This is a genomic window from Mameliella sp. LZ-28, from assembly GCF_012274245.1.
GTDB classification, from domain to species: Bacteria; Pseudomonadota; Alphaproteobacteria; order Rhodobacterales; family Rhodobacteraceae; genus Antarctobacter; species Antarctobacter albus.
Genome location: NZ_JAANYX010000002.1, coordinates 114,030 through 170,320, shown reverse-complemented (window position 1 = coordinate 170,320; position 56,291 = coordinate 114,030). Strand labels below are relative to the sequence as shown.

The 56,291-nt window shown below is 64.3% G+C and carries 54 protein-coding genes (2 of these 54 cut by a window edge); 14 read left to right on the top strand and 40 right to left on the bottom strand.

Features of this window, described 5'->3' with window-relative positions:
- From soxB to G9Q80_RS01830, 7 genes are all read right to left on the bottom strand, one after another.
- On the bottom strand, positions 1-930 hold the 5' portion of the coding sequence (gene soxB / locus G9Q80_RS01860; RefSeq protein WP_043144579.1) for a thiosulfohydrolase SoxB. 768 nt of this gene lie to the left of the window's left edge; the window shows 930 of its 1,698 coding nt (coding positions 1-930); its start codon is at positions 928-930; its stop codon lies beyond the left edge, outside the window.
- A 97-nt stretch (positions 931-1,027) separates the two neighbouring features.
- On the bottom strand, positions 1,028-1,879 hold the full coding sequence (soxA, locus tag G9Q80_RS01855; RefSeq protein ID WP_069208137.1) for a sulfur oxidation c-type cytochrome SoxA: 852 nt from the start codon (positions 1,877-1,879) through the stop codon (positions 1,028-1,030).
- 63 nt (positions 1,880-1,942) lie between these two features.
- Positions 1,943-2,272 carry a thiosulfate oxidation carrier complex protein SoxZ gene (soxZ, locus tag G9Q80_RS01850; protein WP_088716374.1) on the bottom strand — a complete coding sequence of 110 codons (330 nt, stop codon included), beginning with the start codon at positions 2,270-2,272 and terminating at the stop codon, positions 1,943-1,945.
- A gap of 31 nt (positions 2,273-2,303) precedes the next feature.
- Positions 2,304-2,738, bottom strand: a complete 435-nt coding sequence (gene soxY, locus G9Q80_RS01845; protein ID WP_043144738.1) for a thiosulfate oxidation carrier protein SoxY — start codon at positions 2,736-2,738, stop codon at positions 2,304-2,306.
- Between the two features lie 25 nt (positions 2,739-2,763).
- A complete protein-coding gene (gene soxX / locus G9Q80_RS01840; RefSeq protein ID WP_043144582.1) occupies positions 2,764-3,240 on the bottom strand; it encodes a sulfur oxidation c-type cytochrome SoxX in 477 nt (158 codons plus the stop codon).
- Between the two features lie 408 nt (positions 3,241-3,648).
- Positions 3,649-4,233 carry a thioredoxin family protein gene (locus G9Q80_RS01835; protein ID WP_088716373.1) on the bottom strand — a complete coding sequence of 195 codons (585 nt, stop codon included), beginning with the start codon at positions 4,231-4,233 and terminating at the stop codon, positions 3,649-3,651.
- Between the two features lie 67 nt (positions 4,234-4,300).
- Entirely contained in the window at positions 4,301-5,038 is a 738-nt protein-coding gene (locus G9Q80_RS01830; RefSeq protein ID WP_088716372.1) for a cytochrome c biogenesis CcdA family protein, read from the bottom strand.
- 113 nt (positions 5,039-5,151) lie between these two features.
- Between G9Q80_RS01830 and G9Q80_RS01825 the strand changes: the two genes are divergently transcribed.
- From G9Q80_RS01825 to G9Q80_RS01815, 3 genes are all read left to right on the top strand, one after another.
- The gene (locus G9Q80_RS01825) at positions 5,152-5,496 is read left to right on the top strand and encodes a thioredoxin fold domain-containing protein (protein WP_349237760.1); all 345 of its coding nucleotides are present in this window, start codon (positions 5,152-5,154) and stop codon (positions 5,494-5,496) included.
- A gap of 14 nt (positions 5,497-5,510) precedes the next feature.
- Positions 5,511-5,855, top strand: coding sequence for an ArsR/SmtB family transcription factor (locus G9Q80_RS01820; RefSeq protein ID WP_043144587.1), 345 nt, complete (start codon positions 5,511-5,513; stop codon positions 5,853-5,855).
- A 100-nt stretch (positions 5,856-5,955) separates the two neighbouring features.
- Positions 5,956-7,014: a YeeE/YedE family protein gene (locus tag G9Q80_RS01815; RefSeq protein ID WP_088716370.1), complete on the top strand. Its 1,059-nt coding sequence runs from the start codon at positions 5,956-5,958 to the stop codon at positions 7,012-7,014.
- Positions 7,015-7,071: 57 nt separating this feature from the next.
- Here G9Q80_RS01815 and G9Q80_RS01810 read toward each other — a convergent pair whose 3' ends face one another.
- Entirely contained in the window at positions 7,072-7,659 is a 588-nt protein-coding gene (locus tag G9Q80_RS01810; RefSeq protein ID WP_069208167.1) for a riboflavin synthase, read from the bottom strand.
- Between the two features lie 88 nt (positions 7,660-7,747).
- On the opposite strand from G9Q80_RS01810, the gene G9Q80_RS01805 reads away from it, so the two are divergent.
- The 3 genes from G9Q80_RS01805 (at position 7,748) to G9Q80_RS01795 (ending at position 12,324) form a co-directional block, all read left to right on the top strand.
- Positions 7,748-9,040 carry a capsule polysaccharide biogenesis protein gene (locus tag G9Q80_RS01805; RefSeq protein ID WP_069208134.1) on the top strand — a complete coding sequence of 431 codons (1,293 nt, stop codon included), beginning with the start codon at positions 7,748-7,750 and terminating at the stop codon, positions 9,038-9,040.
- A gap of 95 nt (positions 9,041-9,135) precedes the next feature.
- Positions 9,136-10,281 carry a polysaccharide biosynthesis/export family protein gene (locus tag G9Q80_RS01800; protein ID WP_088716369.1) on the top strand — a complete coding sequence of 382 codons (1,146 nt, stop codon included), beginning with the start codon at positions 9,136-9,138 and terminating at the stop codon, positions 10,279-10,281.
- Positions 10,282-10,311: 30 nt separating this feature from the next.
- Positions 10,312-12,324, top strand: coding sequence for a capsule polysaccharide biogenesis protein (locus G9Q80_RS01795; protein WP_232788287.1), 2,013 nt, complete (start codon positions 10,312-10,314; stop codon positions 12,322-12,324).
- Between the two features lie 122 nt (positions 12,325-12,446).
- Here G9Q80_RS01795 and ribD read toward each other — a convergent pair whose 3' ends face one another.
- The 5 genes from ribD to G9Q80_RS01770 form a co-directional block, all read right to left on the bottom strand.
- Positions 12,447-13,547, bottom strand: coding sequence for a bifunctional diaminohydroxyphosphoribosylaminopyrimidine deaminase/5-amino-6-(5-phosphoribosylamino)uracil reductase RibD (ribD, locus tag G9Q80_RS01790; protein ID WP_088716389.1), 1,101 nt, complete (start codon positions 13,545-13,547; stop codon positions 12,447-12,449).
- Positions 13,547-14,014 (bottom strand): transcriptional regulator NrdR, encoded by a 468-nt coding sequence (gene nrdR, locus G9Q80_RS01785; RefSeq protein ID WP_043144595.1) that lies wholly within the window; start codon positions 14,012-14,014, stop codon positions 13,547-13,549. The genes ribD and nrdR overlap by 1 nt, the downstream gene beginning before the upstream one ends.
- A 133-nt stretch (positions 14,015-14,147) precedes the next feature.
- On the bottom strand, positions 14,148-15,686 hold the full coding sequence (locus tag G9Q80_RS01780; RefSeq protein ID WP_232788286.1) for a zinc-binding metallopeptidase family protein: 1,539 nt from the start codon (positions 15,684-15,686) through the stop codon (positions 14,148-14,150).
- A gap of 2 nt (positions 15,687-15,688) precedes the next feature.
- Complete coding sequence (locus tag G9Q80_RS01775; protein ID WP_088716368.1) at positions 15,689-16,444, bottom strand: DUF1353 domain-containing protein; 756 nt, start codon at positions 16,442-16,444, stop codon at positions 15,689-15,691.
- A gap of 88 nt (positions 16,445-16,532) precedes the next feature.
- Positions 16,533-16,955: a secondary thiamine-phosphate synthase enzyme YjbQ gene (locus G9Q80_RS01770; RefSeq protein ID WP_088716367.1), complete on the bottom strand. Its 423-nt coding sequence runs from the start codon at positions 16,953-16,955 to the stop codon at positions 16,533-16,535.
- Positions 16,956-17,045: 90 nt separating this feature from the next.
- On the opposite strand from G9Q80_RS01770, the gene yghX reads away from it, so the two are divergent.
- Positions 17,046-17,954 carry a YghX family hydrolase gene (gene yghX, locus G9Q80_RS01765; protein WP_088716366.1) on the top strand — a complete coding sequence of 303 codons (909 nt, stop codon included), beginning with the start codon at positions 17,046-17,048 and terminating at the stop codon, positions 17,952-17,954.
- 38 nt (positions 17,955-17,992) lie between these two features.
- Here the strand turns inward: yghX and G9Q80_RS01760 are convergent, their stop codons facing one another.
- The 15 genes from G9Q80_RS01760 to G9Q80_RS01690 all read right to left on the bottom strand — a co-directional run bounded on the left by G9Q80_RS01760 (position 17,993) and on the right by G9Q80_RS01690 (position 35,261).
- A complete protein-coding gene (locus G9Q80_RS01760) occupies positions 17,993-18,328 on the bottom strand; it encodes a DUF1294 domain-containing protein (RefSeq protein WP_198550023.1) in 336 nt (111 codons plus the stop codon).
- 17 nt (positions 18,329-18,345) lie between these two features.
- Entirely contained in the window at positions 18,346-18,627 is a 282-nt protein-coding gene (locus tag G9Q80_RS01755) for an HlyU family transcriptional regulator (protein WP_088716365.1), read from the bottom strand.
- A gap of 4 nt (positions 18,628-18,631) precedes the next feature.
- Positions 18,632-20,617, bottom strand: coding sequence for an RNA polymerase sigma factor RpoD (rpoD, locus tag G9Q80_RS01750; RefSeq protein ID WP_043144601.1), 1,986 nt, complete (start codon positions 20,615-20,617; stop codon positions 18,632-18,634).
- Positions 20,618-20,742: 125 nt separating this feature from the next.
- Positions 20,743-22,698, bottom strand: coding sequence for a DNA primase (gene dnaG / locus G9Q80_RS01745; protein WP_088670351.1), 1,956 nt, complete (start codon positions 22,696-22,698; stop codon positions 20,743-20,745).
- Positions 22,699-22,750: 52 nt separating this feature from the next.
- A complete protein-coding gene (locus G9Q80_RS01740) occupies positions 22,751-23,026 on the bottom strand; it encodes a hypothetical protein (RefSeq protein ID WP_069208128.1) in 276 nt (91 codons plus the stop codon).
- Between the two features lie 33 nt (positions 23,027-23,059).
- Positions 23,060-23,611 (bottom strand): sarcosine oxidase subunit gamma, encoded by a 552-nt coding sequence (locus tag G9Q80_RS01735; protein WP_088670350.1) that lies wholly within the window; start codon positions 23,609-23,611, stop codon positions 23,060-23,062.
- Positions 23,604-26,540: a sarcosine oxidase subunit alpha family protein gene (locus tag G9Q80_RS01730; protein WP_088716364.1), complete on the bottom strand. Its 2,937-nt coding sequence runs from the start codon at positions 26,538-26,540 to the stop codon at positions 23,604-23,606. The genes G9Q80_RS01735 and G9Q80_RS01730 overlap by 8 nt, the downstream gene beginning before the upstream one ends.
- Complete coding sequence (locus G9Q80_RS01725) at positions 26,530-26,796, bottom strand: sarcosine oxidase subunit delta (RefSeq protein ID WP_043144609.1); 267 nt, start codon at positions 26,794-26,796, stop codon at positions 26,530-26,532. Before G9Q80_RS01725 ends, G9Q80_RS01730 begins: the two co-directional genes overlap by 11 nt.
- Positions 26,797-26,800: 4 nt before the next feature.
- Positions 26,801-27,313 (bottom strand): hypothetical protein, encoded by a 513-nt coding sequence (locus G9Q80_RS01720; RefSeq protein WP_088716363.1) that lies wholly within the window; start codon positions 27,311-27,313, stop codon positions 26,801-26,803.
- Between the two features lie 22 nt (positions 27,314-27,335).
- Entirely contained in the window at positions 27,336-28,589 is a 1,254-nt protein-coding gene (locus G9Q80_RS01715; RefSeq protein WP_088716362.1) for a sarcosine oxidase subunit beta family protein, read from the bottom strand.
- A gap of 110 nt (positions 28,590-28,699) precedes the next feature.
- The gene (locus G9Q80_RS01710) at positions 28,700-29,260 is read right to left on the bottom strand and encodes a TadE/TadG family type IV pilus assembly protein (RefSeq protein WP_210426125.1); all 561 of its coding nucleotides are present in this window, start codon (positions 29,258-29,260) and stop codon (positions 28,700-28,702) included.
- 5 nt (positions 29,261-29,265) lie between these two features.
- Entirely contained in the window at positions 29,266-29,802 is a 537-nt protein-coding gene (locus tag G9Q80_RS01705) for a TadE/TadG family type IV pilus assembly protein (protein WP_043144614.1), read from the bottom strand.
- Positions 29,799-31,634: a Tad domain-containing protein gene (locus G9Q80_RS01700; protein ID WP_157903874.1), complete on the bottom strand. Its 1,836-nt coding sequence runs from the start codon at positions 31,632-31,634 to the stop codon at positions 29,799-29,801. Before G9Q80_RS01700 ends, G9Q80_RS01705 begins: the two co-directional genes overlap by 4 nt.
- A gap of 168 nt (positions 31,635-31,802) precedes the next feature.
- Positions 31,803-33,614, bottom strand: a complete 1,812-nt coding sequence (locus G9Q80_RS01695; protein ID WP_088716360.1) for a TadE/TadG family type IV pilus assembly protein — start codon at positions 33,612-33,614, stop codon at positions 31,803-31,805.
- Positions 33,615-33,806: 192 nt separating this feature from the next.
- Positions 33,807-35,261 (bottom strand): Glu/Leu/Phe/Val family dehydrogenase, encoded by a 1,455-nt coding sequence (locus tag G9Q80_RS01690; RefSeq protein WP_069208119.1) that lies wholly within the window; start codon positions 35,259-35,261, stop codon positions 33,807-33,809.
- Positions 35,262-35,635: 374 nt separating this feature from the next.
- Between G9Q80_RS01690 and G9Q80_RS01685 the strand changes: the two genes are divergently transcribed.
- From G9Q80_RS01685 to G9Q80_RS01675, 3 genes are read left to right on the top strand one after another with little or no spacing between them, the layout of a single operon-like run.
- Entirely contained in the window at positions 35,636-37,669 is a 2,034-nt protein-coding gene (locus G9Q80_RS01685) for a Tad domain-containing protein (protein WP_198550022.1), read from the top strand.
- Positions 37,666-38,199 carry a TadE/TadG family type IV pilus assembly protein gene (locus G9Q80_RS01680; RefSeq protein WP_069208117.1) on the top strand — a complete coding sequence of 178 codons (534 nt, stop codon included), beginning with the start codon at positions 37,666-37,668 and terminating at the stop codon, positions 38,197-38,199. The genes G9Q80_RS01685 and G9Q80_RS01680 overlap by 4 nt, the downstream gene beginning before the upstream one ends.
- A gap of 12 nt (positions 38,200-38,211) precedes the next feature.
- The gene (locus G9Q80_RS01675; protein WP_088716358.1) at positions 38,212-38,763 is read left to right on the top strand and encodes a TadE/TadG family type IV pilus assembly protein; all 552 of its coding nucleotides are present in this window, start codon (positions 38,212-38,214) and stop codon (positions 38,761-38,763) included.
- Between the two features lie 66 nt (positions 38,764-38,829).
- On the opposite strand, the gene G9Q80_RS01670 is transcribed toward G9Q80_RS01675, so the two are convergent.
- The gene (locus G9Q80_RS01670; RefSeq protein ID WP_069208115.1) at positions 38,830-39,306 is read right to left on the bottom strand and encodes a hypothetical protein; all 477 of its coding nucleotides are present in this window, start codon (positions 39,304-39,306) and stop codon (positions 38,830-38,832) included.
- Positions 39,307-39,488: 182 nt separating this feature from the next.
- Between G9Q80_RS01670 and G9Q80_RS01665 the strand changes: the two genes are divergently transcribed.
- The 3 genes from G9Q80_RS01665 (at position 39,489) to G9Q80_RS01655 (ending at position 42,887) form a co-directional block, all read left to right on the top strand.
- Positions 39,489-41,231, top strand: a complete 1,743-nt coding sequence (locus tag G9Q80_RS01665; RefSeq protein WP_088716357.1) for an alpha-amylase family glycosyl hydrolase — start codon at positions 39,489-39,491, stop codon at positions 41,229-41,231.
- Positions 41,232-41,333: 102 nt separating this feature from the next.
- Complete coding sequence (locus G9Q80_RS01660) at positions 41,334-42,461, top strand: phage tail sheath family protein (RefSeq protein WP_088716356.1); 1,128 nt, start codon at positions 41,334-41,336, stop codon at positions 42,459-42,461.
- Positions 42,462-42,464: 3 nt separating this feature from the next.
- Entirely contained in the window at positions 42,465-42,887 is a 423-nt protein-coding gene (locus G9Q80_RS01655) for a phage tail protein (RefSeq protein ID WP_088716355.1), read from the top strand.
- 7 nt (positions 42,888-42,894) lie between these two features.
- On the opposite strand, the gene guaD is transcribed toward G9Q80_RS01655, so the two are convergent.
- Genes guaD through xdhA form a run of 5 tightly spaced genes read right to left on the bottom strand, consistent with a single transcriptional unit; the run spans position 42,895 to position 50,596 of the window.
- Positions 42,895-44,217 (bottom strand): guanine deaminase, encoded by a 1,323-nt coding sequence (gene guaD / locus G9Q80_RS01650; RefSeq protein ID WP_088716354.1) that lies wholly within the window; start codon positions 44,215-44,217, stop codon positions 42,895-42,897.
- 51 nt (positions 44,218-44,268) lie between these two features.
- Positions 44,269-45,870, bottom strand: a complete 1,602-nt coding sequence (locus tag G9Q80_RS01645) for a xanthine/uracil/vitamin C permease (protein WP_088716385.1) — start codon at positions 45,868-45,870, stop codon at positions 44,269-44,271.
- Between the two features lie 44 nt (positions 45,871-45,914).
- Complete coding sequence (gene xdhC, locus G9Q80_RS01640; protein WP_088716353.1) at positions 45,915-46,796, bottom strand: xanthine dehydrogenase accessory protein XdhC; 882 nt, start codon at positions 46,794-46,796, stop codon at positions 45,915-45,917.
- 4 nt (positions 46,797-46,800) lie between these two features.
- Positions 46,801-49,119, bottom strand: coding sequence for a xanthine dehydrogenase molybdopterin binding subunit (xdhB, locus tag G9Q80_RS01635; protein WP_088716352.1), 2,319 nt, complete (start codon positions 49,117-49,119; stop codon positions 46,801-46,803).
- A gap of 13 nt (positions 49,120-49,132) precedes the next feature.
- Complete coding sequence (xdhA, locus tag G9Q80_RS01630) at positions 49,133-50,596, bottom strand: xanthine dehydrogenase small subunit (RefSeq protein WP_088716351.1); 1,464 nt, start codon at positions 50,594-50,596, stop codon at positions 49,133-49,135.
- 161 nt (positions 50,597-50,757) lie between these two features.
- Here xdhA and G9Q80_RS01625 point away from each other — a divergent pair, with 161 nt between their 5' ends.
- Positions 50,758-51,681, top strand: coding sequence for a LysR family transcriptional regulator (locus tag G9Q80_RS01625; protein WP_088716350.1), 924 nt, complete (start codon positions 50,758-50,760; stop codon positions 51,679-51,681).
- On the opposite strand, the gene G9Q80_RS01620 is transcribed toward G9Q80_RS01625, so the two are convergent.
- The 6 genes in view from G9Q80_RS01620 to G9Q80_RS01595 are tightly spaced (at most 16 nt apart) and all read right to left on the bottom strand, a layout consistent with a single transcriptional unit that may run on beyond the window.
- Complete coding sequence (locus tag G9Q80_RS01620; RefSeq protein WP_088716349.1) at positions 51,678-52,028, bottom strand: RidA family protein; 351 nt, start codon at positions 52,026-52,028, stop codon at positions 51,678-51,680. The two genes, G9Q80_RS01625 and G9Q80_RS01620, sit on opposite strands and share 4 nt — an antisense overlap.
- 16 nt (positions 52,029-52,044) lie before the next feature.
- The gene (locus G9Q80_RS01615; protein WP_088716348.1) at positions 52,045-53,145 is read right to left on the bottom strand and encodes an NAD(P)/FAD-dependent oxidoreductase; all 1,101 of its coding nucleotides are present in this window, start codon (positions 53,143-53,145) and stop codon (positions 52,045-52,047) included.
- The gene (locus tag G9Q80_RS01610; protein ID WP_088716347.1) at positions 53,142-54,167 is read right to left on the bottom strand and encodes a histone deacetylase family protein; all 1,026 of its coding nucleotides are present in this window, start codon (positions 54,165-54,167) and stop codon (positions 53,142-53,144) included. Before G9Q80_RS01610 ends, G9Q80_RS01615 begins: the two co-directional genes overlap by 4 nt.
- Positions 54,164-54,643, bottom strand: coding sequence for a GNAT family N-acetyltransferase (locus G9Q80_RS01605; protein WP_088716346.1), 480 nt, complete (start codon positions 54,641-54,643; stop codon positions 54,164-54,166). The genes G9Q80_RS01610 and G9Q80_RS01605 overlap by 4 nt, the downstream gene beginning before the upstream one ends.
- Positions 54,643-55,569 (bottom strand): 3,5-dioxohexanoate:acetyl-CoA acetone transferase, encoded by a 927-nt coding sequence (gene kce, locus G9Q80_RS01600; RefSeq protein ID WP_088716345.1) that lies wholly within the window; start codon positions 55,567-55,569, stop codon positions 54,643-54,645. The genes G9Q80_RS01605 and kce overlap by 1 nt, the downstream gene beginning before the upstream one ends.
- A 1-nt stretch (position 55,570) precedes the next feature.
- On the bottom strand, positions 55,571-56,291 hold the 3' portion of the coding sequence (locus G9Q80_RS01595; RefSeq protein ID WP_088716344.1) for an aminotransferase family protein. The gene runs 617 nt beyond the window's last position; the window shows 721 of its 1,338 coding nt (coding positions 618-1,338); its start codon lies beyond the right edge, outside the window; its stop codon occupies positions 55,571-55,573.

The window sequence follows — 56,291 nt, the reverse complement described above, 5'->3', positions numbered from 1 at the left end:
CGGCAGCGCGTCATGGGTATGGCCGGTCAGGATCACGTCGATGCCGGTGACCTTCGAGGCCATCTTCTTGTCTACGTCAAACCCGTTGTGGCTTAGGCAGACGACCAGCTCGGCCCCCTGCGCGCGCACCTCGTCGACCATTGCCTGCATGTTCTCGTCGCGGATACCGAAGGAGAATTCCGGGAACATCCAGCGCGGGTTGGCGATCGGCATGTAGGGGAAGGCCTGACCGATGACGGCAATCTTGACGCCGCCGCGTTCGAAGAACTGGTAGGGTTTGAACAGCTCCGAGGGCTCGTCCCACTCGGCGTCAAAGATGTTCTGACCCAATGCGGCAAAGGGCAGACCCTCGACCAGTTCGGTCACACGGTCGGTGCCCAGGGTGAATTCCCAGTGGAATGTCATCGCATCGGGCTTCAGCCCGTTCATCACGTTGACCATGTCCTGCCCCTCGGAGTGGTAGCAGGTGTAAGAGCCGTGCCAGGTATCGCCACCGTCCAGCAGCAGGGCATCGGGACGATCCGCACGGATGGCGTTCACCACAGTCGCGACACGGTCCATGCCGCCAACCTTGCCATAGGCCTGCGCCAGGGCGCTGAAATCGCCGGAGGACAGCGCGTAATGAGAGCGCGACCCGTCCTCGATGCCGTAAAGCTTGCGGAAATCCGAACCGGTGACATGCGGGACAGCGCCACGGTTGCCACCGACCCCGATGTTGACCGAAGGCTCGCGGAAGTAGATCGGCATCAGCTGCGCATGGATGTCGGTGACGTGGATCAGGCTGACGTTGCCAAAGGTGTCGAATTGCAGAAGCTGGTCCTGCGTCAGGCTCTGCTGGGCGGCGAGCCGGGCCCAGTTGCCAAAACCGGAAGTCCCGAGCATCGCCGAGGCCGCCATACTCACCTGCAGGAAATCGCGTCTTGAGATCATGGGGAGGGGTCTTTCTGTCTCATGACACACATGCGCATGTGTGAATTTGTTAGAACGAAGAAACCCCGCGCCAGTCACCTGACGCGGGGTCGTTTATTCAGTTACGGACGGAGGGGCCTTCGACCGACAGGCCGTTGCCACGCGACTTGACGTAAAGCTCAAGCGCGATGAATTCGTCCGAACCCGGGCTGAAGGTTTCTGCGCGGGTGTCCCGGATGCAGCCCTTGAAGCGGCTGTGAGCGCCGTTCAGTTTGGCATTCTTCAGACGGTATGTCGGGAAACCGTTGATCTGGCCCTGGCTGAGGTGGTCGGCACGGATGTAGTTGCCGTAGTTTTCCTCGTGGCAGGAGGCGCAGGCAAGCTCGAGCTGGCCGTAGCGCGTGTAGTAGATTTCCTTGCCCTTTTCCCAGGCATCGGCAACCGGACCGTCGATGGCGACGTTCACCGGCATGCCGCGCGAATGCGAGGCGATCATCGCCTCCATCGAGACGGCATCGGTGGCGTCATACTTCCAGGCGTCGGCGCCCATGCGGTTCACGCGGCAGTCGTTGACCTGCATCTGCACGGTGCGCAGCTCGCCGGCGTCCTCGTTCCACTTGGGATAGGTCGCAGCAACACCGGCCATGCTGTCGGCAGGGTCGGCGTGACAATCCGAACATGCCTTGCCTTCGGACCCCTCGGCCGTGTTCCAGATGTCCATCGCCTGGTCGACGAAGATCATGCCCTGGTTCTCGAAGTCGTCGGCCTGAAGCTGCTGAGTCTCGTCCGAGCGAAAGTGCCAGCCCGAGATGATCTCGTCCAGAACACCGTCCAGGTGGGCGGGCGCCGGAGCCTTGGTCGTCATCTCGATGTCGCCGTTGACGATCAGTGTGTCGTCGTCGGCACCGCCCGCGAAGGCCGCGGGCGCAAACAGCAGTGCGGCGACAGCCGTCATTGCCTTGAATTTCATGTTGTTACCCTCCCGATTGGCGATCCTGCCCCGCGGTGTGCGGGGCAGGACTAGCTCTTCTGGTCAGCCGACTACGACCGACTTGGTCTCTTCGTAGACGTCGCCGTCATCGTCGTACCAGGTGAACTTCAGATCGCCTGCTTCCGGGATGGTCGCATCGAATTCGAAGTACGGGTTGGTCGAGATCGCCGGGGCCAGCACGACGTCAATGACGTTCTCGCCATTGAAGTCGCAGGTGAAGCGATTGATGATCGAGCGCGGGATCACGTTGCCCGAGCTGTCCTTGCGCTGACCCGATTCCATCTTGTGGGAAATCAGGGTCTTGATGGTCACGACCTCACCGGCGGATGCCTTCTTGGGGGCCTTGACGCGGGGTTTGACACCAGATGCCATTTCTCAGAACTCCTCTAGGTTAGCCGCAGGATCAGCCGCCGCAGCCGCCGATGGTGACCTTCACGGTCTTCATCGCGGTCTGGTAGCTGCCGTCCGCCATCTTGGCGATGGCCTGCACGTCCTGGGTGCCGGCAAGGCGGATACGGGTGGATGCGGCCTGCGACCCGGCGAGCGGGCCGAAGCGGAAAGTGGCGACGCCCGGGGTCGGGTTGCCCAGCGCATAGACGCGCACCTCGACGGCGCCGGGGGCGTCGACAGAGATCGGAACGGTGTTGCCGTTCTCGGCAATTTCCGGCGCGGTCAGCGTCAGGTCACCGGCGGCGGCATCGGCACCGGCCAGGAAATCGTCGGGGGCGCCGACGAGTTCGGCATTCGGGTCGGCCTGTGCAAATGCGCTCAGCGGAAGCAGGGCCATCGCGGTGGCACCGGCGCCGAGCGCCAGCGTGTCACGTCTCGTGAAGTCCATCATGTTTCTCCTCAGATAAACCCGGTCACTCTTCTTTGAGAGTCAGAAGGAAGGCGACCAAATCTTCGACGTCCTGCGCCGACAGGATCGGCGGCAGATCGCCCTCGGGGGCCTTGCCGGTGTATCCGTCACCCGGACGGATGAAACCGGAAGTCTTGTAGAATGCGGGCATAACGGTGCCCTCGAAAGTGTGCTTGGCGTTGGCCACGATGCCCCGCAGTTCCTCGGCGGTACGGGCCTCGCCGGTCCAGGTCAGCTCGGGGCCGACTTCGCCCTGGAAGGGCACATCGGGAAGCTGAGCCACGGCGTGACAGGACACGCAGTTGCCCTTGGACTTGGTCGAAAACACCACAAGACCGTTGTCCGCATCGCCCGGCACACCTGTCAGGGATGCATTCACTTCGCCGTATTCGCCGTACACAACGTCATCGGGGGCGACGGTTTCCGCAAATGCGGCACCGGCCACCAGGGCCACCGCTGCGGTGATTGCTGTAAGCCTCATGTTCCCTCCCTAGGCTTGCGACCCGAAATTGAGATCGGACCTTCGCTCATCGCTATTAGCGTATACCGTAGGCCACAGGGTTGCACGAACGCAACAACAAATTCACGGATATGAATTATTGCTCCGTTTGGTCGCATGCCGCATTGGCCGCCAAAGCTGGGTCACCTGGCCTCTGGCCAAGGGGGATCTGAATTTTACCTTTATTTTTCAGAAAGTTGCGAAAGGTCGCGCCCGCCCAGCCCGGCATCTTCGCCAACGCTTTCCCAGCGCCTTAGGGTCATGGCGAGGCGCAATCCTGGGTTGCACCCCGCCTTTCTCCGCCCGTTTTCGAGGCAGTCGGTGTGGGTCACGCTCAGACCCACCCCGGAACGGTCAATTGCGACCATCGTCGAATCGATCCCGACAGTTTCAGTCGAACTTGCCGTTGTCGCGCTCCTGGATGCGGCGCGCGTGGTAGCGCTGGAAATCCTCGCCGGTCTCGTCCTGGATCTCGTAACGTTTCTCGGCCACCCAGGTGAACATGTCCAGCGAAGTGCCCTTGGAGAAGGCACCCGGCATCACCGCGACCTGCGCGTCCATCGCGGTCATACCCTCGGGCACTTCCTCGGGCAGGAAAACGATGGTCGGGGTGAACAACACGCGCCACTTGCGGGCCATTTCCCGTTCCTGCAGCACCTCGCCGTCGAAATCCGTCACCTCGGTGCTGCCATGCAGGTTCAGCTGCACGACAAAGTAGTTCTCGGCGATAAACTCCGAAACCTCGGGGTCGGTGAAGACCTCCTCGTGCATCTTCTTGCAATAGATGCAGCCACGCTGCTCGAAGAAGAGGACAAGCCGTTTGCCCTCTGCGTTTGCCTCGTCAAGATCCTCGCGCAGGTCCTTGAAAGTGTCGCGCATCCAGGGGTTCTTGTAGAGGCCGTCATCGCCCATCTGTTGCGCCGCCACCGGCAGCGCCATGAGCACGGCCAGGGCCGCGCCGATCCAGGTCTTCATCGCTTGTCTCCTCTCACTTTGCGCGGCCGGACCCTGACGGTCCCGCGACCGCGTACCAGAAATGCCGTCAGCTCAGCGATGTCCACGCCGGGAAGGTCTCGATCATCCACTGGGCGATGACGTTCACCGTATCCGTCGCGATGAGAATCGCAAACAGGATGAGCATCCCGCCCATCAGTTTCTCGACATATTGCAGCTTGTCCCGATGGCGTGCCGTCCACTTCAGGAACGGCCCCGAAAACAGCGCCGCGATGATGAAAGGGGCCGTCATGCCGATACCATAGACCAGCAGCAAAAGACCGCCGCGCCCGATGTCGCCCATCCCCGATGCGATCATCAGGATCGAGGCCAGCGCCGGCCCCACGCAGGGCGTCCAGCCAAAGCCAAAGGCCAGCCCCATCGCATAGGCGCCAAAGATCGTGGTCGGCTCGGCGCTGCTTTCGATCTTGGCCTCGCGGTACAACAGGCCAATGCGGATCACGCCCATGAAATGCAGCCCGAACAGGAACAGGACCGCGACCGCCACCCATTTCAGGTAGTCCATGTAGTCGGCAAAGGCCTGCCCCACTGCCGTCGCCCCCATCCCGAGCAGGACAAAGATCGTCGTCACGCCGGCGGCAAAAAAGACAGACGACAGGATCAGCCGCCGCTGCGCGCCGGGCGTGATTCCCGCGTCGTCGCGCAGTTCGGACATGGAAATCCCCGCCATGTAGCACAGGTAAAAGGGCACCATCGGCAGGATACAGGGTGTGAAGAAGCTTAACAGACCGGCAAATGCTGCGCCCGCGAATGAAATGTCGAGCACTGGTGGCGCCTTTCCTTGATCAATTCACATATTCAGATTAAGTTGTCCGTCAGGCCTGCGTCAATCGGTGCAACATGCGATCTTTCATATTTCTTCTGGTCACCTGCTTCGGGGTGACCCTATCCACCTTCCCAGCCCTGGCAAGCGAGTATCGCCTTGTCATGGTGGAACAGCCCGGCTGCGCCTATTGCGCGGCCTGGAACGACCAGATCGCGCCGGCCTACCCCAACACGGATGAAGGCAAATTCGCCCCGCTGGTACGCGCCGACCTGCACATGGGTCCGCCCGAGGGCATCACCTATGCCCGAGGTGTGAACTTCACGCCGACCTTCATCCTTGTTAAAGGCGACGCCGAGATCGCCCGGATGGAAGGTTACGTGGGCGAGGATTTCTTCTGGCCGATCTTCGCCAAGCTTCTTGGCGAGCACACGGGTTTCGAGACAGCCGGCAAGGATTGAGGTGGAGCGGACGCATGGCACTTCCGGTACTGCATGACGATCTGACGGACGACGAGCTTGACGCCATCGTGGACAAGGCAACCGCCGCCTCGTCCTTTCTAAAGGCGATCAGCCACGAAGGGCGCCTGATGATCCTGTGCCATCTGGTCACGGGTGAGAAATCCGTGACCGAGCTGGAAGAACTGCTCTCCGCACGCCAGGCCGCCGTCAGCCAGCAGTTGTCGCGCCTGCGGCTGGAAGGGCTGGTGGTGCCGCGCCGGGACGGCAAGGCGATCTACTACCGCCTGGCGGACGACAGGCCGCGAAAGATGCTCGAATGCGTCTACGACCTGTTCTGCCGCGACGACGACGAGGCCTGACGCCCGCGCGGCCAACGCATCGCGAGGACGCTTGCGCGGTTTCGGGGACACTTGCATAGTATGCGGGCCAGGTTTGGCGGGTCAGGAGGAGGGCCCGTGCATGATGGATTATCTGACCGAGTATCACCTGGTCGCCCTGGTGGGGCTGGCCACGGGTGTGCCCTTGGGGCTTGCTGCGCGGCTTGGCCGCTTCTGCACCCTGGGGGCGATCGAGGACGCGCTTTATGGCGGGTCCACCGTACGGCTTCGGATGTGGGGCATGGCGATCGGGCTGGCGGTGCTGGGCAGCTTTGCCCTCATGGCCTCGGGTCTCCTGGCCGATACCGCGACCTACTACCTGTCGATCCGCTGGATGCCGCTGGCCTCGATCCTGGGCGGACTCGTCTTCGGCTACGGGATGGCGCTGTCGGGGATGTGCGGCTACGGCGCGATTGCCCGGCTGGGCGGCGGTGACCTGCGCAGTTTCGTGATCGTGCTGGTCATGGGCGTGGCAACCTTTGTCGTGCTCTCCGGCCCGCTGGCGCCGCTGCGCGCGCTGGTTTTCCCGCAAGAGCCGGTCACGACCGAGGTGCCGCCGGGCATCGCGCACCAGCTGGCCGCGCTGAGCGGTATCTCGGTCAACCTGATCGGCATGGGGATCGGTGCATTGATCCTGATCGGCTCCGCGGCATCGCGCGCGGTCTGGGAAAAGCCGTCAAAGGTGGCCTGGGCGGCGGCCGTGGGCCTCGCCGTGGTGGGCGCCTGGGCGGGCACATCGTGGGTGGCCCGCACCGGGTTCGAGGCGCTGCCGGTGGTGTCCCACAGCTTTGCCGCCCCGCTGGGCGACACGATCCTGTGGTGGATGACCGGATCTGCCCGCCCCCTGAGCTTTGCGGTAGGCTCCGTGGCGGGCGTCTGGTCCGGGGCCTTCATCGGCTCGCTCTTCAAGGGACACTTCCGCTGGGAGGCCTGCGAGGACCCCAGGGAACTGCGCCGCCAGATCATCGGCGCGGCCCTCATGGGCGGCGGCGCGGTCATTGCCCTGGGCTGCTCCATCGGCCAGGGGCTCAGCGCCTTTTCCGTGCTGGCCATCTCGGCACCGGTGACCTTTGCCGCGATCTTTGCCGGGGCGGCGCTGGGTCTGCGGCAACTGATCGTGGGGTTCCAGCCGGCGGAGTGATCCGGCGTCTGGAGTCCCGTATCGCTCATTGCCGGTCAGAGGCGGTTCAGAACGCGCTCAACCCCATTCCTGCAGGCGCGCAACATAGCGCGCCAGCGTGTCGATCTCGAGGTTGATGCGGTCACCCACCTTGATCCCGCCCCAGGTCGTCACCTCCTTGGTGTGCGGGATGAAGTTTATGCCGAAATCGCGACCGTCGACTTCGTTCACCGTGAGGGACGTGCCGTTCAGCGCAACCGAGCCTTTGGGCGCGATGAATTTCGCCAGTGCCTCGGGCGCGCGAAAGGTCACGCGGGTGCTGTCACCCTCGTCCACCATGGCCACGACCTCGGCGACACCATCGACATGGCCGGACACGATGTGCCCGCCCAGTTCGTCGCCCACCTTGAGCGCGCGTTCCAGATTGATCCGCATGCCCTCGGCCCAGTCTCCGATATTGGTCTTGGAGACGCTCTCGGCCGAGATGTCGACGTCGAACCAATCGTCGCCCAGGCCCACGACGGTCAGGCAGACACCATTGCAGGCGATAGAAGCCCCCATGTCGATACCAGCGGTGTCATAGGATGTGCCGATGCGCACACGCAGGTCGCCGCGGTGCTCCAGCGTCCGAACAGTGCCCATGTCTGTGACGATGCCTGTGAACATGCCTTGCCCTTTCCCGGCCTTCAAAGCCTTATTTTCGTCGAACTCGCGCGGTAGAACTTTGCTCAGCAACCGGACATATAGCGGCATCATGGTCAAGGCAACTGGCGACAAACGGGTCTTTCTGTTCCTTCAGGGACCGCACGGGCCGTTCTTTCACCGGCTCGGCGCCATGCTGCGCAAGACCGGTGCCGAGGTCTGGCGCGTGGGCTTCAACGCCGGTGACCGCGCCTTCTGGTTTCACCCGAAAAGCTACCTGCCCTATCGCGGCATCCCCGATGAGTGGCGCCGTTGGTTTTGCGACCTCGTCGAGGCGCGCGGCATCACGGACATCGTGCTATACGGCGACGTGCGGGCGATCCACGCCCAGGCCGTCGAAGAGGCCAAGGCGCGCGGGTTGACGGTGCATGTCTTCGAGGAAGGTTACATGCGGCCCTACTGGGTCACCTATGAACGCGGAGGTTCGAACGGGCATTCGCGGCTCATGCGGATGAGCGTGGATGACATGCGCCGGGCGCTCGAACTGTCGGACATGGAGGCGCCGCTGCCTCCGGCCCATTGGGGCGACATGCGCCAGCACATCTTCTACGGCGCGCTGTACCACTGGTTCGTGATGTTCCGGAACGGGGAGTATCGCAACTTCCAGCCGCACCGCTCGCTCAGCGTGTTCCAGGAATTCGTGCTGTATTTGAAACGTCTGCTGCTGATGCCTTTCGGCTGGGCGGATCGCGTGATCGCGACCACGCGCATCCGCATGGGCGGATTTCCCTATCACCTGGCTCTGATGCAGCTGGAACATGATTCCAGCTTCCAGCAGCACTCTCCGTTCGACACGATGCCCGATTTCGTCGACCTGGTAATCGCGGGCTTTGCCGAGGGCGCGCCGGGCCACCACCACCTGGTGTTCAAGGCCCATCCGCTGGAAGATGGCCGCGCGCAGGTGCGCCGTGCCGTGGCGCAATCGGCGCGGAAACACGGGGTGGCCGACCGGGTGCACTACGTCCGCGGTGGCAAGCTGGCGCAACTCCTGAACGATGCCCGCAGCGCGGTGACGGTCAATTCCACCGCAGCCCAGCAGGTTCTGTGGCGTGGCATACCGATCAAGGTCTTCGGCGACGCGGTCTACGCCAAGCCAGAGTTCGTCTCGACCCAACCCCTGCCGGACTTTTTTGCATTGCCCACACGGCCGGACAACAAGGCCTACAAGGACTACCGGCGCTACCTGCTGGAAACCTCGCAATTGCCCGGCGGTTTCTACTCGGCGCGCGGAAGGCGACAACTGCTGCGACAGGTTGTCGACATGATGCTATCGCCCGACGATCCCTATGATGCCCTGTCCCGTGGCACCGCGGCGCCGAGGCAACAGTTGCGCGTCGTGCACTGACGCGCCGGCAACCCCGGACTGGCTTTTTTGGCCGGACTCCGGTAGGTTGCACAAAAAACCTGAGGCAGAACAAAACAGGTCGAGGAGACCGAGCAGTGAAACAACCCCCTCTCCGGTGGGCGCGTGGAGTCGCGCTCCTGGTCGCGGTATCGCTTGTGGCGGCCTGCGGCCTTCCCCGCGTTGGCCCCAACAAACGCGAAATTTTTGCCGGATCGGTTCAGCGCGAGGGTGACGCCTTCATCGTTTCCGTAAACGACCGCGTGACGCGCGCGACCTCTGTTGTTCCGGCGCTGGGGTTTACCGAAGCGTTCAAGAACGCAGGCGTTCTGGGCTCTGACACGATCCGCCCGGGCGATACGCTGGGCCTGACCATCTGGGAAAACGTCGATGACGGCCTGCTGGCCGCCGAGGCTGCCAATTCCACCGTCCTCGAAGAGGTGCAGGTGGATGGCGCAGGCTTCATCTTTGTCCCCTACGCCGGGCGCATTCGCGCCGCGGGCAACACGCCCGAACGCATCCGCCGGATCATCACCGAACGGCTCGAAGACCAGACCCCCGATCCGCAGGTCGAGGTGCGCCGCGTCGCGGGCGACGGATCGACCGTCAGCCTGGTGGGCGCCGTGGGCGGCCAGGGCGTCTATGCCATCGAACGGCCGACGCGCACCCTGTCGGCCATGCTGGCCCGCGCGGGCGGCATCTCCATCGATCCTGAAATCGCACAGATCACCGTCCTGCGCGGCGACCACAAGGGCAAGATCTGGTTCCAGGACCTCTACGAGAACCCCAAGTTCGACATCGCCCTGCGCGGTGGCGACCGCATCCTTGTCGAGGAGGACACCCGGTCCTTCACCGCGCTGGGGGCCACCGGCACCCAGGCGCGTGTGCCCTTTGACAGCCAGGTCATCTCCGCTGTTGAGGCAATTGCCCAGGTCGGCGGGCTGATGGCCGCCGCCGCGGACCCGACCGGCGTTTTCGTCCTGCGCAACGAACCTGCGGAGGTGGCCAACCAGGTGCTTGGCCGTGACGACCTGATCGGAGCGCAGCGCATGGTCTACGTCCTGGACCTGACCGAACCCAACGGCATGTTCATGGCCCGGGACTTCGTGATCCGCGACCAGGACACGCTGTACGTCACGGAGGCGCCCTTTACCCAGTGGAACAAGGTGATTGCCGCCCTGACCGGTACGCTGGGCGCGGTCAGCACGCTGACCACTGCCGCCGACACGCTGTCGGGTGAATGAGCCGCCTTGGCCAACGGACACATTGAAACGGTGAGCGCCGGGGGCCCCAGCCCCCGGCGTTTGCACGTCTACAATGGCGGGTTTCTCTGGCACAGCCGGTTGCGCCGCATCCTCCGGCTGGCTGGCTATCGCGTGACCCTTGGTCGACCCGGCCCCGAGGACCTTGTGGGCGTCTGGGGCCAATCGCCCTACGCGCATCGAGGCGAGACCGTGGCCAAACGGACCGGGGCCGGCCTGGTCAGGATCGAGGATGGCTTCCTGCGCTCACTGCACCCCGGTCGCGCCGGAGAGCCGCCGCTGGGCCTCTTGATCGACCATCGCGGCGTGCATTTCGACGGGCGCAGGCCATCCGACCTAGAAACCCTGCTGAATACGCATCCCCTGGACGATACCGCCCTTCTGGACCGGGCGCGGGGCGTCATGGCGCGCATGCAAGAGGCGCATCTCAGCAAGTATTCCGCCACACGGCTGGACGTCGATCCGCCCGAGCCGGGCTATGTGCTGGTGATCGACCAGACGCGCGGCGACGCCTCAGTCCGAGCCAGCGGGGCGGATCGCGCACGGTTTCTCGAGATGCTTTTCGTCGCGAGAGAGGAAAACCCCGGCGCGCGCATCGTGCTGAAGACTCATCCGGAAACCGGCGCGGGCTACCGCCCCGGGCACTACACGCCAGAGGATGCGGGCGGAGAGGTTACGCTTTATGATGGCCCCGCCTCGCCATGGTCCCTGCTGGAGGGGGCCACCTCGGTCTATACCGTCTCGTCCCAGATAGGGTTCGAAGCGATCCTGGCAGGGCATCGTCCGCGCGTGTTCGGCCTACCCTTCTACGCGGGCTGGGGACTGACACAGGATGAAGAGGTCATCCCGCGCCGTACTGCCCGGCTGACACGCGCGCAGCTGTGTGCCGGGGCACTGATCCTCTTCCCCCACTGGTACGACCCGCATAGCGATCAGCTGTGCGAAATCGAGGATACCCTTGGCGCGCTCGAGGCACAGGCCCGCGCATGGCGCGAGGACAGGGCCGGCTGGGTCGCCTCCGGCATGCGCCTGTGGAAAAGACGACACTTGCAGAAATTCTTTGGGCGCCAAAGCCGGATACGCTTCGAAGATAATGTGAACAGAGCCGGGGATATCGCCAACCGGGAGGGACGTGCCCAGATGTGTTGGGCCGGCAAGGCGAGCGGAGAAACCGTACGAGTCGAAGATGGCTTTCTCAGATCGCGCGGTTTGGGGGCCGATCTGGTCCCACCGCTGTCCCTGGTGCTGGATTCCAGGGGAATCTACTACGATCCGACCCGTACTTCGGACCTCGAAGGCTGGATTCAAAAACGTGCCACTGGACTGCGACCCGACCAGACACGACGTATCCACAGGCTGATCCTAACTCTCGTCACGGATAACTTGTCCAAATACAACCTGTCCGGTTCCCTGCCCGATCTGCCCGCAGGCCGCCGCATTCTGGTGCCGGGACAGGTCGAGGACGACGCCTCCATTCTATCGGGCAGCCCGGACGTCCGCCGCAACGCCGACCTTCTGGCGCGCGCTCGCCTGGAAAATCCTGATGCGGTGATCCTGTGGAAACCCCATCCGGACGTTGAGGCCGGTTTGCGAACCGGCGTCGTCGACAATCCGGACCGCTGGGCCGACGTGGTCCTGGACCGATGTGATATCGGGGCCCTCCTGCGCGAGGTCGATGAGGTCTGGACCATGACCTCGCTCACCGGGTTCGAGGCGCTCTTGCGCGGATGCCAGGTGGTGACACTGGGCGCGCCTTTCTACGCGGGATGGGGTCTGACGCGGGACATCGGGCCGGTGCCCGCGCGCCGGCTGCATGGTCCCCGCCCCACGCTCGAGGCGCTGGTTCATGCGACGCTGGTCGATTATCCCCGCTATTTCGATCCGCTGACAGGTTTACCCTGCTCCGTAGAATGCACCGTCAATCGCCTGAAAACCGGCAGGATTCCGTCTTCGGGTCCGGCGAACCGAATGCTGGCGAAACTGCAGGGCGCGCTGGCCAGCCACGCGGATCTCTGGCGGCGTTAAGGCTTTGTTACAGTTAAGTGACATATTCACCTGATAAAAAGTTATTTTCAGACTTATCCACATGCGGATGACCCTTGGTCAACAAGGTGCAGCCGCAATTAACCTTCTGTTAACACTTTGGATTACGCGCTCTGACGCCGGCGCCAGACGTGTCGGATATCCGCCCCAGCACCCACAACATCCACAAGGTCGAAACGCGGCGCCTCGTCCAGGCGCGCCACCCCCAGGGCACCGATGCCCGGATAGCCCTCGGCCCCCAGCGCCATGCCCGCGGTGAAGACCTGCAGCTCGTCCACCAGGTCATGCAGCAAGAGCGACGCGGCAAGCTGTCCGCCGCCCTCGCAGAAGACCCGCGTCAGCCCCTCGGCCCCCAGCGCGCGCAACATGGCCAGCGGATCGATACGCCCACCAGAGATCTGGCAAGGCAGCAGACGGGCGCCGACCCCCTCCCAGGCGGTCTTCAATTCACTGCGCGCCTCGGGTCCGTGGCAGAGCCAGAGCGGCACGTCACGGCCACTTTGCGCAAGCTGGCTCATCAAGGGCACGTCGATCAGCCGCGAGACGACGACGCGCACCGGTTGGCGCCTGTCGCCAAAGCCGCGCACCGTCAGCTGGGGATCATCGGCCCGCGCGGTGCCCGCGCCGACCATCACCGCGTCATGGCTGGCGCGCAGGGCGTGAACCGCGCGGCGGGCCTCAGGCCCCGTGATCCACTGGCTTTCGCCGGTCGCCGTGGCGATGCGCCCGTCCACCGTCATGGCCAGTTTCAAGGTCACCCAGGGACGTCCCTGGGCGATCCGCAGGAAAAAGCCCGCGTGGTCCGAGAGGGCCTGTTCAGCGCCAACGCCGGTCGTGACCTCGACGCCATGCTGGCGCAGGTAGCCAAAGCCCTGTCCGTCCACCCTTGGGTCGCTGTCGGCGATGGGTGCCACCACACGGGCGATCCCCGCCTTGGCAAGCGCTTCGCAACAGGGCGGCGTCGCGCCATGATGCGCACAGGGTTCCAGGGTGACATAGGCGGTAGCGCCCTGTGCCGCCGCGCCGGCCATCGCCAGCGCCTCGGTTTCCGCATGGGGTCTGCCGCCCGGCGCGGTCCAGCCACGCCCGACGACCCGGCCCTCGCGGACTATGACGCAGCCCACTGCCGGATTCGGCCAGCATTGCCCCATGCCGCGACGGCCCAGCGCCAGCGCATGGGCCATGTGGCGCCGATCGTCGGATATCACTTCTCGGCCTGGGTTTCTGGACGCAACTCGCTGACGAACTTGTCAAAATCGTCCGCGGCCTGGAAATTCTTGTAGACGCTGGCAAAACGCACATAGGCGACGGTGTCGATCCGGGCGAGCGTCTCCATGACGATTTCGCCGATCATCTTCGACGGGATGTCGGTTTCACCCATGCTTTCCAGCCGCCGCACGATGCCGGAAATCATCTGGTCGATGCGCTCGGGGTCTATCGGGCGCTTCTGCAGCGCAATCCGGATCGAGCGTTCCAGCTTGTCCCGGTCAAAGTCCTCGCGCCGTCCGTTCGTCTTTATAACAACGAGATCCCGCAACTGGACCCGCTCATAGGTGGTGAAACGACCGCCGCAGGCGGGGCAGAACCTGCGCCGCCGGATCGAAACGTGATCCTCTGCCGGGCGTGAGTCCTTCACCTGGGTGTCGATATTTCCGCAAAACGGGCAGCGCATGGGCCCATCCCCTCGTTTTTCTTGGTGTTCCTGCCTCTGGTCATGGGGTTTGCCCCCACTTATCCACAGCCACTATAGGTCAGCCGCCATAATTTGGGTAGAGGGGATTTGACGCCGCTAGATAAAGCCTGGCTCAGCCCGGGATATGCCAGTGCCGCCCGCGCGCCGTGGTAACATATTCAGGCCAGGGCAGATCGACCGGTGCCGGATAGTCGGCCAGCGGCGGGATCGGGTTGGCTGTTCGGCGCTCCTCGAACTCTGTCCAGCAGGTTGCGCGCGCGGTTTCGTCCGTCAGCAGGCGCAGCGCCGTGCGCGACAGTACGCGGCCAGCGGTCTGCACGCTCGGGTCGATCAGTTGAGGGATGCCGCCAAGCGCATTCATTGCCCAGGGCGGATAGGGGCCGCCGCGCAGCGCCGGGCGGCCGATGTAGATCCGAGCCGTGGGCGCGTGCCAGCACATGTCGGTGTAATCATCCGAAGTGCTGTTCAGCTGGGCGGGAGGCAGATCCCGGCGCAGGATCGCCTCTGCCTCCTGCGGTGCGATGAGACGGGTGCATTCGGGGATCAGCGGATCGTCCGTGGCCTCTGCCCCGCAGGCGGTCTGGACCTGTCGCGCCAGGTCCAGCGCCTCTGTGCTGTAGTCCGGTGCCCCGACGTCCTGCAGAGCCTCCCAGGCAAGCTCGGCCAGGGCATGATTGGGCAGACCGGGGCGAGACTTGCTGACCCAGATCTTTTCCACGGTGCAGCCGGTCACCTGCGCCACATGCTCGGCCAGCCGGTCCAACTGGGCGGTGATCTGGTCGGCCATCTGCAGGTCGGGCACGCGCATCAGGTACTGCAGGTCGGCCTGCCGCGCCGGCAGGTTGTCCGCCGTCGCCTGCCCCGTCGACAGGATCGCCTCAGACACGGACCAGCCGCCGCGATGCGGCAGCATCGACTCCCGCAGGGAGCGGCCCATCTGATACATCATGACCAGCGCGTCGTTTGCGCCCGGCGCGCGCACGTCGGAATGACTTTGCGGGATCGGCGGCGCCCCATCGCTGCCCTGCATCCAGGTCTGCGGCGCCTCGCAACGAAAGCGGTAGACAAAAGCATAGGCCGCCCCGCAATGGGTGTCCCAACGGACGGTATTGCAGAGCGGCAGCATGTAGAACGGATGCCAGGACAGCATCGCGGCCAGCCCGTCATAGTATCCCGCCGCCGCATGTAGCGGTTTCGAGCCGCGCACCTTTTCCGCCGGCTCGCCCGTGATCTGCAATCCGCCCGGGATGCCATGTGCCTGCATCGCCGCCTTGGTGGCCAGGACACCCGCCAGCGCCCCCATGCCAAGGGCCGAATGCGGATCGGTATGGCCAGCGGCCAAGGGGCCCAGGCCCTCGCGCGGGGCCTCCCAGGGCACAGGGGCCTGGCAATTGGCCGGCACCGCGTCGTATTCGGCATACATGCCGATCATCGGGCCATCGCCCTGCGACCAGCGCGCGCAAAAGGCGGTGGGCATCCCGGCCGAGCCCTCCTCGACCTCGAATCCCTCTTCGCGCAGCCGGGCGACGTACCATTCGGCCGAGCGATATTCGCGCCAGGCCGGTTCGCCATAGTCGAAAATCCGTGCGCACCAGGCCGAGAGATCCCCGGCATGGTCCGCGATCCAGCGGTCCGCTGTGTCTTTGCTCACGTTCAGAACTTCCTTGGGTCGGACGCCTCGCGCAGGTAGGCGGGTATGGTCTGCGCCTCCCCCGATAGCAGCAACTGGCCCCGCTCTTCCATCCATTGCTCGATTTCCTCGGGCGTGGGATCGGCCAGCTCGATCCATTCCAGGCACCATTCCATTTCCTGCAACAGAACCTCGTCCGGGATATGCGCCAGGGAAACGTCCGGCTCATTCCAGCGCGGACCGCCCAGGAAGACGGCGGCATACATGATCTTGGCCTTCTTGGGGGGCGTCCCGTTGACCAGCAGCGCCTCGTAGAACATGCGATGAACCTCGCGCCAGCCGCGCGTGCGATAGGTGGACAGCTCCTCGTTGCCGACACCGCAATAGGCATCGTGCAGGGCAGCGGCCATCAGGTATTCGCGGCTTTGCCGATCACCGATCAACGGCGCGAAGATCACCGGGATGGTGGCACCGTCGGTCAATGTCTGCGGAGGCGCCGACCAGGTTTCGCCACTGGCGTCGATGAAGTCGATCTGTGCCCGTGTCGGCAGGAAAGCGTGGTGAAAATTCTCGATGAAGACCGGCTCTCCGGCCATCTGAAGCGGTCCGCCGATGAACCGGCACAGGCGGTCACGGCTTTCGACCTCGAGGCAGGTCGAGGCGGTTGCCGCCGCTGTGCGGGCCAGGTATTCAGGCACACCGATCACCGCCCCGGCCCCGCCTGCGACGAGCAGGAGGCCAACGGCGAAAAGCGCCCGACCTTTCGTCTTGCGTTGCATGAGTTCAATCCCGGTTACGGTCTGGAAAACCTATCAGGTTTGAACCGCAGTCTACCAGCGCGCCCCCCCGGAACAATGGCGGAAAACCTCACCCGCCGATGTGGGCCAGGACCTCGCGCCGGTGCGGGGCGTCCCGGTGTTCGAAAAGGTAGATGCCCTGCCAGGTACCCAGCCCCAGCCGCCCCTGCACCACGGGGATGGACAAGCTGACCGGCAAGAGCGCGGCCTTGATATGGGCGGGCATATCGTCCGGCCCCTCGCAGCGGTGGGTCAGGTAGTCCATTTCGGGTGTGTCTGCGCGTGGCACCAATCGGGCGAAATAGGCATCCAGATCGCGCCGCACATCCGGATCGGCGTTTTCCTGGATCAGCAGGCTTGCCGAGGTATGGCGCAGGAACAGGGTGCACAGCCCCTCTTGCGCCCCGACAGCGGCGGCCCATTGCGTCACCTCTTCGGTGAATTCATACAGTCCGGCACCCCCTGTCCGGATGATGAAGCTTGTCCGCGGCATGACCTTCCCCGGCGTAATGACCCGCCTATCTTAGTGACATCCGGCCGCCGGAACCGCAACGGCCCGGCCCGGATCACAGGGAGCCTTGCCATGAACGACCAGACACTGCCGCGCCGGATGACGGCCGCGGATTTCGACCAGGAACTTCTGGACCTCTATGATTTTTACGCCCACGGGCGCATCACCAAGCGCGAATTTCTGGACCGCGCCGGGAAATCCGCCGTTGGCGGGCTGACCGCGGCCGCGCTGCTTAACATGCTATCACCGAACTACGCCCTGGCCGAGCAGGTCAGTTTCAACGACCCCGACATCACCCCGGAATACATCGAGTACCCATCGCCAAACGGGCACGGGTCGGTGCGCGGCTACCTGGTCAAACCGGCCAATGCCACCGGCCCGCTGCCAGCGGTGGTCGTCGTACATGAGAACCGCGGGTTGAACCCTTATATCGAAGATGTTGCGCGCCGGGTGGCCAAGGCCGGATTCATCGCCCTTGCGCCGGACGGGCTGTCCAGCGTCGGCGGCTATCCGGGCAATGACGCCGACGGGCGCGAGCTGCAGCGCATGGTGGACCGCGAGAGATTGATGAACGACTTTTTCGCTGCCTATGAATTCATGGCCAGTCACGATGACACCACGGGCAAGGTCGGCTGCGTCGGGTTTTGCTACGGTGGCGGCGTCTGCAATGCGCTGGCCGTGGCCTACCCGGAGCTGGGCGCCTCCGTCCCGTTCTACGGTCGGCAGGCGGCTGTCGAGGACGTCCCGCGGATCCAGGCGCCGCTCTTGCTGCACTATGCCGAACTGGACGAGCGCATCAACGAAGGCTGGCCCGCCTACGAGGCCGCGCTACAGGAACACGGCAAGACCTATACCGCCCATATTTACCCCGGCGTGAACCACGGTTTCCACAATGACTCGACCCCGCGCTACGACGAGGCTGCGGCGAAATTGGCCTGGGAGCGCACCATCGCCTTCTTCAACGCGCATCTGACGACCTGAAGAGAGCGGGCCGGAAGCCGACCGTGGCGCCGGCCCGATTAACCCGTCAACGCGGCCTGCAGCCAGCTTCGACTGGACGGCATCGCCAGAAGCACTGCCAATGCCATGTGCAGCATGCAGATCACGTTCAGCACGAAAGCGAAAGGTTGCTTGGTCGTCTTGTGACGGAATACCCGCTGGCCGATCTTGGCACCGATGGAGCCTCCAACAGCTGCGAACGTCAGCAGCGTTCTCTCTGACAGGCGCCAGCGACCGCGTCGTGCGCGCGTCTTGTCCAATCCGAAGAGGCAGAACGCAAGCAGGTTCAAAAGTAAAAACGGGCCGGCAAGACCCCGAACAGAGCCCATTGCCCCAGCCATTGCGTCAAGGTTCATGCCGTCCCGGTTTAGCTTCAGTCGAACAGTCGAACGCCCATTTGGTCAATCATCTGTTTCGCCTTCCGGATAGAGGCCTCTTCGGCCTCATCCCGATCGCGGATCATGTCTGCACGGATCAACTGGTGCGTCCGGGGTTCACCGTTCAACTCGCCTTCGATCAGGGCACCAATGCGAAATTGGCCGCCTTCCGCCACCGGTTGCGGCGTGATCCGAAAGCCTTCGTATTCCACAGTCTGGGCGGCGGGCGTTTCCACCCCGCCGCCATTGCCACCAAACAGTCGTTTCAGAAACGACATATGCCTACTGGTCCAGGAAGCTGCGCAACTTGCGCGACCGCGACGGGTGCTTGAGCTTGCGCAGCGCCTTCGCCTCGATCTGGCGGATCCGTTCCCGCGTCACGCTGAATTGCTGGCCCACTTCCTCCAGCGTGTGGTCGGTGTTCATGCCGATGCCAAAGCGCATTCGCAGCACGCGTTCCTCACGCGGCGTCAGCGAGGACAGAACCCGAGTCGTGGTTTCCTTCAGGTTTTCCTGAATGGCGGAATCCAGCGGCAGGATCGCGTTCTTGTCCTCGATGAAATCGCCCAGCTGGCTGTCTTCCTCGTCGCCGATGGGCGTTTCGAGAGAGATCGGTTCCTTGGCGATCTTCATCACCTTGCGGACCTTTTCCAGCGGCATCTGCAGCTTTTCGGCCAGCTCTTCCGGCGTCGGCTCGCGGCCGATCTCGTGCAGCATCTGGCGGCCGGTGCGGACCAGCTTGTTGATCGTCTCGATCATGTGAACCGGAATACGGATCGTGCGGGCCTGGTCGGCGATGGACCGGGTGATCGCCTGACGGATCCACCAGGTCGCATAGGTCGAGAACTTGTAGCCGCGGCGGTACTCGAACTTGTCCACGGCCTTCATCAGGCCGATGTTGCCTTCCTGAATGAGATCAAGGAATTGCAGCCCGCGGTTGGTGTATTTCTTGGCGATCGAGATCACGAGCCGCAGGTTGGCCTCGACCATCTCTTTCTTGGCCTGCCGCGCTTCCTTTTCGCCCTTTTGCACCTGGTTCACGATGCGGCGGAATTCGCTGATGTCCAGACCGACGTATTGGCCGACCTGTGCCATGTCCGCGCGCAGTTCCTCGACCTTGTCCGAGGACCGGTCGATGAACATCTGCCAGCCGCGTCCGGATTTCTGCGACATGCGCTCCATCCAGTTGGGGTCCAGCTCGTGGCCACGGTATTCCTCGACGAATTCGCGACGGTTGATGCGGGCCTGGTCGGCCAGCTTCACCATCGCGCTGTCGATCGACATGATGCGCTTGTTGATCCCGTACAGCTGGTCGATCAGCGCCTCGATCCGGTTGTTGTGCAGGTGAAGACCGTTCACCAGCTCGACAATCTCCGAACGCAGCTTTTGATAGCGCGCCTCGTCGTCGGCTGAGAAAGAGCCGTCCTCGTTCAGGGTCGCCGAGATCCGGCTGTCCTGCATCTCGGCCAGTTCCTCGTAGTCGCGGGCGATACGGTCGAGCGTTTCCAGCACGCGCGGCTTGAGCGCGGTTTCCATCGCTGCAAGCGACATGTTCGCCTGCTCGTCGTCATCGTCGTCGTCTTCCTTGGCGATGGGGTTGCCGTCGGCGTCATACTCAGGCTCATCGCTCTTGGGCTTGGCCGAATTTTCGACGTTCCCGGTATCGACCACCGGCTCTTCGACCTCTCCATCCTCGCCCATCTGGCCCGAGAAGGTGGTTTCAAGGTCGATCACGTCGCGCAGCAGAATGTCCTCGGACAGAAGTTCGTCGCGCCAGATCGTGATCGCCTGAAAGGTCAGAGGGCTCTCGCAGAGGCCCAGGATCATCGTGTTCCGGCCCGCCTCGATACGCTTGGCAATGGCGATTTCGCCCTCGCGGCTCAGCAGTTCGACACTGCCCATCTCGCGCAGGTACATGCGCACGGGGTCGTCCGTCCGGTCGAGCTTTTCCTGCCCGCCCGAAGACAGCGCAACCTCGCCGGCCTTCTTGGTCTCGACCAGTTCGGTCGACCCCTTGTTGTCGTCCTCTTCCTGTTCTTCTTCCTCGGTGACCTGGATGCCCATTTCAGAGAGCATCGACATCACATCCTCGATCTGGTCGGACGAGACCTGATCGGGCGGCAGAACCTGGTTGAGTTGATCGTAGGTGATGTAACCGCGCTCGCGCGCTTCGGCGATCATCTTCTTGACCGCCGCCTGGCTCATGTCGAGGCTGATTTCCTCTTCCTGATCTTCGGACTTTACGTCTTCGTTGTCCTTGGCTGCCATGCGGCTCTCCTGATGAGGGGCTCGGGAACGGGGGGCGATTCGATAAACCGACTCATTAGCGCGATTCGGTGATTCGCACACCCGTCTAACCATATTTCTTTACCAGTTCGTCACCAATTCGCTGCTTATTTGCGGCTTTTGTCGAAGCGAATCTGTGACAGGAGCGAATCAAACGCACTGCGTTCCTCGCGGTCGATAGGGGCCCCGTTGGGGCCAATGTCATATTCGGCGTCATCCTCGTCGCGACGGCGTCCGGCCTGTGCGCGCACGCGCGCGGCCTCTGCCAGGCGCCAGGTCAGCGCCTCGTCGGCCCGCGCCTCGAGGTCTTCCTGGGCTTCCTTCAATTCCAGCTGCCAGCCATCCTGCGCGGCCAGCTTGGCCAGTTCCTCTGCAACCGTCAGCCGGGCAAGCTCGGCGTTTCCGGGTGCCCGGATACAGGGCACCACGGCCACATGGCGTCCGGACCGCAGGTTTTCAAGGGCTTCGGGGCCCAGCGCGGCCTCGACCACGTCCAGCATTCCGTCGCTGTCACCCAGACCACGCAGGATCGCGTCGCGCAGGGCGGCCAGTTCGCCGTCGGCACAGGCCATGTCCTCCAGCTGGCCTTCGAAATCCTCGGCAATCTCGGGCGCAGACAGGATTGCCGCCAGGATCACCTCCTGGCGCAACCGCCGCTCGCCCTCTTCTCCGCCAGAGGCCAGCAGCGATGCCTTGGCACCCGGGGTCGGCACGGCGGGAGCCTGCTGTTGGAAACGCCCCCCACCCCGAAACGGACGGTCTGGCCGGGGCGGTCGTGCCGGGCGGAAGGCGTGGTAGCGCAATTCCTTGAGCGCCTCGCCGTAGTGATGGCGTAACGTGGGGTCCTGGATCTTGCCGATCCGGCTCCGCAGTGCCTTGTCCAGCGCGGCACGGCGCTCGGGACTGTCCAGCACCAGCCCGTCGGTTTCCTGCCGCCAGAGCAGTTGCACCATCGGCAAAGCCCCTTCCAGCACCTTGGCCACCGCCTCTGGTCCCTCGGCACGCAGCAGATCGTCGGGGTCCTTGCCCTCGGGCATGATGGCAAAGCGCAGTCCCTTGCCCGCCTCCAGCAGCGGCAGGGCCAGGTCGATGACCCGATAGGCCGCGTTCAGGCCCGCCTTGTCACCGTCCAGCGCGATCACCGGCTCGTTGGAGACCCGCCACATCTGCTGGAGCTGCGGTTCGGTCACGGCGGTGCCCAGCGGGGCGACAGAAGCGGTGAACCCCGCCTCGCTCAGCGCGATCACGTCCATATAGCCCTCGGCCACGATCAGCCGCTGCCCCCGGCCCGCTGCCTCGCGGGCGGGCTTGAGGTTGAACAGGTTGCGCGACTTGTCGAACAGCTCGGTTTCCGGCGAGTTGAGGTATTTCGCGTTGTCGTTCGGATCCATCGCCCGCCCGCCAAAGGCGATGGCCCGCCCCCGCCCGTCGCGGATCGGGAACATGATGCGGTTGCGAAAGACGTCATAGGGCGCGCGCCCCTTGTCAGAGGCACGGACCAGCCCGGCCCCCAGCAGCAGGTCGACCTCAACACCCCGCCCAGTCAGCGCCTGGCGCAGGTTTTCCCAGCCGGGCGGGGCAAAGCCGATTTCCCAGCGTTCAAGCGCTGCCTCGTCCAGGCCGCGCCGCGCCAGGTAGGCGCGCGCTTCGGTCCCTGCCCCAGTCTTGAGCTGCAGACGGAAGAACCCCACCGCCTGTTCCATGACCTCGCTCAGCAGGGTCCGGCGGTCTGCCTTTTCCTGGGCACGCGGGTCCTGCTTGGGCACTTCCATCCCGGCCTCCTGGGCCAGGATCTCGATCGCCTCCATGAAGCTGACATTCTCTGTCTCGCGGACAAAGGAAATTGCGTCTCCCTTGGCGTGACAGCCAAAGCAATAGTAATAGCCCTTGCGGTCATCCACATGAAAAGACGCGGTTTTCTCATGATGGAAGGGGCACGGCGCCCAGAGGTCGCCCTTGCCCTGGTTCGATTTCCGATTGTCCCACAACACCTTGCGACCCACCACCTGCGAAAGGCTGGTGCGGTTGCGCAACTCGTCAAGGAATCCGGGGGGGAGGCTCATGCCTCTCAATATCGTTCAGCGATGCCCGGAAGCAAGGGCTCTCAACCGGCGATCAGAGTGCCTCGCATTGGGCACGCGCGGCCTTGCCCACGTCGGGGGTCAGCTGTGCCTCGGGCAGCAGAAAGATGAAATCCACCAGCTGCCCGGCAGCATCCTTGCCCATTTCCCGGGTCATGGTGCGGCGCACCTTTGACTTGCTGTCTCCGTCCAGGCGGGCCTGTACTGCCGTGTTGAACCAGGTCTCTGTCTGGACGCATTTGTCGGCGTCCTGCGCCACGGCGGTGGACGCTCCGAACCCGAGAACAGCGATCATGACCAATGCGCGCATGGCGGTATCCTTTCTGCCAGACTGAACTGGGTTCTAGCCCGCGGCCCGCCGCCCGGCAACCGAGGCCATGACATCGGCAATTTCATGCGCAAGCGTCCGCGCCATCGACCGGAAGCACATGATCTGCAGACCCTCGGCCCGTCGGCTGATCGAGACCGTCATGTGCTGGCAGAGCGTCCGAGCCGCGGAACCTTCGGGAAAGGCGGCCGGGCGCAGGTCGATGGGGACAAGGCGGGCCAGCACGTCTTCGGAATCCTCACCGGCCAGCAGGACAACCGCCCAGGCATCGGATTGGTCCGTCATGGCGGCATGGTCTGCCAGCGCGGGATCCGGGTCGGGCCCCATCAGGAACGCCTGGTCTCTTGCCGTCCAGAGACAGGTCGCGCCCTCGGTCTGGGTCACCCTGCCCGGCGCAGGAAACCCAAGCCCATGTGCGCGCTCCAGCGCCGCAGAGAGCGCCGCCCGCTGCCCACCGAACGGCATCAGAGAAGTGATCCGCCCCGGGTCCAGTTCGCTCAGCGTCACACTGCCCTTGCGCAGCGGCAACAGCCCACTGCAGGGCGCCAGAGCCGTCAGATCAACCACGCAACCGCCCTCCATCCTCGTCAAAGGCCACCGGATCGGTCACGATACAGGTCTCTTCGATGCCGCGGACATGATCCACCATCCTGATCTCCTCGCCATGCCGCGCGCGTCCGTTCCTGAGAAACCCCAGCCCCAGGAAAGTGCCCAAGGACGGCGAGAACCCGACCGAGGTGATATAGCCCAAATCGTTGACCCGCACCGCATCGGCCCCCTTGTCGAAAAGATGCGCCCCGGCAGTCAGCTCGCGCCCCGTGGTCACCGGCCTCAGGCCCACCAACTGTTCGCGGTCATCCTCGACCATGCCCGGGCGCGCGGCCAGCGCCTTGCCGATACAGTCCTTCCTGGCCGAGACCATACGCGCAAAGCCGATGTCAAAGGCGGTCGTGCGTCCGTGGATCTCTGCATGGGTGATATGGCCCTTCTCGATCCGCAACACGTTCAGGGCCTCCATCCCGTAGGGCCCGCCGCCCAGAGTTTCGGCCCGGCCCAGCAGTACCTCGAAAAGGCTGGCGCCATAGCGCGCGGGCACTGCGATCTCATAGGCATGTTCGCCGGAAAAGCTGATCCGGAACAGCCGCGCCGCCAGGCCACCGATACTGACCGGACCGCATTGCATGAAAGGAAAGCTGCCGTCGTCGATCGGATGGTCCAAGAGCCCGTTCAGCAACTCGCGCGACTTTGGTCCGGCCACGGCAAACTGGGCCCATTGCTCGGTGACCGAGATGAACCGAACATCCATCGCGCCACAGTAGGCCTGCCGCACCCAGTCAAGATGTTTCATCACCTCGCCCGCGGCGGCGGTGGTCGTGGTCATGACCCACTGGTTTTCCGTGAGTCGCGCGCTGGTGCCGTCGTCCATGACATGCCCGTCCTCACGCAGCATCAGCCCGTAACGCACGCGCCCCGGCTTCAGCGTCGAGAAGGTGTTGGTATAGACAAAATCGAGGAATGCACCCACGTCGCGCCCCTGCAGGTCGATCTTGCCCAGGGTCGAGACATCGCAGATGCCCACGCTCTCACGCACCATCTTCACCTCGCGGTCGCAGGCTTCGCGCCATGTCTTTTCGCCCGGTTGCGGGAAATAGGAGGGGCGATACCAAAGCCCCGCCTCCACCATCGGTGCGCCGCGCGCCACGCTGGCCTCGTGCGAGGTGGTGAACCGCTGCGGGGCGAACCCCTTGCCCTGCGACCCGGCCCCCATCGCGGCAATGGAAACCGGCACATAGGGCGGGCGAAAGGTTGTCGTCCCCGTCTCGGGAATGTCGCGGCCCGTGGCGTCCGCAAGGATCGCCAACGCCTGCACGTTCGAGCTCTTGCCCTGGTCGGTGGCCATGCCCTGCGTCGTGTAACGCTTCATGTGCTCAACGCTGCGATAGTTCTCGCGCGCAGCCTGCTTGACGTCCTTCACGGTCACGTCGTTCTGGAAATCCAGCCAGGCGCGGCCCTTGCCCGGCACCGCCCAGAGACGGCGCACATGGTAGGCCTCGTCCTCCGCCACCGGGATCACCGGCAGTTCGCCGCTGAATCCCAGCGCCTGCGCCGCCTCCCGCCCTGCCTCGGCGCCTTCGCGCAGGCAGGCCAAGGTAGAAAAGGTGCCGCGCGCGGCCCCGGCCACGGTCATCCCTGGCACCGCGCCCTCGCGCGGGACAAAACCCGCGATGCGGTCGTCCCAGACGGGTCGCCCGTTCAGATGGCAGGTCAGGCTCACGGCAGGGTTCCAGCCGCCCGAAACGCCCAGCGCATCGGCCTGCACCCGCTTGAACGCGCCCTGCGGCCCGATCAGGTCCACGGCCTCCAGCCCCTTGGCGCCATGCGCCCGCGCAACCTGCCAGCCCGGGTAGAACGGCACGTCCCCCGCCATGTTTTCCGCGTCGTGGCGACTGTCGACCAGAGCCACGACCTCCAGCCCTGCCAGATGCATGTCCCGCACCGTCCGATGCGCGTCATCGTTGTTGCCAAAGACCACCACCCGGCGCCCCGGCGCCACGCCCCAGCGGTTCAGATAAGCGCGCAACGCCCCCGCCATCATCACGCCGGGCCGGTCGTTGTCGCGAAAGGCGATGTGCCGCTCCAGCGCGCCGGAGCACAGTACCGCGCGCCTTGCCGCGATCCGCCAGAAACACTCGATGGGTGCATCGCCCGGATCGACCAGGTGCTGCGCGACCCGTTCCAGCGCCCCATAAGTGCCGCCATCGTAGGCGCCGGTCACGGTGGTGCGCGGCATCAGGCGGACGTTTTCCATCGTCGCCAGTTCTCCGGCCAGGGCGGTGGCCCATGTCGCGCCCGGATCGCCATCGACCGTCTCGTCCTCGGCCTGCAACCTCCCGCCGAAACAGCAATCCTCGGAGGCCAGGATCACCTCCGCCCCGGCCCGCGCCGCCGTCAGCGCCGCCATCAGACCCGCAGGCCCGCCGCCGATCACCAGCACGTCGCAGAAGGCATAGGCCTTTTCGTAGCGGTCAGCATTGGGTTTGCCCGACAACGCCCCCAGCCCGGCGGCCCGCCGGATCATCGGTTCGTAAAGCTTTTCCCAGAAGCTCTTGGGCCACATGAAAGTCTTGTAGTAGAACCCGGCCCCAAAGAAGGGCGCGGCCAGGTCGTTGACCCCTAGCACGTCGAAATCGAGCGAGGGCCAGCGGTTCTGGCTGACCGCCTCCAGCCCCTCGTAAAGCTCCTGCACGGTGGCACGGGTGTTCGGATCGGCCGCTGCGCCGCTGCGCACCGTGACCAGCGCGTTGGGTTCCTCGGACCCGGCAGTCAGCACCCCGCGCGGGCGGTGGTACTTGAAGCTGCGCCCCACCAGGCGCACGTCCGCCCCCATCAACGCCGAGGCCAGCGTATCCCCGGCAAACCCGCCGAAAGCCTTGCCGTCAAAGGTGAAATTCACCGGGCGGTTGCGATCCACCCGGCCCTTGCCGTCAATCCGCATCGACACGCTCCACCAGATCGACCGAAAACACCTCATGCGTGACCGTGTCACGCTCCACCACGAGCCAGGATGTGCACCCGGCCTCGTGATACCAAAGCTCGCGCGTGCGCCCTGCCGGGTTGTCGCGCAGGTGCAGCCAGTCGGCCCAGTCCTGCACAGGCGCGGCGGGATCGGGCCGCGCCAGCATCGCGGCATCGCCCTGGTAGTAGAACTCGCGCCGGTCACGGTCGCCGCATATGGGACAGGTCAATCGCATGGCGTCACATCCCCGAACAATCAGAGGCGTCTGCGCGGTAGAGCCGGTAGCTGACCCATTGGCCGGGGACCTCGGCCATGTCCATCACGCCCCCGCATTCACCGGTATTGCCGACCACCATGTACCGCGTCCGGAACACCATGCCCTGTGCATCCTGCTTCGTGACTTCCATCCGGCCGCCATCGCATTCGACCTGGCAGAGCGGCGCGCCACTCTCGGTGCCGCAGATCAGGAACTGCTGCAACCGTGCCCCAACCCAGGGCGCCCCCCGCGCATGGCCCTGGTTGGCGGGCACGACCTCGATCCGCGCCTCGCGCGCGACCTCGGTCATCCAGGGCCCGACCCAAAGCCGCACTGCCCGCACGACCTGTGCCGGCTGGTCCCGCAAATGCGCGTCGGAATAGAACCGCGTGTAACAGCCCGGGCGGATGTCCTCGGCCGCCACCGGCGCCGCCGCAAGGGCGACCATCCCCGCCAGCGCGATCCCTTGCAGCTTCTTCTTGGCCAAAATACCCATCTTCCGCCCTTTCGATCCGCGCCTAGTGCAGGTTGTGCTGCGCGCCCGTCCCTTCTTCGTCCATGATCCCGCGCCCGGTGCTGAACCGGTCAAGCCGGAACCGCGCTGCCGGTTCGTGGTGCCGATCCTGCGCGATCAGATGCGCAAAGGAAAATCCCGAGCCCGGCACCGCCTTGAACCCGCCGTAACACCAGCCGCAATTCAGGTAGAGGCCATCGATCCCGGTCCTGTCGATGATGGGCGAGCCGTCTGGCGACATGTCCATGATCCCGCCCCAGGATCGCAGAACCCGCGCCTTGCCGATCATCGGCATCAGTGTCATCGCCGCCTCCATCACGTGTTCCTGCATCGGCAGGTTGCCCCGCGCCGCGTAAGACGCGTAGAAATCCAGGTCGCCGCCAAAAACCAGCCCGCCCTTGTCGGACTGGCTGATATAGAAATGTCCCATGCCGAAGGTCACGACATGGTCGATACAGGGTTTCAGCCCCTCCGTGACAAAGGCCTGCAGGACATGGCTTTCGATCGGCAGACGCATGCCGGCAAGGCCCGCCACCTGCCCCGAGCGGCCCGCCACGACGATACCCACCTTCTTGGCACGGATCGCGCCGCGCGTGGTCTGCACGCCTGTCACGTGTCCGGCTTCGGTGTCGATGCCCGTCACCTCGCAGTTCTGGATCAGATCCACGCCGCGCTGATCCGCACCGCGGGCATAGCCCCAGGCCACCGCATCATGCCGCGCCGTGCCGCCGCGCGAATGCCACAGCCCGCCGTATATGGGGAAACGCCCGTTGTCGAAATCGAGATAGGGCACCTTTTCGCGGACCTGGTCGGGGGTCAGCAGCTCGGCATCGTCGCCCTGGTTGCGCATGGCATTCCCGCGCCGGGCAAAGGCGTCGCGCTGCCCGTCCGAATGGCAGAGGTTCAGCACCCCGCGCTGGCTCATCATGGTGTTGAAATTCAGCTCCTGCTCCATGCCCTCCCAGAGCTTCAGGGAATGGGAATAGAACTCGGAGTTTCCAGGCAGGCCATAGTTTGCGCGAACGATGGTCGTGTTGCGACCGACGTTGCCTCCGCCCAGGTAGCCCTTTTCCAGCACGGCGACATTGGTCAGTCCGTGTTCCTTGGCCAGGTAGAACGCGGTGGCCAGCCCGTGACCGCCGCCACCGATGATGACGATGTCATACTCGGGCTTGGGCGCGGGATCGCGCCAATGCGGGCGCCAGCCACGGTTGCCCGTCAGCCCCTGGGTCAGAACCTTCAAACCGGAAAAGCGCATCGCCCCCTCCAACAGTACCGGGGCGTAGCAAAGCAGCCTCGCCGCCCGGGATCAATTCCCCCAGGCGACGGAACATGACGTTTTCGTGCCTGGCGCAGGCGGCTGAGCGTTCAGCCGTCACTCCAGACAATCTTGGGGGCAAAGCGCGGTCGGGTGAAGCCGTAATTGTAGAACAGCCCCGCACCGGTCAGCCCGGGGATAGCAAAGGGCGGATCGTAATAGGTCTCGGTCTCGACCACGATCACCCGTTCATTGTGCAGCATGTGAGGCAGTTGATCGTACATGTCCGTCACCTGCGCCGTCTGCAACGCGCTGAAACTGCCCCGGGTCTGTGACCACTCGGCCTCGTAGGAGCCATCGTTGTCGTTGTAGCGGACCAAAGTCACCCGCAGGGAGGAATCTCCGCCCGGTCGCACGAGGAAATCCAGCAGTTCAATCATCCCATCCAGGTAGGAGGCGTCGATCGGGTCCGTCTCGCGCGAGATGGCGTCGGAGATCGTGTAGGCCGCCTTGGTATTCAGCGCCTTGTAACGGAACGCATCGTGCAGCGAAAAGGTCGCGGCCAGCACGAAGAGGATGAAAGGCAGCCAGATCAGGCTTTCCAGTGCGACGTTGCCCCGGGTGTCGGAGGAGAAGCGGCGCAGGTGACAAAGGATCGAAGAGCGGTTCATGGCACTTACCTCGGTTCCTGAACGAATGCGGATGTGGCGACCAGCTGCGCATAGCCCTGCGCGTCCTTGGGCAGGGCCATGCCAAATGAGGTGGTCGGCATGGCTGGCTTGTACTTCAGGCAGGCGCGCAACAGCATCAGCTGGTTGTCCAGCCCAGGCACGAAATTGCGGACCGGGCGCGGGTCTTCCTCGGCGTTGATGCAATCGGCGACCAGCGGAATGGCGGTAAAGTTGCGCGGGTCCACCTGCACCATTTCCAACCGCAGGTTCTCGGTGCAGCCGTCCACGATGACCGCCTCGTCGCAGATCTTCTGCCGCACTTCCTCGTAGGTGGGGATGGCGCCGGTGTTCAGCCGAATTTCCCGCGTCGCCAGATCCACCCCCCGTTCCAGCAGCGCGTGCCGCAAGTTCATGTAGCCCATCTCGACCGTTGCCGCGAGGATGAAGAAGAAGACCGTAAAATAGATCGAGAATTCGATCGTGCTCGACCCTTCTTCGTCGCGGCGGAACCCCTTGAGCATTTCAATCAGACGGTGGGTCATTGGATCAGCCTCAGGTTGTTGATCTGGCGCGCGATCGTATCGAAGGTCTCGTAGATCTCGGCGCCCTGGACGTGGAAGAAGTGACTGGCCGAAGAGGCGCAGGAGAGCATTTCGGCGGCTGCCGCGTCATCGGTTTCGAAGGCGATGGTGAACACGGTCACGCCACGTTGACGCGCCAGGTCACACTGCTTTTGCAGGTTGGTCTTGTTCGTGGACTGGAGCGCCAGATTGTAGTACGCACCCGCGCCCTGCTGCAGCAGTTCCACCTCACCGTTGACGGGGTCGCGGGGATCGTTCGGACGGAACTGGTCCGTCGTCTGGCCATCGGTCATCAGCACGATGTATTTCTCCGTCTCGGGGTCGTGCCAGTCGATCGGGCGACCTTCGAAACGCGCATCCACCAGGCCATTGGCGATCAGGTGGCTGACCTCGTCCCGGTTGGAGGGATCGAGCAGGGCCAGCCCGTACTTCATGCCATATTGGGTGCCCGTTCCGTCGTGCATCCGCATGTCCGCGATGAACTGCAACAGCGCGTCGCGGTCGGCAGAGTAATACTGCACGGCCATCTGCTCACCCGGACACCAGCCCCAGTCCATGACTTCTTCGTCGATCTCCCAGTGGTGGAAATGCGGGACATAGTCGTCGGACAATGGCAGTTCGGTGGTGTCGAACTCCGGGCCGTAGATCTCGACACAGGAGGAGGGCATGTTGATGTGGATCGGATCGTCGGCGCTTTCGTCTGTCGTATCCCCGCCGGCGGCCAGATCACCCATGTTCGGTGAAACGTAGGACTCTGTCCAGGCGGCATAGTCGATCGTGCCGTAGCTATAGGTGCTGCCGGGGATCTTGCCGCGGTTGCTGGTCGGGCCCAGGTCCGAGTCCGGCCCGTTCTGGTTGCCCTTGACCTGGAAATACCGCGTTCGCTGCGTCCCGCCCTTGATAGAGATGCCCAGGAACTGGCCGGGATCGCTCAGCTTGCTGTCGTGGGCAATCATGTAGGCCACCGCTCCACGATAGAAGTCATCGACATCTCGCGGGGCGATCTCGGGGAAATCTTCGATCTTGTGAGCGCGGTTGTAGATATCGTCGCCATCGGTGTCGAAGTAGATCACGATGTTCGAGATCGCCTGGTCCCACGGGGGGAAATAGTCACCGTCGTCGACCACCGGCTCTGGATCGGGAGTGGGTTCAGGATCCGGATCGGGGATGTCCGGGCGTTCGCCGCGGAAATAGTCGAAAAGGATGTCGCCCGGGTTAACCTGGCCCGCGAAGGGGACAAGGTTCAGCGTGGTCACGCCGTTGGTCTCATCTGTCATCACCTTGTGGACAAAGTTCTGCGCCGCAGGCTTGAGCCGAACCATGCGCTCGTTCCAGCGCATCGACCCCGAGATATCCAGCACCAGGCTGATTTCCACGTTTGCGATCTTTTCCTCGGCAACGCTCAGCGCCGGTGGCGTCAGGCTGTCATAGCCGCTCATCTTGAGGAAATAGGTGGGGATGGTGGTTTCCCCCCAGGCCTTGACCGTCCGGTGGTTGAGTCCCCAGTCGATCTGGGTGCCCAAAAGGACGTGTTCCATTCCGGCCTTGTCCATGTAGTCGCGGACAACCGCGTCCGAGGACAGGTATTGGTCAAGGTCCGCCGCGGCCAGCACGGCGCGGTCCATCTGCGTCTGCATCTGGGCACGTGTCGCTTCAAACCGCATGATGTCCACCGCAGCTCCGGAGATCACGAGGGTCAGCAGCAACATGAAGACGGAAAAAACCGTGACGTTTCCGTCTTCGGGTTTCAGAAATCGGCGCGTCCGTCCGTGTTTCGCTTGGCATAGGTCCATGACCATTCTCCCACTTCCACAGGCCCTTCTGGCCACGGTAGGGAATGGTTAACAAATGTGCCTGCATTGAGGCCGAAACCGGTACAGTATTGGTTTTTTTCCGTGTTTGTAGCGGCCTGGCATATCCAATCGGATAGGCCGCACTACCAATCGGCGTGGTTGAGGCCCTCATTGAATCAGCCTCAGATTGTTGATCTGACGAGCAATGCTGTCAAAAGCGTCGATGATCTCGGCACCGTGGACATGGAAGAAATGGCTGTCGGAAGAGGCGCAGAGCCGCATTTCCTCGGCAGCCGCGACCGATGTCTCGAAGGCGATGGTAAAGACCGTGACCCCCAGCTGTCTCGCCAGGTCGCACTGCTGGTAGAGGTGATCGAGGTTGGATGCCCGCCCGGTCCGAACGTGATAGCTGGCCGACCCCTGGTTCAGCAATTCCACCTCGCCATTGATCGGAGCGTAAGGATCGTTGGGACGGAACTGGTCGGTGACCTGGCCATCTGTCATCAGGACAATGTACTTTTCGGTCTCCGGATCGTCCCAGTCGATCGGGCGCCCCTGGAAACGCGCCTCGATCACGCCTTCGGAGATCAGGTGGCTGACCGCGTCGCGGGTTGTCGGATCCAGCAAGGCCAGCGCGTATTTCATTCCGAATTGCGCGCCCGTGCCGTCATGCATCCGGATGTCGTCGATGAACTGAAGAAGGCTGGCCGCGTCATCCGAGTAATACTGGATCGCCGTGTCGTCCTCGGGACACCAGCCCCAGTCCATCACTTCGGGATCTTCGTCCCAGTGATGGAAATGGGGAACGTATTCGTCCGAGACGGGCAGGTTGGAATTCGCAAATTCAAACCCGTCGATCTCGATACAGCTGGACGGCATGTTGATGTTGATCTCGACCAGGCCCTGCGCGGCGCCCGGACCATCGTAGGAGGTTTCCCATGTCTCGTAGTCGATGCTGCCATAGCTGAAGGTCGAGCCGGGGATCTTGCCATTGTTCTTGGTCGGACCAAGATCGGACGCCGGACCGTTGGAATCGCCGCGCACGGTGAAATAGCGCGTGGTCTGCGTACCACCCTTGATCGAGATGCCCAGGAACTCGCTGGACGAGCTGAGCTTCGAGTCATGCGCAACCGCATAGGCCGCCGCACCGCGAAAGAACGCGTCGACGTCCCGCGGGGCATCCTCGGGAAAGGACTCGATCTTGTGCGCTCGGTCAAAGATATCGTCACCGTCGGTGTCGAAATACATCACGATGTTCGAGATCGCCTGCTCCCACGGCGGGAAGAAATCCGGCGTGCCGCCTTCGGGCACCTCGGGTTCGACCACCGGGACAGAGGGCCGTTCGCCGCGGAAATACTCGAACATCTCGTCGCCCGGATTCACCGTGCCCGCGAAGGGGATCAGGTTCAGGGTCGTGACGCTTTCGGTGCTTTCCGACATGACCTTCTGGACAAAGTTCTTGGCCGCCGGCTTGAGGTTGTCCAGGCGCCCGTTCCAGCGCATCGACCCGGAAATATCCAGCACCAGGCTGATCTCGACGTTGGCGATGCGTTCCTCGGCAGTGGCCAGCGCGTTGGCAGGCAGGACATCCTGGCCGGACATGCGCAGGAAAAGGGTCGACAGGCTGGACGCCGCATCGGCGCTGACCGTGCGTTCGTTCACGCCCTGGGTAACGATGACACTGGTGACAAAGGCATCCAGCCCCGCCTTGCCGACGTAGTCGTTGACCACGAAGGTCGGATCCTGGAACTGGTCCAGGTCGGCGGCGGCCAGCACCGCGCGGTCCAGCGTCGTTTGCAGCCGCGCCCGGGATGCCTCTTGCCGCATCAGGTCGACAGAGGCGCCCATGATCGTCATGGCCAGCAGAGCGATATAGACTGAATAGATGGTGATGTTGCCGCTCTCGTCACGGACGAAACGTCCGATCGCGCTGGAGTCGCGCAGCAGGGCAGAACGTGACGGGAATACAAATCTTGCCATCTTGGGTCTCCGGTTTGGCCGCACGGCACGAAACCGGCGGAACGGGACCCGTTTTCGAGTAAGATTCGGTCAACCCTCCGGCCAGAAATGCGGCAGAAGAATGGCCTAACAAGATGATTTTCTACAAGTTCGGTCGGCATTCATCACAAAGGGCGACCGATCCGGCCGCCCTTTGCGCTGGAATTGCAGGGATCAGAGCCCCTTTGCGCGATAGCTGGCCGCAACCCGGCCGATGGCCACGATGAAGGCGGCGGTGCGCAGGTCGGAGACGTCCTCGCGGCTGTGCCAGACCTCGCTGATCGACTGGTAGGCGGTGCGCATGGTGTCATCCAGCCCCGAGCGCACCAGTTCCAGTTCATCCGCCCCGCGCAGGTAGCGCGCCTTGAAATCCGGCGTCATTGACCACTTGTCGCCAAGGTGATCCGACAGCCGTTCCAGTTCGCGCACGATCAGCTCGTGCCGGGCCTCTTCCTGGCGCCGCTGCATCCGGCCAAAGCGAATGTGGCTGAGGTTCTTGACCCATTCGAAATAGGACACCGTCACGCCGCCCGCGTTGGCGTACATGTCGGGAATGATGACAACGCCCCTTTCGCGCAGGATGTCATCGGCCCCGGCGGTGATCGGACCGTTTGCGGCCTCGATGATCAATGGCGCCTTGATGTTGTGCGCGTTGCCCAGGTTGATCACCCCTTCCAGAGCCGCCGGGATGAGGATGTCGCATTCCGCCTCCAGCACCTGCGCTCCATCGGCGGTATGATTGGCATCCGGATAGCCCGTCACACCACCATGACGGACGATCCAATCGCGCACCGCCTGCACGTCCAGCCCGTCGGGATTGAACAATGCGCCGTCCCTCTCGATGATCCCGGTGATCCGGGCACCGTCTTCCTCCTGCAGGAACTTGGCCGCGTGGAACCCGACGTTGCCAAGCCCCTGAACGACGACGCGCTTGCCATCCAGCGTGCCCGAGAGGCCCGCCCTAGCCTTGTCGTCGGGGTGGCGAAAGAACTCGCGCAGCGCATATTGCACACCGCGGCCCGTGGCCTCGGTCCGGCCCTGGATGCCGCCGGCATTCGTCGGCTTGCCGGTGACACAGGCATTGCCGTTGATGTCGGTGGTATGCATGCGCCGGTACTGGTCCGCGATCCAGGCCATCTCGCGTTCGCTGGTGCCCATGTCGGGCGCGGGCACGTTCTGCGAGGGGTTGATGAGATCGCGCTTGATCAGCTCGTAGGCAAACCGCCGGGTGATCTGTTCCAGCTCGTGCTCATCGTATTGGCGGGGATCCACGCAAAGCCCCCCCTTCGACCCGCCGAACGGCGTTTCGACCAGGGCGCATTTATAGGTCATCAGCGCGGCCAGCGCCTCGACCTCGTCCTGGTTGACCTCGGGGGCGAAACGGATGCCGCCCTTGACCGGTTCCATGTGTTCGGAATGCACCGAGCGATAGCCCGTAAACGTCTGGATCTTGCCCCGCAGCCGCACGCCGAAGCGAACCGTGTAGGTGGCGTTGCACACCCTGATCTTTTCCTCCAGCCCCGGCGGCAGGTCCATCAGCGCAACCGCGCGGTTGAACATAAGATCGACTGACTGTCTGAAGGTCGGCTCATTGGACGGCACGACGGGCCGCTCGGTAACGACGGACATGGGTTTCCTTCCTTTCCAGTGTCCGCGCGGGGCGCGCTGCACCCCGCGCGCATGGCTCCTCTTGACGGGAGCACGCGGGATCAGCCTAGCCCGGCATGGCCTGTGTCCCAACCCCGGATTTGTCCGAGTCGCCCGCGGCGCCTGCTAAAGGCACCTGCAAGGCCGCCCACAACCCAAAGGGGACCATCGTCGGCAAGGGTGAAACAATGCCCACAAGTTGCTCCGCACTGTCCAGACAACTCTCTAGAATTCAACGAAAACTCAATTCTAACTGCCCAAGTTTGGCCATTTTGAAATGGCATAAAATTGTCATCAAAACTGATCCGTCCACGGTTTCTGGGGCTGCCGTGACGACCCGGTTGAAAGGTGTCCGAATGTTTAGATCAACCACCAGCCTCACGGCGATTACGCCCTGCGGCAAGGGCCTGCGGGACAGGCTCCGCCACTTTGCCACAGACACGTCCGGCAACATGTCCTACCTCGCGATCGTCGGATCGCTGGTCATGATGATCTTCGGCGGTGTCGGCGTCGACATGATGCATGCCGAACTGAAGCGCACCAAGGTGCAGAACACGCTCGACCGCGCCGTGCTGGCCGCTGCCAACATCGAGAACGTGCAAGCGCCCGAGATCGTTGTCCGCGATTATCTGACGGTCATGGGCCTGGGCGATGCGCTGACGTCGGTTCAGGCCGAACAGGGTTTGTCTTCAAAACGTGTGGCTGCAATGGGCGAGGCTTCGATCCATTCGGGCTTCATGTCCCTGATCGGCGTGAACTCATTGGATGCCTCGGGACTTGCCGCAGCCGAGTATTCCAGTTCCAACCTGGAAATCTCGATGGTGCTCGACGTGTCGGGGTCGATGGCCGGAAACAGCAAGATCGACAACCTGCGCAACGCTGCACAGGAATTCGTAGACATCCTGATGCCCCCCGGGACCGAAACCGGGGTTTCGATCTCGGTCGTACCTTACAACGCCACCGTGAACATGGGTACGACGGTGTCGCAATACTTCACCCTGGACCGCCAGCATCACCATTCAGCTTGTGCCGAGTTCTCTGCGGCTTCCTTTGCAACAACGGCGCTTTCACCGGAAACACCGCTGGAACAGGTCGGCCACTTCGACCCCTATTCGCGCTCGACCATCGGAGGCTATACCCCCTACCAGTGGTGCCGCGACGGCGAAAATGCCGCGATCCTGCCGCATAGTTCAGACGCCACCCAGTTGAAGACGCAGATCGGCGCACTTGAGGCCTGGGGCAATACGGCGATCGACGTCGGCATGAAATGGGGCACCGCGCTGCTTGATCCTGCTGCTCGTCCCGCAGTCCAGGCTATGGCTGGCGATGGCCTTGTCGCCGTCTCGAATGCCTCGCGCCCCGTGGATTTCGACGTGAACAACACGGTGAAATACATCGTCGTGATGACAGACGGAGAAAACACCACGCAATACGACCTGCCCGACAACATGAAGGATCCTGGCGCGATGACCGGCGTCTGGGTCAATACCAAGGGCACCGAGACCTTTGCCGACGATGACTACTCGGTGCGCCTGGAACGCTATAGAACCGGCAGCGACATCACCAACTATTTCCCGACCTATTCGCAGGACATTTCGAACATCGTGTTCTACTTCGACACGAACAACGACGGAATACAGGATATCGCGCACAAGATCGAAGGTTTCCCGAATGGTGGACCGAAGGACCTTGACGATTTCCTGGAAGGTGCGATCGCGACCCTGATCGCAACGGATGGGAATCTGACCGACAGCGCGCATTTCATGGGCGCGTCGATCAAGGCCGGGAACACCTCCCTGTATTACGGAGTGAACGACGATACCAATGGCACTCTGCCCGACGTCGGACCGACCATGAACCACGAGACGATCCCGGGCAAGACACACAACTACTCGACCTTCGACTTCACGAGCTGGTCAACCGGAACCGAGATCGCGAAATACTACTGGACCCGCACTGGCAACGACTGGTCAGAGCGTTATCAGTCCACGGTCGACGGGCTTGGCGGCAATCCTGATCACATCCACGAGCTGAATTACACCGAACTCTACGACCGTTTCGGCACGCAGGCGGCCGCAAGCCACCTTTTCTCGCAGCCGGTCAACCACGGTTACATCAGCAGTGCGCGCTACTGGACGATTTCGCAACCTTACGAGGTCGTTGCGGGCCCAAACAGCGCCGATGCGCGACTGGATGCGATCTGCGACTCCGCCAAGGCGCAGGGCATCGTGGTCTTTGCCATCGGTTTCGAAGCCCCCCCGCGCGGTCTGGAGGCCATGGCGAACTGCGCTTCTTCCCCCGCGCATTTCTTCGACGTCAACGGCACCGATCTGCATGACACTTTCGCAGGTATCGCACGCACCATCACCCAACTGAGGCTGACCCAATGACCCGCGCATCCTTTCCCGCCCTGCGCCGCTTCTGGTCCGACGAGGCAGGCAACGCGGTGGTTCCCTACGCCCTTTGGGTTCCGCTGTTCGTGGCGATCATCGTCTCGGCGGTCGAGATCGGAATGATCACCGTGCGCCATACCCAGCTGGAACGCGCGCTCGACCAGTCCGTGCGCGATCTGAAAATCGGCGTGACCGCGCCCAGCCACGACGTGCTCAAGGCGGCGATCTGTGCCAAGACCACCGTCCTGCCCGGCTGCACCGAGACGCTACAGCTGGAAATGATCCCGCTGAACATGCGCAACTACGTCGAACCACCGGCCTCGGCCGATTGCGTCGATGTCAGCCAGGAGGCGACACCGCAACGCAGTTTCAGCCACGGTGGCGGAGGCCAGGTGATGTTCCTGCGCGCCTGCTACAAGTTCCGTCCGCTCACGCCCGCCTCGACGCTGAACGCCAGCCTGCCCAAGGACGCCGAAGGCTATACCGCCATCGTGTCGACCTCTGCCTTTGTCTACGAGCCCAGCTGAGGAGATCCAGCCATGCGCCTTCCCTCTTTCCTTTCGCGCTTTGCCCGCGACTCTCGTGGCTTCGTCAACGTCGAGGCGGTCATCGTCTTTCCCGCGCTGCTGTTCCTCTTCGGTGTCGGATGGACCTATTTCGACGCCTTCCGCCAACAGGCCGTCAACCAGAAGGCAAATTACGTCATCGGCGACATGCTCTCGCGCGAGACCGAGGCGATCACGCCGGATTACCTGACCAATGCCCGCCACCTTTTGCGCCACCTGACCAAAACCGGCGGCGCCGACAGCGACCTGCGCATCACCATCGTGCAGTACAGCGACAGCTATGGCGGATGGCGGGTCAGCTGGTCTCAGCAGCGCGGCGACTATCCCAGCCTCTCCAACGCGGATCTCGCGGCCTATACAGACAAGCTGCCGTCGGGCGTGAACGGCGAACAGCTGATCCTGGTCGAGACCTGGGACAGCTACAGCCCGGTGTTCAGCGTCGGCCTCGATGCCTTCGAGATCCGAACCTACAGTTTCACGCGCCCGCGCTATGCGCCGCAAGTCGTCTTTGAGCAGCCGGCCTGATTACCCCAAACGGCTGCCCGAAAGGCAGGGGGCCGCGGCATCTGCCGTGGCCCCTTCGCTGTCTGGTCAGCTGTTTCTCTGACTCAGCAGGTGGATCATGATATCGGCCACCGGTTTGGTCTGAGAGGCCGCAGTGACGCCACCGATAGCCACCCTGCGGCCCAGCCGCCACCACAGGCCCAGCCGCCAGACGCGGGACCCCGGCTCCTTCAGGATGATGATGAACCCGTTCGACGGCTTCATCGCGAACATCCCCCGGTCGACCTTTTCGATCTCGTCCAGACGGGCCACCACGGTGCCGTCGCTGTCGGTCAGCGCGTCTTCGGTCAGGATCAGCGAATGCCCCGTGGCCTGCCACATGACCTGACCCGCCCAGAGCGCCCCGGCACCCAGCGCGATCAGCACGACCTTCCAGCCCAGCGCCATTCCCGCCGTCATGAAGGCCATCCACAGCATCAGGCCACCCAGGCCCAGCATCGAGACGACCCCGATCACCCGGCGCGATGCGGATGTCGTGATGCGTGCCAGTTCTTCCTCTGCCATCTCCGGGCCTCCCGCGGTTGCGCCGTTCCGTCCTACTGTGGGTCCGACCCGGGGGAAAGCCCCCAGCCCGCCCAACATCCGTGCAAAAGGTCTGAAATCGCGCCACTTTCGGCGCGTGCCGCTTCCAAGGTCGGGCGCGACGGGATTATATTGGAAGCATGACCACAGCCGGACCATCCGCGATGACGCCGCCCGCACAGCTTTCCAACCGCCTGCGCGCCCTGTTGATGCGCATCTATCCCGACCGTGACACCGATGAACTGACCGCCCAGGTGATCGAGGCCTTCTGGCCGGAAAGCGCCTCGGCCCGCAAGCGTGCGCGCAAGCCGGGCAATTCGCTCTGGTCGCAGAAAGACGCGGTGCTGATCACCTACGGCGACAGCCTGATCGACGGGGTCTACAAGCCGCTGGACCTGCTACGCGACTTCCTCGGCAACTACATGCCGGGCGTGGTGAACGGCGTGCATATCCTGCCCTTCTTTCCCTTCACCTCGGACGACGGCTTTGCCGTCACCGATTACCGCAAGGTGAACCCGACGCTGGGCGACTGGCCCGACATCAGCCGGATCGGCGCGGAATGGCACCTGATGTCCGACCTGGTTCTGAACCATGTCTCAAGCCAGGGCACCTGGTTCAACGCCTACCGGCAGGGCCAGGAACCCTACGACAAGTTCTTTTACGAAGCCTCACCCGAAGATGACCTCTCTGCCGTGGTCCGCCCCCGCACCACGCCGCTCTTGCAGGAGGTCGAAACCTCGAACGGGCTCAAGCATGTCTGGTGCACCTTCAGCCATGACCAGGTGGACCTGGATTTCCGCAACCCCGAGGTGCTGCTGGAGATCATCCGCATCATCCGGTTGCACGTCGATGCCGGGGTCAAAATCATCCGCCTGGATGCCGTGGCCTTCATCTGGAAGGAGCCGGGCACGCCCTCGATCCACCTGCCCAAGACACATGCCATCGTGCAACTCTTGCGCGTGCTGGCGGATTTCGCTGCCGAGCCGATCGTCCTGCTGACCGAAACCAATGTCCCCAAGACGGAGAACCTCAGCTATTTCGGCCAGTTGAACGAGGCCCACTGGATCTACAATTTCCCGCTGCCGCCCCTGATCCTGCATGCGATGCTGGCCGGCGACGCACGGGCGCTGTCGAACTGGCAGCGGGCCATGCCCCCGGCGCCGCAAGGCTGCGCCTACCTCAACTTCTCGTCCAGCCACGATGGTATCGGGATGCGCCCCGCCGAAGGTCTGCTGCCGGACGAAGAAATCGCCCAGATGATCAAGACCGTGCAGGCCACTGGCGGCCTTGCCTCGATGCGGGCGCTGCCCGGCGGCGGCACGGCGGTCTACGAGCTGAACACCACCTTCTTTTCCGCCATGCAGCGCACCTACAAGGGCGAGGACGGGCTGCAGGTGGATCGTTTCATCTGCTCGCAGACCATCGTCATGTCGCTGGAGGGCATCCCCGCCTTCTACATCCATGCCATGCTGGCGACGGAAAACGACCTGGAGGGGGTGGCGCGGCGCGGCATGAACCGGGCGATCAACCGGCATCGCTGGAACTACCCGGAACTGCGGGACAAGCTGGCCGACCCGGACAGCAACCAGTCCCGCGTTCTGACGGCCCTGTCGGACCGCTTGCGGCTGCGCACGAAACAACCGGCCTTTCATCCAAACGCGACCAATTTCACGCTCTCCGTGGATGACAGGGTCTTTGCGGTCTGGCGTCAGGCACTGGATCGCAGCCAGTCGATCTTTGCCCTGCACAACGTCTCTGCCGAAGAGGTGGACCTGCCGCCCAAGTCGCTGAACCTGATTGCGGACGAGGAATGGATCGACCTGCTGTCGGGCGAGACCCTGCACCCCGAAGAGGACGGCGTGACGCTGGCCCCCTACCAGTGCCGCTGGATCACCAACAAGGCGTAAACGCCGGATGCGCACAGCGGCGGTTTCATGCTAGGATCGCGTAATAGTTGTGTCACGCCCGCCGATCCGCAGGGCTGCGCGGCATTGGCGAAAGGAAGCGACATGGCAGAGTACAGGCGGCCCGGCGTCTACATCCAAGAAGTCGGCTCCGGCGCCCGCCCGATCACCGGCGTCGGCACCTCGACTGCTGCCTTCCTGGGTGTCGCACCGCAAGCCGATGCCCACCTGCGCAAGCCCGTCTTCGTCACGTCCTGGCCAGGCTTCCAGCGCCGTTTTCAAGGTGACGGTCAGGGCAGCACCCCGCTGTCGCTTGCCGTTGACGGGTTCTTCCAGAACGGCGGTGCGCGGCTTTACGTCGTCAACCTGGGCCAAGACACAACGACCGTCTCGGCGGATGACCTTGCGACCCTGTCGGCGACGGAAGGCATCAGCCTCATCGCCGCGCCCGGCTTCACCGACGCCGACAGCGTCGAGGCCATCCTTACCGACTGCGAGACCCGAAAGGACCGTTTCGCCGTTCTGGACATGGCCGAAGGTGGAGCGATTGCCGACCTTGCCCGCACGCAGGATCAAGGCGGCCTGCGCCCCCGCAATGTGGTGCAGGGTATGGCAGCGGTCTATGCCCCCTGGATCGAGGTCCGCGACCCCGAGACCGGGGAAATGATCGCCTGTCCCCCGTCCGGCCATATATGCGGGGCCTACGCGGGCAATGACTCCACGCGCGGCGTCCATCATGCCCCCGCTAATCTGCCACTCCGCGGGGCACTTGGGCTTTCACGTCTGTTCACCGATGCCGATCAGGACATCCTGGCCCCGGCCTGCGTGAATGCCATCCGGCAATTTTCCGACGGGATCCGGATCTGGGGCGCGCGCACCCTGACGGGGGCGGACAGCGAATGGCGATACGTCAATATCCGCCGGTTGTTGACACTGATCGAACTCTCCATCCAGCAAGGCACGCGATGGGCCGTCTTCGAACCGAATGACGACACCCTTTGGAAATCCATTCGCCGCGACGTCTGGGAATTCCTGAACATGCTCTGGCGCGACGGGGCCTTGATGGGGTCTTCAACCCAAGAGGCGTTCTTCGTCAGATGCGATGCCACCACCATGACTCAGGCCGACCTCGACGCGGGCCGGCTGATCATCGAGATCGGCGTGGCCCCGGTCAGACCTGCGGAGTTCGTCGTGATCCGGATCATGCAAAACACCTCCGACTCCGAGGTCTGAGCCATGCCTGACAATCCCGGCCTTGGCGCCCTCTTTACCCTGTATCTTGACGGTGAGGCGGTCGCCCGCTTCCAGGACATCGAGGGCATGGGCGCCCGTATCGACGCGATCCCCTATCGCGAGGGCGGCGCCGGATCCGTGCGGCATCTGCCGGGCAAGGCCAAGGTATCGCCCGTAACCCTGCGGCATGGCGTGACCGTGGACAGCCGGCTTTGGGATTGGTGCACCGCGACGGTGACGGGCAACATCTCCCGTCGCACCGTCCTTGTCACGCTTTCCGCCCAGGACGGCGGATCGGAAGCTACCAGGTGGACCTTTTTCGAGGCCTGGCCGTCGAGCTTTCGCGCCGATCCGCTGGACAAGCAAAGGGACGAAATCGCCTTCGACTCCCTGACGCTGGTCTACGACCGCCTGGAACGCGATTGACGCAATGTCAGGCCGCCACGCGGGCGGAATGCGCGCCTTGCGTCTTGCTCGCCTGCCCGGCGACATAGACCTCTTGGACGGCCCGGTCGTCGCCCATGACCTGCAGGATGAACAGTTCTTCGGACAGAGTCTCTGCGCGTTCCATGCGCAGCGCCATCGCCCCGGTCGCGCTGGCGTTCAGCACGACGATGTCCGCCTCGGTGCCTTCCTCCAGCGTTCCGATCCGGTCTGCCATGCCAAGCACTTCGGCGTTGCCGCGCGTGGCCCAGTCGAAGGCTTGCAACGGATGCAGCGCCTGCCCCTGCAGTTGCAACACCTTGTAGCCCTCGTTCAGGGTCTGCAGCATGGAATAGCTGGTGCCCGCCCCCACGTCCGTGGCGATCCCGCTGGTGATCCCGCGCGCCGACAGCCCGCCGTGATCGAACAGGCCAGAGCCAAGGAAAAGGTTGGAAGTCGGACAAAAGACCGGATGCGCGCCACTCTCTGCCAGGGCGTCGATCTCGCGCGCCTCAAGGTGGATGGCATGGCCCAGCAGGCTGTTGCCCCGCAAGAGGCCATAGGTCTGGTAGACGTCCAAGTAGTCGCGCGCCTGCGGGTAGAGGTCCAGCGTATAGGCGATCTCGTCGCGGTTTTCCGACAGGTGGGTCTGGATGTGGCAAGTCGGGTTTTCCAACGCCAAGGCCTGCGCCATCTCCATCTGTTCCGGCGTCGAGGTGATGGCGAAACGTGGCGAGATGACATAGTCGCAACGCCCTGTGCCGTGCCACTTGCCGATCAGCGCGGTGCTGTCGTCATACCCCGATTGCGGCGTGTCGCGCAGCCCGTCCGGCGCATTGCGATCCATCAGCACCTTCCCGCCCAGCATCCGCATGTTCCGGCGCGTGGCCTCGGCGAAATAGGCCTCGACCGAGGTGCCATGCACCGAACAGTAGGCCACGGCGCTGGTCGTCCCATGTGCCACGAGTTGATCCATGAAGGCCGTCGCCATGCGTGCGGCGTGCGCCTCATCGGAAAAACGGGTTTCCTCGGGAAAGGTGTAGCTGTTCAGCCAGTCCAGCAGTTGCGCGCCCCAGGAGGCGATCACCTGCACCTGCGGGAAATGGATATGCGTGTCGATGAACCCGGACATCAGCAGGTGCGGGCGATGATCCGTCACGGGCACGCCGGCGGCCTCCTTGGCCACTTCGTCGAAAACGCCGCGCCGGACGATCATCCCGTCCCGCAGCCACAGGGCGCCGTCCTCGATGTAGGTAAAGGCGTCGGTATCCTCACCATCCGCCGGGGCGCGGTGAAAGCTCAGGATACGGCCGCGCAGGAGTGTCTCTGTCATGGGGTATCTCATCATTTGGCGGGGCTGCCTGTGGGGCCGCCCCCTGGTGTGTCAGGCGCGCTGCGCGGGCGGAATATCGTCCATCATGTCGGGTTCGTCCGGCACGATCACGCGCTCTTCCAGGTCCTCTTTCGGAGCCACGAGCGGGTAGAGGTACAGGAAAGCCCCGATGATGACGTAGCCCACGGTGATCCCGTCGAACTGCGGCATCTGAAGGGTCGGCGCATGGATGATCCCCAGCGAGGACATCGCGGCTGCCGCCAGCGCAAAGGCCCCCGCCATGCGGAACCGCGCGTCGATCACGTCGGCCACGATGGCGCCCCAGATCAGCCCGGTCAGGATCGCCCCCTGGCTGAGCGCAAGATGACCCTCGTAATGCGCGCCTTCCATCAACAGGGCGGCGGTCAGGTTCGCATCCCCCAGGGCGGGCAGCCCTTCGACACCGGATGCGCGCAGCGCGTTCATCAGCGAGCCCCATTTGACCATCAGGAACTCCGAGATATGCGGCAGGATCGCAAAGGACACGGCGGCCATGTGCATCGGCTTGATCGACCAGGCGGTGTTGGTGATCAGGCTGACCGAGACGAAGACCAGCACGGGCGCCGCGGCGGCAATCGGGATCAACCCGGCCAGGAAGGACAGGAAGCCCAGGAAGGCCGCGGCGGCGATCACAAGGGCAACCCCGACGATATAGCCCGCATGCGCATCCAGCCGCTTGTAGGCCGGGTGACCGATGTAGACCGTGGTCGGGAACGGGGAACCGAAGACCGCGCCGATCATCGTGCCCGCGCCGTCCGTCACCTGGCACAGGCCCACGGGATAGCTGTCCCCGGCGGCCTCGGCGCTCTCGACGTTGTTCATCGTCTCGATGAAGTTGTAGATCTGCACCGGGATCAGCACCAGGAACAGCTCGGGGTTGGCGAAGAGGTACTGGATGCCCGCGATCATGTCGCCGATATAAGGCACCGGCGGATAGGCCCCGACGCCGGAGAAATCGAACTTTGCCTCGCCCAGAACGATGGCGATCACCGTGCCGGCGCCGATGGCCACAAGGCCCGCGGGCACGTTGCCCGGCAGGCGAAACCGCCCGATCAGCCCCCAGAGGATGAACAGCAACGAGGTGAAGCCGATGACCGGGTTTTCAAAGATCTCGGCCAGCGGCACCGACCCGATAAAGACCAGAGCGATACCGCAGAGCGTGCCCAGCATCCCCGCGCGCGGCGTGATACGTTTGAGGTAGGGACCGACCACGGCGCCCAGCGCCGCCACGATCCCGCCCATGAACCCCGCGCCGATGCCCACCTGCCAGGCCAGCAGCGGATCCTGCGTCGCCCAGTAGATCGGCCCGATGACGCCAAAGAGATAGACGAACATCACCGGCGTCGAGATGCCGTATGGCAATGCGGTCACGTCCCGGCCCTGCCGCGTCGCCGCCCATTTCGCCATGAGCGTGTAAACCGCAACGCCCGCCAGGATTGCCACCGCAGCGCCCGGCACGATGCGGCCATAGACGATCTCCGGCGGCATCTGGAACACGAACTGGCAGACCCCGGACAGGATCAGCAGATTCACGAGGTTGTCGGTGAACAGCGCCCAGAAGGCGCTGAAATCGCTGCGTGTAAACAGCCTGTAGCTATAGGTTCCCCCGTCCATGACGGCTTCCTCCTCCGATATGACCAGTCCCAGGGCCCGAGGGATCAGGCCCACATTCCTCTCTGGTCGTGGTGATGGCCCGATCGGGGTGTTGGCCCCGTCTCCCTTGGGCCGGCTGCGGCAGGTTCAGAGGTCAATTCAGCCATGACTTCGGCCACGACAAAGGCCGCGATCAGGCTGGGCCGCTTGTCGCGGCTACCGCTTGCCCCGATGGGGCAAATCAGTTTGTCGATGTCGCCGCTCTCGCAGTTCCGGCGCATCCAGTTCTTGAATTTCACCCGCTTGGTGGCAGAGCCGATCATGCCGACATAGGCCGCGTCACCACGTTCCAGAGCGGATGAGGCCAGCAGGAAATCCAGCGCGTGATCATGGGTCAGCACGATAAAGGCGCTGCCCTCCGGGGCGGTCATGATGTCGATCTCGGGGATCGCGCGGACCCGGGTTTCCACATCCGCCGAACACAGGGCGATTTCCTCTGGCCGGGTGTCGATCACGACGCAGTGCACGGGCAGATGCTGCAACAGATCGGCCAGCGCGCGGCCCACGTGTCCGGCACCCAGAACGTAGACATGCGGGCGCGTCTCAGTGGCCTCGCTGTCACGCCGGATCGCCGCGCGCATGTCCGAGCCGCGCATCCGCGTCAGGGTCATCTCGACCCGCCCACCACAGCATTGGCCGATCTCGGGGCCCAGCGGCAGGTCCAGCGACTGGCTCAGATCCCCGTCCCGCAACATCTCGCGGGCGGTTTCGATCGCGCGGTATTCCAGTTGTCCGCCCCCGATGGTGCCCCAGAGGGCCGCGGCGGCGACGAACATCTCTGTCCCCTCCCCGCGCGGGGAAGAGCCGCGCACGCGGCTCAGCTCCACGCGAACAACCGCCTTTTCCGCGCCGAGGAATTCCGCCAATGACCTGACTGCGGATGCCATCGGATCAGCCCTCGGCCTGCAGGCGGGTGACGGCCATCAGCACGCGTTCCGGCGTGGCCGGGGCATCGAGGCGCGGACAGACCCGGTAGTCCGCGACAGAGGCCACCGCCATCGACAGGGCCTCGAACACGGAGATGCCCAGCATGAAGGGCGGCTCACCCACGGCCTTGGACCGCTTGATCGTCAGCTCGCGGTTTTCCGACCAGTCGGCAAGGTTCACGTTGAAGACACGCGGCCGGTCCGAAGCCAGCGGGATCTTGTAGGTCGACGGCGCGTGTGTCCGCAGCCGGCCCGCGTCATCCCACCAGAGTTCCTCGCTGGTCAGCCAACCCATGCCCTGCACAAAGGCGCCTTCGACCTGGCCCTTGTCCAGCACCGGGTTCAGCGAGCGGCCCACGTCATGCAGGATGTCCGTCCGGTCGATCCGGTATTCCCCGGTCAGCGTGTCGATGGTGACCTCGGAACAGGAGGCGCCATAGGCGAAATAGTAGAACGGGCGCCCCTGCCCCTTGTCGCGGTCCCAGTGAATCTTGGGCGTCTTGTAGAACCCCGCCGCCGAGAGTTGCACCCGCGCCATGTAGGCAGCCTTGATGAACTTGTCGAAGGGCAGCACCTCGTCGCCGATATGCACCTGGTTGGCAAGGAACCGGACGGCCTCGGGGGCCACGCCCCATTTCTCGGCGGCGAACTCCACCAGCCGCGCCTTGATCTGCTCGACCGCGTTCAGCGCCGCCATGCCATTCAGGTCGGACCCCGAAGAGGCCGCAGTGGCCGAGGTATTCGGCACTTTCTCCGTCGTGGTCTTGGTGATCTTGATACGCTCGAAATCGACCTGGAAGGCATCCGCCACAACCTGCGCCACCTTGGTGTTCAGGCCCTGCCCCATCTCCGTCCCGCCGTGGTTCAGGTGGATGGAGCCATCGTTGTAGACATGCACCAGTGCCCCGGCCTGATTGTACCAGGTGGCGGTAAAGGAGATGCCGAATTTCACCGGCGTCAGCGCGATGCCCTTTTTCAGCACCGGCGAGGTCCGGTTGTACTCGATGATCTCGGCGCGGCGATGGCGGTACTCGGCGCTCTCCTCCAGTTCCCCCACCAGACGGTCGAGGATGTTGTCCTCGACCTCCTGGTAATAGGGCGTCACGTCACGACCGTTTGACCCGTAGAAGTTCGCCTTGCGCACATCCAGCGGGTCCTGCCCGGTGGCATAGGCGATTTCCTCGATGATGCGCTCGGCGACGATGACACCCTGCGGGCCGCCAAAGCCGCGGAATGCGGTGTTCGACACCGTGTTCGTCTTCATCGGGCGCGAGGTCAGGCGCACGTTGGGATAGAAATAGGCGTTGTCCGCGTGGAACAGCGCCCGGTCCGTGACCGGCCCCGACAGGTCCGAGGAATAGCCGCAGCGCGCGGCAAAGCTGCCCTCGACCGCCTCGATCCTGCCCGCATTGTCAAAACTCACGTCATAGTCGATCACGAAATCATGGCGCTTGCCCGTGGCGGTCATGTCCTGATCGCGGTCGGGGCGGATCTTGACCGCGCGGTTCCATTTCTTCGCGGCCACGGCGGCGACGGCACAGAACAGGTTCATCTGGCTTTCCTTGCCGCCGAACCCGCCGCCCATGCGCCGCACGTTCACCGTGACGGCATTGGACGGCACGCCAAGCACATGGGCCACCATGTGCTGAGCCTCCGACGGATGCTGGGTCGAGCTGTAGACCTGCACATCGTCGTCCTCGCCCGGAATGGCGCAGGCGATATGACCTTCAAGGTACATGTGGTCCTGGCCACCGACCTGCATCCGGCCCTTGATGCGGTTGGGTGCCGCGTCGCGCCCGGTCTCCACGTCGCCGCGTTCCAGTTTCAACGGCGCGGTGACGTGCGGGTATCCCGCGTCGATGGCCGCCTGCGGGTCCAGCGCGTGGGGCAGCACCTCGCAATCCACCTCGGCCAGTGCGGCGGCCCGGCGGGCCGCGTCGCGGGTTTCCGCGATGACCGCAAACAAGGGCTGGCCGTGGAACTCGATCTTTTCCGTGGGAAAGACCGGCTCGTCATGTTGGCCCGTGGGGCTGATGTCGTTGACGCCGGGGATGTCCTCGGCGGTCAGCACGCCGACGACGCCGGGGGCGGACCGGACGGCGGTCAGGTCGAGCCCCTTCAGCCGCGCGTGGGCCACGTCCGAAACGCCCAGGTAGGCGTGCAGCGTGCCTTCGGGCAGGGCAATATCGTCGGTGTAGTCGGCGCGCCCGGTGACATGCTTGGCAGCGCTGTCATGGATGCGGTCCTGGTGAACGGCGCCGGTGATGGTCACGTTGTCTTTCATCTGGATATCCTCCTCAGGCCGTTGCCAGTTGCACGGGCGCACCTGTCGCCGCGTCGTTTTCCAGGAAGAACCGGCGCAGCAGGTTCCCCGCCGACAGGCTCCGGTACTCGGCCGAGGCACGCCAATCACTGAGCGGCGTGAAATCCTGCTCCAGCGCGGCAGCCGCATTGGCAAAGCTGGCCTCCGACCAGGCCTGTCCCAGCAGCGCGCTCTCGGCGTATTCGGCGCGTTTCGGCGTCGCGGCCATGCCGCCAAAGGCGATCCGGCAATCCGTGATCCGGCCCTCCGTGACCGTCACGCGGATGCCCGCCGCAACCGATGAAATATCCTCGTCCCGGCGCTTGGAGATCTTGTAGGCGGCGTGGCGCTCGCCGGGCTGCGGCAGCGGAACGCGGATAACCTCGACGAATTCGCCCGCCTGCCGGTCCTGCTTGCCGTAGTCGATAAAGAACTCCTGCAGCGGCAAAACACGACGGGCGTCGCCCTTGCGCAGGGTGATCTCTGCCCCCAGCGCGATCAGCACCGGAGGCGTGTCCCCGATGGGCGAGCCATTGGCGATATTGCCTCCCACGGTCCCCATGTTGCGCACCTGCCAGCCAGCGATCCGGTCCCAGTAGCCGGCCAGGTGCGGAAAGGCCCCTGTCAGCTTGTCCTGGCACTCGGAATAGCTGGCCCCGGCCCCGATCCAGAGCGCGCCGTCGCGGGTCTCGACCGTCTTCAGACCCTCGAGGTGGCCGGTAAAGATCGCCGGGCCGATGGGCCGCAGGAATTTCGTCACCCAAAGCCCGACGTCCGTGGCCCCGGCGACGATGGTCGCGCCGGGATATTGCAGCAGGCAGGCGGCCAGATCGTCCACGTCGGAAGGCAGGATCGCACGATTGCCCTCGGGGCCGGTCTCGACCCTTTGGCCATCGCGCAGGGCGGTCAGCCGCGCGGTGATCTCTTCACGTTCGCGGGCGATTGGGTCGGCAGCCGGGGAGCCGTAGCGGCTGATCGCGACGGCGGCGCGGATGATCGGTGCGTAGCCCGTGCAGCGGCAGAGATTGCCCTGCAACGCGGTTTCCACCTGGACCTCCGTCGGCTCGGGCACTTCCATCCAGAGCGCGTAGAGCGACATGACGAAGCCCGGCGTGCAAAACCCGCACTGGCTGCCGTGATGGTCGACCATCGCCTGTTGCACAGGGTGCAATCCGCCGTCCGCGCCGCGTAGGTGTTCGACGGTCACGACGTGGCACCCATCCAGCGAGACAAGGAAGCGAATGCAGGCATTGACCGGGTCATAGCGCAACCCGTCCGCGGTCAGACGCCCCACCAGCACCGTGCAGGCGCCGCAATCGCCTTCGGCGCAGCCTTCCTTGGTGCCGGTCAGACGGCGATCCAGCCGCAGGTAGTCCAGCAGCGTGCGGTCGGCGCCCACGTCGCTGACAGAGACATCGCGGCCGTTCAGAATGAAACGGATCTCGGATCGGTGCGGCATGACTTCCTCCCTGAAGACTCGCTGGATTGCGGGGTTGCCGGGAGGTTACAGGCGGGATTAGGGTCAAAAAACACCTGCCAGCGGCAAATACTTTCAACACTGCGTTGATAATCGGCGACAACCCTGCAAGGCTGTCAAGGGTCTTACCCGGGGGTAACACCATGTCCTACATCGAAAGCCTGCAAGTCTTTGTCCGCGTCACGGAACTGGGCAGCATCACCTCTGGCGGGCGTGACCTGCGCCTGACGCCGGCTGTGGCCAGCAAGCGGATCAAGGAGTTGGAGCGCCGGCTGGGCGTGCGGCTGTTCAACCGCACGACCCGTTCGATCACGCCGACAGAGGTGGGCCGCGTCTTTTACGAGGAGGCGCGCAGGGTGTTGCAGGCGCTGGAAAGCGCCGAGGCGCGGGTGGCCAGTTTCTCGGACACTCCGCGCGGAGCGCTGCGGGTAACGGCCCCCCTGGGCGTCGGCCGGCGGATCGTGGCGCCGCTGGTGCCCGAGTTCACCGACACCTACCCGGAGACAGAGGTGCGAATGCGCCTCTCGGACCGGCGGGTCGACATCCTGGCGGACGGGCAGGACGTGGCATTCTTTATCGGCGCGCCACAGGACAGCAACATGAAGCTGCGCAAGATCGCCGATTGCGCCCGGGTCCTCTGTGCCTCGCCGGACTACCTGCGCGCGGCAGGCACGCCCATGCAGCCCGAGGACCTGTTGAACCAGAACCACAACTGCCTGTTGCTGCGCTATCCGCGTTCGCCCGAGTATTTCTGGACCCTGAACACCGCCGGCGGCCCCCTGAAACTGGAGGTGCGCGGCCAGTTCGATGCCGACGATGGCGATGTTCTGACCGATTGGGCACTGGCCGGACGCGGGATCGTCAACAAGCCCCGTTTTGACGTCGCCCATCACCTGGCAGAGGGGCGGCTGATCGAGATCCTGCCCGACACGCCGCCCCTGCCGATGATCTTTGGTTGTCTCTACCCGCACAAGAAACTGCAGGACCCGAAGGTCCGGCTGTTCGTCGAACATGTCGTCACCCGCAGCAAGGCCTTGCTGTCGGGGGCAGAGACGGTGCCGGCCTAGGCCTTCGCCGCGATGACGATGAATTCGACCTTGTAGTCCGGCGTCGCCAGCTTGGCCTCGCCGCAGGCGCGGGCGGGGGCGTGGCCCTCGGGCACCCAGGCGTCCCAGACGGCGTTCATCTCGGCGAAATCGCCCATGTCCGCCAGCCAGATCACGCATTGCAGGATGCGGGTCTTGTCCGACCCTGCCTCCGCCAGCAGCGCGTCGATCTTTTCCAGGCAGTCCAGGGTCTGCTGCGTGACGCTGGCGCCCGCGGTGCCGACCTGGCCCGCCAGGTAGATCGTTTCGCCATGCGTCACGATCTGGCTCATGCGCTGGCCGGTATGGCTTCGGGTGATATCTGTCATGTCTTGCCTCTTGGGGTCAGGATTGGAACCGCGCCGGGGACAACGCCCCGATCACGGTTTCGGAAACGGGTGGGGCCATGTCGGTCACAAGCCGGGCGGTGACGCGGGACAGCACGGGCGCCGTCTGCACGCCATACCCCCCCTGCCCCGCCAGCCAGAAGAACCCCGGCTGATCCGGGTCGCGCCCGACAACCGGCGTGCGGTCCGGCGTGAAACTGCGCAGACCTGCCCAGGTATGTTCCACGCGTGTGACGGGCATCGTGACCGCCTGTTCAAAGCGGTGCAGCCCCTCGGCCAGCACCATGTCGTCGGCCCAGGCATCATGCGGTTCCACCGGGTCCTCGTCGGCGGGGCTAACCATCAGCTTGCCCGCCTCGGGCTTGGCGTACCAATGCTCCGAGGCCGAGACGAACAGCGGCCAGCGGGTAACGTCGTGTTCCTCCGGCGCGGGCAGGATCGCCGCCGAACGCCGCAAGGGATGCATCGGGATGGGCCGGACGCCAGCAAGCGTCGCCACCTGCGCCGCCCAGGCCCCGGCGGCATTGACGATCAGCGGCGCGCGGTATTCCTGCGTGCCGGCGGTGACGGCCCATTGGCCGCCGTCGCGCCGGATCTCCGTCACCTGCGCGCCTGTCTCGATCCGGCCACCGCGACGGCGCAGCAACCGTGCATAGCCGTTCAGCATCCGGTCGACGTCGATGTCCTGTGCGTCCCATTCGATCACCGCCGCGGCGATCAGCTCGGGCCGCAGGATCGGCACCAGTTCCGCGGCCTGCGCGGCGCTCAACCGTTCCAGCCCCTGCGCCTCGGCACAATACTCCTCCAGCGTGGCCAGTTCTTCCTCGGTGGCCAGCATCATCTCGCCGCGTGGCGACAGCAGGCTGTTGTCCGAGACACCCTCGGGCCGTTCCATCAACCCGGCGGACACCGCGTTCAGCGCGCGCAGGGTCGCGTTGCCGTAGTTTCGGATAAAGATCGCGGCGGACCGGCCCGTGGAGTGATAGCCGATCTGGCGCTCCCCTTCGAGAACGGTCACCGACATCTCGGCGGCCAGTTCCGCGCCCGCGCTGACACCGGCGATACCGCCGCCGATCACGATGACGTCCGAGGGTGTCACGCGCCCTCCTGATACCCGGTCAGGGTTTTGGTCAGGTTCGCACCCAGCGTGTCCGAGAGGTATCCGCCCTCCTGCACGAAAAGAACCGGCAGGCCAATGGCGGCGATGGCCGCACCGATGCGGGCAAAGCCATCCTGCGTGACGGCCAGCCCCTGGAAGGGATCGTCGATCGAGGCATCGAGACCAAGTGCAATCACCAGCGCATCGGTGCCAAAGCTGCGTACGCGCTGCAATGCCGTGTCCAGCGTCTTGAGGAAATCCGCATCCCCCGTGCCCCGCGCCAGTGGCAGGTTCAGGTTGCAGCCCATCCCCCGGCCCGCACCGCGTTCCTGCGCATGCCCCCAGAAGAACGGGTAGAACCGCGCCGGGTCAGCGTGGATCGAGACGGTCAATACGTCGTCACGGTCATAGAACATGCCCTGCGTGCCGTTGCCGTGGTGCACGTCCACGTCGAGGATCGCGGGACGAAACCCCTTGGCCCGCAGGCGTTCGGCGGCAATGCCAGAGTTGTTGAGGAAACAGAATCCCCCGGCCAGATCGGCAAAGGCATGGTGCCCCGGCGGACGCGACAAGGCATAGACAGCGCGTTCGTCACCGGCGATCAGGTCGGCCCCGGTGATCGCGCTTTGCGCGGACCAATAGGCCGCCTCCCATGTGCCTTCTGCGATGGGACAGGCGGTGTCGGCCTGGTGATAGCCGGCCTGCCCCACGGCGGATTTCGGATAACCGTCGCTGCGGCTGGCGGGGTGGATGTTGGGAATCACCTCTTCGCCCGCGCCCTCGATCCGGCGCCAGCGGGTATAGATGTTTTCCAGGAAAGTCAGGTATTCGGGCGTATGCACCGCCGCGATGGGGCCAAGGCCCGCGTCCTGCGGCGGTTGAAACGCACAGCCGGCCTCTTCGGCGGCGGCCTTCAGCACCTCGATCCGGCGCGGTTGCTCGGGGTTGGGCATGATCGCCCCGTTGGCCATGAAATGCTTCGGATCATGGCGCCATTGGCGGTCGTCAAAGACGGCTTTCATCGCTCTCCTTCCAGGGCCGCGCATCCGGCCTCATCCAAGAACAGATCGGTGTGACCCTTGGCCGGGACAAAACCCAGCCGGTCATAGAAACGGCGTGCCGCAGGAGCCCGGTCATAGACCTGCAGACGCAGGAAGCAAGCCCCCCAAGCCCGCGCCGCATCGGCAAAGGCGGCCCCCAGCAGGCGCCGCCCCAGCCCGCCGGAACGCTGCGTGGGCGACACCCAGAGGTCCGAGACATAAAGCCCCGCACCGCCGCGCACCGTCGACAGGCCCGGCGAATACAGCGCCAGCCCGGCCAGCATCCCGCCCTCCTCGGCCATCTGGGCGCGAAAGGCGGGAATGTCTCCCCAACCCGCGCGCTCCAGCGCCTCGGGAGAGGCGTTGTAGGTGTCGCCCAGGTCCCGCGCCAGGGCGGCAAGTGCGCTGTCGAGCCGCCGCGCGTCGGAGCGCCCCGCCAACCTGATCGTCACCGCCATCAGATCGCCGTCCTGTCCGCGCCCTTCAGGCCCAGCATCCGGCGGGCATCCTCTGGCGTGGCGACTTCGCGGCCTATGTCCTCGACGATGCGCCGGATCTTGACCACCTGTTCGGCATTGGTCCGTGCCAGTTGCCCGCGCGCGATCATCAGGCTGTCTTCCAGCCCGACGCGCACATGCCCGCCCATCGCGGCGGCCATGCTGGTCAGCGGGATCTGGTGCCGTCCGGCGGCCAGAACCGAGAACATGTAGTCCTTGCCGAACAGCTTGTCGGCGATGGTCTTCATGTGGGTCAGGTTCTCCGGATCCGGCCCCATGCCCCCCAGCACGCCAAAGACGAACTGGATGAAGAACGGCGGTTCGACCATGCCCCGGTCCACGAAATGACGCAGCATGTAGAGGTGGCTCAGGTCGTAACACTCGAACTCGAACCGCGCGCCGCGCTCCTTGCCCATCGTCTGAAGGATGCCCGCGATGTCGCGCGGCGTGTTCTTGAACACCAGGTCGTCGGAGTTTTCCAGGAACGGCTGTTCCCAGTCGTGTTTCCAATTGTCGATGCGCGCCGCAGCAGGATAAAGCGCAAAGTTCATCGACCCCATGTTGAGGCTGCACATCTCCGGTTCGGCCAGCTTGGGTGCGGCCAGCCGCTGGTCCAGCGTCATCACCGCACTGCCGCCGGTGGAAATGTTCAGGACAGCGCCCGTCGCCTGCTTGATCCGCGGCAGGAAACCCATGAAATGCGCCGGGTCGGCAGAAGGCTGCCCGGTCTCGGGGTCGCGGGCGTGCAGGTGCAGGATCGAGGCCCCGGCCTCTGCCGCGCCAACCGCGTGTTCCGTGATCTGATCCGCCGTCACCGGCAGGTGCGGCGACATCGACGGCGTGTGGATCGAGCCGGTCACGGCGCAGGTGATGAGGATCTTGCTCATGTCATCCGGCCTGCATCACGGGCGCGATTTCCTGCGCGAACTGGACAAGGGACTCGTCCAGCCCCTCGATGATCTCGTCGATATGCCCCTCGTTCAGGATCAATGGCGGGCAGACAAGGATATGGTCCCCCTCCACCCCGTCACGGGTGCGGCGCGAATAGACGATCAGCCCACGCTCATAGGCGATGTCCACGAACCGCTGATGCGCGTTTAGCTGTTTCGGCAGGGGCGCCTTTGTGCTCCGGTCCGACATGAACTCGAAGGCGGTCAACAGGCCCTTGCCGCGCACGTCCCCGATGATCTCGTGCCGCTGCATCAGGCCGTTCAGCCGCGCCAGCAGCTTTTCCCCCATCGCGGCGGCATTGGTGCAGAGGTCTTGCCGGTCGATCTCTTCCAGCACGGCAAGGCCCGCCGCGCAGGCCAGCGGGTTGCCCGCGTAGGTGAACCCATGCGCAAAGCCGCCCGCGTCCAGCACGGGGTCCACCAGCCGCCTGTCGGCCACCATCGCACCCAGCGGCGCATAGCCGGAGCCGATGCCCTTGGACATGACCACGATGTCGGGCCGCACGCCCCAATGGTCGACGCCCAGGAAGGTGCCGGTGCGCCCCGCCCCGGTCATGACCTCGTCGAGGATCAGCAGGATTCCGTACTGGTCGCAGATCTCGCGCACCCTTTCGAGATAGCCGGCGGGAGAGACCAGCGCCCCGGTCGAGGCGCCGCCG

What these genes read in the sequence shown, in the direction of transcription:
- soxA (WP_069208137.1), bottom strand. Translation starts at nt 1,879, where the DNA reads ATGAAATTCAAGGCAATGACGGCTGTCGCCGCACTGCTGTTTGCGCCC.
- soxZ (WP_088716374.1), bottom strand. Translation starts at nt 2,272, where the DNA reads ATGGCATCTGGTGTCAAACCCCGCGTCAAGGCCCCCAAGAAGGCATCC.
- soxY (WP_043144738.1), bottom strand. Translation starts at nt 2,738, where the DNA reads ATGGACTTCACGAGACGTGACACGCTGGCGCTCGGCGCCGGTGCCACC.
- soxX (WP_043144582.1), bottom strand. Translation starts at nt 3,240, where the DNA reads ATGAGGCTTACAGCAATCACCGCAGCGGTGGCCCTGGTGGCCGGTGCC.
- G9Q80_RS01835 (WP_088716373.1), bottom strand. Translation starts at nt 4,233, where the DNA reads ATGAAGACCTGGATCGGCGCGGCCCTGGCCGTGCTCATGGCGCTGCCG.
- G9Q80_RS01820 (WP_043144587.1), top strand. Translation starts at nt 5,511, where the DNA reads ATGGCACTTCCGGTACTGCATGACGATCTGACGGACGACGAGCTTGAC.
- G9Q80_RS01815 (WP_088716370.1), top strand. Translation starts at nt 5,956, where the DNA reads ATGATGGATTATCTGACCGAGTATCACCTGGTCGCCCTGGTGGGGCTG.
- G9Q80_RS01810 (WP_069208167.1), bottom strand. Translation starts at nt 7,659, where the DNA reads ATGTTCACAGGCATCGTCACAGACATGGGCACTGTTCGGACGCTGGAG.
- G9Q80_RS01805 (WP_069208134.1), top strand. Translation starts at nt 7,748, where the DNA reads ATGGTCAAGGCAACTGGCGACAAACGGGTCTTTCTGTTCCTTCAGGGA.
- nrdR (WP_043144595.1), bottom strand. Translation starts at nt 14,014, where the DNA reads ATGCGCTGCCCGTTTTGCGGAAATATCGACACCCAGGTGAAGGACTCA.
- G9Q80_RS01775 (WP_088716368.1), bottom strand. Translation starts at nt 16,444, where the DNA reads ATGCAACGCAAGACGAAAGGTCGGGCGCTTTTCGCCGTTGGCCTCCTG.
- G9Q80_RS01770 (WP_088716367.1), bottom strand. Translation starts at nt 16,955, where the DNA reads ATGCCGCGGACAAGCTTCATCATCCGGACAGGGGGTGCCGGACTGTAT.
- yghX (WP_088716366.1), top strand. Translation starts at nt 17,046, where the DNA reads ATGAACGACCAGACACTGCCGCGCCGGATGACGGCCGCGGATTTCGAC.
- G9Q80_RS01760 (WP_198550023.1), bottom strand. Translation starts at nt 18,328, where the DNA reads ATGAACCTTGACGCAATGGCTGGGGCAATGGGCTCTGTTCGGGGTCTT.
- G9Q80_RS01755 (WP_088716365.1), bottom strand. Translation starts at nt 18,627, where the DNA reads ATGTCGTTTCTGAAACGACTGTTTGGTGGCAATGGCGGCGGGGTGGAA.
- rpoD (WP_043144601.1), bottom strand. Translation starts at nt 20,617, where the DNA reads ATGGCAGCCAAGGACAACGAAGACGTAAAGTCCGAAGATCAGGAAGAG.
- dnaG (WP_088670351.1), bottom strand. Translation starts at nt 22,698, where the DNA reads ATGAGCCTCCCCCCCGGATTCCTTGACGAGTTGCGCAACCGCACCAGC.
- G9Q80_RS01740 (WP_069208128.1), bottom strand. Translation starts at nt 23,026, where the DNA reads ATGCGCGCATTGGTCATGATCGCTGTTCTCGGGTTCGGAGCGTCCACC.
- G9Q80_RS01730 (WP_088716364.1), bottom strand. Translation starts at nt 26,540, where the DNA reads ATGCGGATTGACGGCAAGGGCCGGGTGGATCGCAACCGCCCGGTGAAT.
- G9Q80_RS01725 (WP_043144609.1), bottom strand. Translation starts at nt 26,796, where the DNA reads ATGCGATTGACCTGTCCCATATGCGGCGACCGTGACCGGCGCGAGTTC.
- G9Q80_RS01720 (WP_088716363.1), bottom strand. Translation starts at nt 27,313, where the DNA reads ATGGGTATTTTGGCCAAGAAGAAGCTGCAAGGGATCGCGCTGGCGGGG.
- G9Q80_RS01715 (WP_088716362.1), bottom strand. Translation starts at nt 28,589, where the DNA reads ATGCGCTTTTCCGGTTTGAAGGTTCTGACCCAGGGGCTGACGGGCAAC.
- G9Q80_RS01710 (WP_210426125.1), bottom strand. Translation starts at nt 29,260, where the DNA reads ATGAACCGCTCTTCGATCCTTTGTCACCTGCGCCGCTTCTCCTCCGAC.
- G9Q80_RS01705 (WP_043144614.1), bottom strand. Translation starts at nt 29,802, where the DNA reads ATGACCCACCGTCTGATTGAAATGCTCAAGGGGTTCCGCCGCGACGAA.
- G9Q80_RS01700 (WP_157903874.1), bottom strand. Translation starts at nt 31,634, where the DNA reads ATGGACCTATGCCAAGCGAAACACGGACGGACGCGCCGATTTCTGAAA.
- G9Q80_RS01695 (WP_088716360.1), bottom strand. Translation starts at nt 33,614, where the DNA reads ATGGCAAGATTTGTATTCCCGTCACGTTCTGCCCTGCTGCGCGACTCC.
- G9Q80_RS01690 (WP_069208119.1), bottom strand. Translation starts at nt 35,261, where the DNA reads ATGTCCGTCGTTACCGAGCGGCCCGTCGTGCCGTCCAATGAGCCGACC.
- G9Q80_RS01685 (WP_198550022.1), top strand. Translation starts at nt 35,636, where the DNA reads ATGTTTAGATCAACCACCAGCCTCACGGCGATTACGCCCTGCGGCAAG.
- G9Q80_RS01680 (WP_069208117.1), top strand. Translation starts at nt 37,666, where the DNA reads ATGACCCGCGCATCCTTTCCCGCCCTGCGCCGCTTCTGGTCCGACGAG.
- G9Q80_RS01675 (WP_088716358.1), top strand. Translation starts at nt 38,212, where the DNA reads ATGCGCCTTCCCTCTTTCCTTTCGCGCTTTGCCCGCGACTCTCGTGGC.
- G9Q80_RS01670 (WP_069208115.1), bottom strand. Translation starts at nt 39,306, where the DNA reads ATGGCAGAGGAAGAACTGGCACGCATCACGACATCCGCATCGCGCCGG.
- G9Q80_RS01665 (WP_088716357.1), top strand. Translation starts at nt 39,489, where the DNA reads ATGACGCCGCCCGCACAGCTTTCCAACCGCCTGCGCGCCCTGTTGATG.
- G9Q80_RS01660 (WP_088716356.1), top strand. Translation starts at nt 41,334, where the DNA reads ATGGCAGAGTACAGGCGGCCCGGCGTCTACATCCAAGAAGTCGGCTCC.
- G9Q80_RS01655 (WP_088716355.1), top strand. Translation starts at nt 42,465, where the DNA reads ATGCCTGACAATCCCGGCCTTGGCGCCCTCTTTACCCTGTATCTTGAC.
- guaD (WP_088716354.1), bottom strand. Translation starts at nt 44,217, where the DNA reads ATGACAGAGACACTCCTGCGCGGCCGTATCCTGAGCTTTCACCGCGCC.
- G9Q80_RS01645 (WP_088716385.1), bottom strand. Translation starts at nt 45,870, where the DNA reads ATGGACGGGGGAACCTATAGCTACAGGCTGTTTACACGCAGCGATTTC.
- xdhC (WP_088716353.1), bottom strand. Translation starts at nt 46,796, where the DNA reads ATGGCATCCGCAGTCAGGTCATTGGCGGAATTCCTCGGCGCGGAAAAG.
- xdhB (WP_088716352.1), bottom strand. Translation starts at nt 49,119, where the DNA reads ATGAAAGACAACGTGACCATCACCGGCGCCGTTCACCAGGACCGCATC.
- xdhA (WP_088716351.1), bottom strand. Translation starts at nt 50,596, where the DNA reads ATGCCGCACCGATCCGAGATCCGTTTCATTCTGAACGGCCGCGATGTC.
- G9Q80_RS01625 (WP_088716350.1), top strand. Translation starts at nt 50,758, where the DNA reads ATGTCCTACATCGAAAGCCTGCAAGTCTTTGTCCGCGTCACGGAACTG.
- G9Q80_RS01620 (WP_088716349.1), bottom strand. Translation starts at nt 52,028, where the DNA reads ATGACAGATATCACCCGAAGCCATACCGGCCAGCGCATGAGCCAGATC.
- G9Q80_RS01610 (WP_088716347.1), bottom strand. Translation starts at nt 54,167, where the DNA reads ATGAAAGCCGTCTTTGACGACCGCCAATGGCGCCATGATCCGAAGCAT.
- G9Q80_RS01605 (WP_088716346.1), bottom strand. Translation starts at nt 54,643, where the DNA reads ATGGCGGTGACGATCAGGTTGGCGGGGCGCTCCGACGCGCGGCGGCTC.
- kce (WP_088716345.1), bottom strand. Translation starts at nt 55,569, where the DNA reads ATGAGCAAGATCCTCATCACCTGCGCCGTGACCGGCTCGATCCACACG.